The organism is Ferrimicrobium sp., assembly GCF_027364955.1.
Lineage (GTDB): Bacteria > Actinomycetota > Acidimicrobiia > Acidimicrobiales > Acidimicrobiaceae > Ferrimicrobium.
Genome location: NZ_DAHXOI010000005.1, coordinates 1 through 57671 on the forward strand (window position 1 = coordinate 1; position 57671 = coordinate 57671).

Here is a 57671-nt window from a genome sequence, read left to right on the forward strand (position 1 = left end):
TTTGATTTTGGCGACGCGAACTTCTATGGCTCCACCTACACCTACGGACTCACTGGCCTTAGTGGGGCGCATCCACTGAATGCCCCGATCGTTGCGATCATCCCAACGCCGAACGGCAAGGGGTATTGGCTGATCTCCAAAGATGGTGGGGTCTTTGATTTTGGCGACGCGAACTTCTATGGCTCCACCTACACCTACGGACTCACTGGCCTTAGTGGGGCGCATCCACTGAATGCCCCGATCGTTGCGATCATCCCAACGCCGAACGGCAAGGGGTATTGGCTGATCTCCAAAGATGGTGGGGTCTTTGATTTTGGCGACGCGAACTTCTATGGCTCCACCTACACCTACGGACTCACTGGCCTTAGTGGGGCGCATCCACTCGCTGCCCCGATCGTGGGGATGGCCGCGGTCCCGAACGGCGGGGGTTATTGGCTCGTGGCGGCCGATGGTGGGGTCTTTGATTTTGGCGACGCGAACTTCCATGGAAGCCTCGGTGCACAGAAAATCTCCGCTCCAATCGTCGCTATCGCCGTCGCCGGGCAATCCAAGCCCACCATATCCACGACAGCTCTACCTGGTGCAATCGTCGGTCAGCCCTATACCGATTCAATCGACGTAACCGGCGGGGATGGCCCCGTAACAGTCACAGCCACTGGCCTGCCATCGGGCCTCACGCTCACTCCGAATGGCACGCTCGAAGGGACACCGGACACCGCCGGGTTGGCATTCATTACAGTTACCGCCACCGATACTCAAGGTACCACCTCCAAATCGATTGAACTCTCCGTCACCAATCCCCTCCAGGGGCAGTTGGCGAGCGCCACCCCACAGGCATCCTCCAACTGGGCTGGCTACTACGTCGAACCCGGTAGTTTCGACGCCATCACTGGCACCTTTACGGTGCCCTCGCTCTCGGCGAATCAGCCAGCGTACTGCGACAGCGGCCAGACAACCCCTGGCTGTTCGCTCTCGGAGTGGGTGGGAATCGATGGAGCAACCAACACTTCGCTCATTCAAGCTGGTGTTGAGCTGACACCGCAAGGTGCTGGTTCTACCTATCAGATCTACCCATGGTGGGAGATTTTGCCCAACGTCCAGACCAATGTCAATTCCCTCTCTGTCAACTCCGGCAACCAGGTCACCGTGAATATCTTTAAGACCATGAACGCGAACAACTGGGAGATTCAGATCATCAATGACACCACCGGTGCGAGCTTCACCACGACGCAACCCTACAGCGGTCCTGGCGCATCGGCCGAATGGATCGCCGAGGCACCCTCGACCACGAGTGACACCATCCTTGAGGTTCCTACGCTGAACACTCCTGTCAGCTTCACCAACCTTGGCATAGGCGCCACTGGCTCAATCTCGGATGAGGTGCAGACCTATCTCTGTCAGGTACTTCCCGTCCAGCCAGGGACGCTCACCAATGACAGCTTCCAGATCACGCAACTCTCCGGTGCCGCCGAGAGCGGTCCTTGTTCCAACGGAGCATTCTTGAATGCTACCGCTGTGCTTCACGAGTAGTACGCTTGGCTTATGAAGTCGTTCTCCCACGTGATGGTCGCCGGTCTTGGAGTATTAGGTGCACAGATCGCCTACCAGGTTGCCTATTCGGGTGCGAACGTTACTGGCTATGACATCAACGCCAAAGCCCTGGATGATGGTCGACACCGTCTTGAGCAGCTGCGCGATCGCTACGCTCGTAACCCCGGCTCGCATAACCCCGACGACGCCCAACTTGCACTCGACCGGATCAAGCTCACGAGCGATCTCACCGAGGCCGCATCCAGTGCCGAACTGGTGATAGAGGCTGTTCCTGAGAATCTGGAACTCAAACGCAATTTCTACCAGCAACTTGCCCCGCTCCTCTCGCCTACGACCGTCATTGCGACCAACACCTCGACGCTGTTGCCAAGTGACCTTGCCGAATCGACGGGGCGGCCTGATAAGTTCCTCGCGTTGCATTTTGCCAACGAGGTCTGGCTTCACAATACGGCCGAGGTCATGGGGACATCGGCGACCGATCCGACCATCTATCAACGAGTTGTCCAGTTTGCCACCGAGATCGGGATGGTTCCCATCGAGATCAAAAAGGAGCAGGCTGGCTATCTCCTCAACTCATTGCTCGTCCCCTGGCTACAAGCTGCCAGCAGTCTCTTGATGCGGGGCATCGCCGAACCCGAGATGATCGACATGACCTGGCGAACCGCGACCGGTGCGCCAAGCGGACCCTTCCAGATCTTTGATGTGATCGGCATCCGAACCGCCTACGCCGTCTCGATCGCCGGTGATCAGACTCAACAAGAGTTTGCTGCCTATCTGAAGGAACACCTCCTCGATCAGGGAAAATTTGGGAAGGAGTCGGGGGAAGGTTTCTACCGTTATCCTCCAAAGACCCAAGATTCACCGAGTTCCTAGCGCGAGAGCCGTGCCTGAACCGCGCCATGCCCGTCGAGTCGATCATCACTACTTGACCGACCATGCGTATGTGGATTCGAGTCGACTTGGGGCCAGGATCGCCATCTATGACTATCAGAGCCCAAAAATCGACCTCGAGGACGAGGTACGTATCGCTTGCGGCCCAGTTCAAGGTCTCCGCGTCCTTGACGTAGGCAGTGGTAACGGACGTCATGGGCGGACCCTTACCCATGCCGGTGCTCATGTACTTGCCACCGACCTCTCGAAGGGAATGCTCGACAGTGTGGAGGGTGTCTGGGCCAGAGCTCAGTCCGATGCAGAGGCGCTACCCGTCGCAACTGGCTCCGTTGACCGAGTGCTCGCCGCCCATATGCTCTACCATCTTCGCCACCCCCAACGCGCCATCGAAGAGTTTGCACGAGTTCTCAACGCAGATGGACGACTAATCGTCACCTCGAATACCGAATCGCACCTCATCGAAGCACGGCTGCTCTGGGACGAGCTCCTCGACAACTACGGGCTTGACACGGCCAATTCGGATCTGTCACTGATGAACCTTGAGCTGCCAACTGATCGCCTGTTGGCAGACGTCCAGCAGCATTTTGTAGACGTCGATTATCACCTTTTGAGCAGCTCCATCATCCTAACGGAGCCAGCAGCGCTCGCCAATTACGCCGCCTCGACAACGGCAGCGATCACGACCAATGAACTCGGGTACGACCTCTTGCCAGCCTTCGGTGAACGGATTCGCGAACACATCGAATGCGACGGTGAGTACCGGCTGACCACCCAGGTCATTCTCATCACCGCGACTGCAAAGCGAACGTCCATCGTCTCGGAATAACACCATTGGTGGAGCAATCAGATTCGATCTGCCACGACCTTGACGAGCAACTGCCGCACCTACCCGCTGTCCCTCACGACCCACCATGACCACCCGTCGATCGTGGCCAAACGGCTAGACACCAAGCAGATGACGCGCCTCATCACTGGAGCGGAGATCAACGGCCGTTGCCTCAAGACGGATCCTCCCCTTCTCAAGGACATAGCCTCGGTCGATGATGGAGAGGGCAAAACCCATATTCTGTTCACTGATCAGCATCGACATGCCAAGGTTCTTGAGTTCATGAAGCTGTCGCCCGACCTCTTCCACAATGGTAGGGGCAAGGCCTTCAGAGGGCTCATCGAGGAGTAGAAGCTTCGGGTTGCCGAGCAGGGCCCTCCCCAACTTCACCATCTGCGCCTCGCCACCCGAGAGCACGCCAGCCCGACGATCCATCAGCATTGCAAGCTTTGGAAAGGCTGCGACGACGCGGTCGATATCCCATGCGGTCTCGCTCTTGCGCGCGGCCTTAGCGGCCAACACCAAGTTCTGTCGGACCGTGAGATCTCCAAAGACCCGTCTCCCACTCGGGACCAGTCCAACCCCCATACTCGCGATCCGATACGCTGGCTTACCCTGGATCTGGGTGCCTTCAAAACTCACCGTTCCCGAGCGAGGAGGTGTCAGACCTGTCACACTACGAAGTGTCGTCGTCTTACCTGCCCCATTACGACCTAAGAGTCCGACCACTTCACCCGCCTCGATCGAGAGGGAGACACCTTGTAAGACATGGCTGCGGTCATAGTAGGTGTTGATGGAGTTCAGCTCTAAGATCACGAAAGCCCCTTACTAAACTCAGATGTACCCAGATACACCTCAACTACGGTTGGGTTCTTGCGGATCTCATCCGGCGGCCCCTCGGCAATCGTCTGGCCCTGGTGCATGACCGTCACGACATCGGCGAGCGAGAAGACAACGCTGACATCATGTTCCACAATGAGCACCGTAATCCCGTTCGTCTCCACAAGTTCTCTGACCAAGTTCACCGCTCGCGAAGTCTCCGAGGGAGACATCCCTGCCGTTGGCTCGTCAAGTAACAACACCTTGGGTTTCATTGCCAACGCCAAGGCGACCTCCAAGGCGCGCTGGTCACCATGGGAGAGATCACGCGAGGTTGCCTGCGCGAGCCCTGACAGTCCCACCTGATCAAGGAGAGAGGCCACTTCATCATCGACGTCTTGAGCAAACTTGCCAAAGAGCTTCTCGGAGTGTCGCCGCCGCGACGTGACCGCGACCTCAAGGCACTCACGCACGCTCAATCGCCAAAAGACATTGGTGGCTTGAAAGGCACAACCGAGTCCACGCATCATCAGCTTGTGGGTTGACAGACCCGTGATGTCACGTCCATCGAGTGTGACTTTTCCCGATGTTGGACGCAACTCACCGATGATCAGGGAAAATAGCGTCGACTTCCCGGCCCCATTTGGCCCAATAACAGCGCGGATCTCACCAGGCATGACTGCGAACGAAACGCCATCAACCGCTCGAAAACCGTCAAACTCTTTGACGAGGGATTCCACGGCAAGGATCGGTTCCGCCATCTCAGTCACCCCCCTTCTCATCAACGGCTCTGTCACCAACGGTGTTGTCATCGAAGATCTTCTCATCGAAGACGTCATGCGCAGCTAACCCCTCGGCATCTTCGTGGACAGGAGCCCTGCGCCCAAGCCTGGTCAACACGAACCGTTTGATCGGGCCCCCTAGTCCAATGAGCCCGTCTGGGGCAAGCAGGACGACACCGACGAGCACGATTCCGAGCACCAACTCCCACTGCGAGGTATATTGGCTGATCTCAAGCTTGCCGACCTCGAAGATGACAGCCCCGATGACCGGGCCCATAAAACTCCCGATGCCTCCAACTAAGGCTGCCAGCAGCGGGTTGCCCGCCTCAAGCCAGTTGAACAGGTGTGGATATGCCGATGAGTTTTGGACGACTAACAGTGCTCCAGCGATCCCCGCGCCAGCGCCAGAGATCACAAAACCGATCAGCTGGTGCTTATAGACATTGACCCCCACCGCAGCCGCTCTCCGCCGGTTCTCGCGAATCGACTTCAGCGTCACGCCAAAGGGAGAGACCATGATGAAGTACATGATCGCTATCGCGATGACCGCGATGACCGCGATGAAGAGGTAGCCAGAGGTCACCCCAGAGATATTCTGTGGCACCATATTCCCAAAGATCCCCGTCGCTCCCTGGGTATAGCTGTAGGCCTGTTCGACGATGGTGTGCACGAGCTGCGTGAAGGCCAAGGTCACCAGTGCGAAGAACCACCGTCGTGTACGCAGCGCAATGAGACCAACCGGAACAGCCGCTATCGCCCCCAGAATGGGGGCAAGAATGAAGAGCATCCAGAACGGTAACTTGTAGTGATACCAGCCGAGAGCAAGGGTATAGGCACCGACTCCATAGAACAGAGACTGCCCAAAGGTCACCAGCCCGCTGTAGCCGACGACGATATTGGTAGACACGGCAAACACCGCCATGATGAGCACCGACTCCAAGATCGAGATCTGCCCTGAGCTGAGCACAAAGGTAGCGATGATTAACAGGCCAATCCCAATGAGGGCCCAGACCAAGGGCCCCCGATCGGCCTTGACCGGTCCAGCAAGGTCACCTGCTGGAACCGCTGGCTTGCGTGATCGAACAATCGCCATCGTGTTAGTCTCCTGTTCCGGCACGGCCAAAGATGCCACTCGGCCGCACGACCAGCACCACAATCATCACGACATAGACGCTGATAGGAGCGAGGGAGGGCAGATAACGGGCACCAAACGCGTCCACGAGTCCGATCAAGACAGCAGCCACCGCAGCACCCGAGATCGAACCCAGGCCGCCGATGACCGAAATAATGAAGGCGTCGATGAGAATGGACTGATCGAGGCCTGCCGAGATCGAGATCTGCGGAGCGGCGATTGCACCAGCGATCCCGGCGAGAAGGGCTCCAAAGGTGAAGACAAAGAGGTAGATCCGCGAGACGTTTACCCCAGTCGAGGCCAACAACTCGTTGTCCTCCACAGCGGCTCGGATCTTCCACCCGAGCGTCGTGAAGCGCAACAGCGCAAACATCACAAAACCCACCGCGAGCGCGACCACGATAATGACCACCGAGTACTTCGGAAACGACTGCCCAAAGACGGAGAGACTGCCCGCAACCGACGGTGCAGCCGACACGGTACGGTCCGAAGATCCCCAGATCAGGAGACCGAGGTCTGCAAAGACATAGAACAACCCAAAGGTCGCCAGCATCTGCGAGAGATGTTCACGACGATAAAGGCGTCGCATGACCGTGACCTCGACGAGAACACCTAACGCGGCAATCACCAGGGGCGCGATAATCAACGCACCCCAAAAGTGCAACTCGGAGCTTGACGCCCCGACCACGGTAGAGACGACAAACGCCGAATACATGTAGAAGCTGCCATGAGCAACATTGATGAGACGAAGCGAACCAAAGATCAGCGTCAGTCCCGCACCAACGAGGAACAGGGTCCCAGCCTCAGCAAGTCCGGTCAAGATGGTAACCAACACACTTCCCAAGTAGCGTGTCCCCTTTCATGTTCACGCAGGTGGTGGAACGTGCTAAACCGCGCGCTCCACCACCTGGGATTTCCAGTCCGTTAACCTCGAAGCTTGAGCGCCTCTGAACAGGACATCAGGGTCTTGGTTGGGCTCGACACGAACAGGTCGGTCAGCAACGGGAAACCGTACTTTGCCGAGACGGTACTGGCCACCTTCCCAAAGTAATCCGGTACGACCGCCTGGTTATCACAGGCCTGGAACTGGAAGCTACCTTTGAGGGTATGGACCGTATCACCTTTCAACGCCGCCGAGACCGCATTGCCGGTAAAGGACTTTGCCTTCTCTACCCCCTGCGCCCAGCTCTGCACCGCCGAGTACCCCAACACGCCCCACTCTGAGGGCCACGAGCCATACAGGGTATGAAACTGATTGGTAAAGGTCTTCATCGCTGCCGTCTTAATAGCGAAGAACGGAGCTCGGTCGTTGAGGTAAAGATTCTTCGTCGGCGTTGCCTTGCCCAAGGCCAGCAGCGTATCGGTACCCGTTGGGCCAAACACCGCTGTCTTCGAGAAGAGATTGTAGCTCTCCGCCTGTTTGATGAACGTGACCTCATCTCCACCGAAGATCCCCAGGAAGATCATCTGCGGATGTGTGGCTAACGCAGCGGAGATCGCGGAGGTAAAGCTCGGTTGACCGATCTGGGTATAACTCGTTCCAAGGTTATCGAGCTTGATACCAAGACTCTTCATCGAGGCCTGGAACGAATCAATGTCGTCACGGCCAAAAGAATAATCAGGAGTGATGAAGTAGTACCGGCGGTAGGGCAATTTCGATAAGTACTGCGCAGCACCCAACGGCTCCATGTAGGTATTCGGCTGCAATTGGAATGCATACTTTGAATAATCGGTGGTCACGGTCGCGATATCGTTACCATTCCAGATCATCAATGGTAATTGATATTTTGTTGCCAACGATTCCATGGCGCCGACGGTTGAACTGGTAGACGCGCCAAAGAGTGCGGACACATGGTCATCCTGAATAAGGCTCTGGGTATTTGAGATGGCCGTTGGTACCGATGCGTTATCGTTACGAAAATCGACCAACACCTTCTTGCCGAGGAGACCGCCGCTCTTATTGATCGCGTTCACCGCCATCGTAATGCCATCATCACCATCGACACCGGACTCTCCAAAGAATCCACTGGTCGCGGTATCGACACCAATGGTGACCGTCCCAGTGAACTTGCTCTTCGAACTCGATGAGCTTGTCGAGCTACTGGAGCTGCTCGAACCGCAAGCGGCGAGCAGCGCTGCTGCCATGGCTACACCAGCGATTGCAACGACGCGTTGGCGTGACTTCTTGAACTTCTTCGTCATACTGACTATTCCCCCTACAGCTATCCACAAAGGCCCTGAATCGTTAGATTCTGTATCCTTTGCAATCATCCCCATGATCAATAGAACCGTTTTATTCGCCTCATTGCGAATATCGCGAACACCAGTGAGCGATCAACATCAAGTACGGTTCCCCACTTGGTTATCATTAAAGATACCTGCCCGTAACACAATTGTCAACTTCTGCCAACAAAACTGTAACAAAGAAAGCGATTGATAAATTACCCAGCAGTAGCTTTCTGCCGTGGTTGGACTCCAATTTGGTACAAATAGTACAAACTTGCCAAAGTTGCCATGGAGCCAAATCGCAGCATTTGGGTCCACGATCGGCTTCCCCATAACCGTTATGGTTCGAGGAAAAGCGATGGCACTATTGCCACGCTGAGTGCCAGCAGGCACCGGGAACAAGACCTTTAGCTGGCCAGATGCAGCATTCATTCAACTCACAAGCCACGCAACGGTCAGTGACATGGGCATATGGGTAGCGGACCTTGTTAGCACGCGTGCAGCAGATCTGAGCTCGCAGACACTCCGATTTAGCCGTGCGGAATGGAGAGTGACTGCGCTCGATGCAAGAATGCAGGGGATGGGCGAGCGCTCAGGAAATACATGGACCCCATTCGGGTGGAAAGGAGACTACCACCGATCAGGGCGTCCCAGCCTCAGCCCGGATCAAGCTCTCGATGAGCGGCCCCAATAGACTCCCAGCCTCATCAACCAGGGGGTACTCTTCGGCTTTCACCATGGCGCGACTCAATATAATTCCCCTGACTGTAGCCAAAATCAGATGAGCAACGACCCGAGCCCGATCCTCTGGGACCCCAGTGCGCTCAACCAGAAACACTGAGATAAAGTCGATCCAGTCATTCATGGCGTGAGAGAGAAACTCGCCGTAGAGGTCGCGCTCTCGCATGCTCGCCCCGACGAGCTCAAAGAAAAGCTGAGTGGCGCCTTCATTGTCAGGGTTTGAGATGTCCACCATCGCAGCTCGCACATAACGCGATGCGAGTTCGGGCCCGGCGTCTTCTTCCCGCAACGTCGCTTGCAACCCACCGCGTTGTTCGTCTGCGAAACGTGCAAGCAACTGCTCGAGTAGCTTGTCCTTGGTGCCAAAGTGATGTTCGAGTGTGTTCGGTGCCACGCCGAGCTCATCAGCGAGCTTCCTATACGTCAATGACGCAAGGCCGTTAGCCTTCAGATACTCGGTCGCCTGTTCTGTCAACTGCTCGCGCCGAGGGTTACCTTTGTCACTAGATTCCATCGCCTCAGCCTAGAAGGTCTCACGATAAAACAGCTGGATCCAACGCCTCAATCCCTCAGAGATCAAGGTCACTCGGCACCCTCAAGATAGGCGCAGCACGAGAGAGCACTGCTCAGCGAATCAACTCGCTGTTCACTCAGTGCCCCAACACAGGGCACATTTTTTTGGTGGTCGGAACCGGCGTCGATCCGGTGACCTCACGCTTTTCAGGCGTGCGCTCTACCTGCTGAGCTATCCGACCATAACGAGCGATCGTGGCGGACCCGACGGGATTTGAACCCGCGACCTCCGGCTTGACAGGCCGGCGTGCACTCCGAGCTGCACCACGGGTCCCTACGCAATCGCTTGCAAGAAGATCAGTATATAAGACCCGCTCTCTCTCCCACTGCAGAAGCGAGAAAACTCAAGAACGGTTCACTGACGCTAGCAGTCGGTCGCCAACCTCAGCTGGAACGACCAAGTCCCCAAAGCCCTTCAGGGGTTCGAGTCCTGGCTTAAAGGTACCGTGGTAGTCGGAGCCGCCGGTGACCAATAGATCGAGATCATGGGCGATCTGTGTCAGCTCTCTACGTTGTTCCGGGGTGTACGCCGCATAGAGACACTCGAGACCGACAAGTCCTATCCGACGGAAACCAGCCAGGGTTCTGGCCAGCGAAGAGAGGGGCAAACCGAGGCTGAGAGGATGTGCCACGACCGCCACCAACCCAAGGTCCGCACAGAGTGGTCCGATCTCATCGAAGCCAAACAAGGTCTTGGGGCGGTACAGTGGCCTTCCCTTGGCCAAGTACCGGTCGAAGGCGTCCTGGATACTCTCGGCGTAACCATGGTCGACAAGGACCCTTGCAAAATGCGGCCGGCCCACACTCTTGGCTGCAAAGTCCGTGGTTCCTGCCGCCGTAAGCACCTCCTCCTCGGTGATCGCAAGCCCATGCTGATTCGCCTGATCTAGGAGCTCAAGATTACGATTCCGCCGCGCTACTGCAAGTTCGTCGATCCTCGCCGCGAGCTCGGTGCGAGCGAGTGAATGCCCGTAGACAAGAAGATGAAAGGTACCACCGTCCCATCGCAACGAGAGCTCAACGCCATCGGGGGGTGCCAGCTCTGAATCGATCACCTTGGCAAAGGCCGCACTCCCCGCCAGGGTATCGTGATCGGTCAGGACCGCCAGATGAACATGTCCAAGGCTCGCCGCCAGCTGATCAGGAGGCACCGAACCGTCCGAGGCATCCGAGTGGAGATGAAGGTCACAGCGAGCTTCCATGGAGGTGAGTCTAGCCTCGGCCCTCGTGGCCGCACGGAACCAAGCGGCCATTGTGCACACTGATGGTCCTCCATGAACCGTGCAGTATCGCTACGCGAGCCAACAACGTCTGGAATATTCGCCTGAGATTATCGCCTGAGATAGGGATCGCCTCACGCAACAACCGATCGGTGCACCTGAGGCGCATCAGAAGATACGCCAGGGGAACCTCGTCCCAACAAGCCACGCAACGTTGGGACATCCTTGAAGAGCGACGTGGCCCATTCTTCCCCAACTCGCCACTTGTCCCACAATAGTCACGTGACCGTTGTCGGCACCAAGCACACCGAGGGTGTGACGCGCTAGCGCAGCCAAGGAGATCCAGGCTAACGAGACGGGCCAGTATGCCTGTCACCAGCGAACAGGCGATGCCGCAAAGGGCTCTCCATCGACACCACGGAGGCTCTGGCCAAGACTACCTGGGCGAGACCATCGTGTCGGGGCGAATTTTCGCTTCACAAAGGTAACAGAAAACAGCGCAACCCATCCCGGGGTGGGCGAGAGATGCTAGGCTTAACATACCGTGATCGAAGATCCCCAGAACGACAATTCGGAGCACGATCAACTTGAACGTGATCATCCGGAGGAGGCTTGTGGGGTCTTTGGTATCTCACTGCCAGGTGAAGCCGTCTCTTACTTAACCTTTGACGGCATCTACGCGCTCCAGCACCGTGGTCAGGAGTCCGCCGGCATGGCGGTCGCTGACAACGGCGAGATCACCGTGGTCAAGAACCTCGGCCTCGTCAGTGCGGTCTTTGATGACTCGACACTCGCCTCCTTGCCGGGAGGCATGGCGATCGGACACACCCGTTATGCCACCGCCGGGGACCGTAGCTGGCATAACGCACAACCCATTTTCCGTGCCAGCGGTGAGTATGGCGTCGCTGTTGCGCATAACGGCAACCTCACGAACTCCTATGAGCTCGCAGATCGTCTCTTCGACACCATCGCTCGGCAACCCTCCGACACCGAAATCATCGCACAACTCATCTCGGTCTCCGTTGCGCGATCACGGCCGGCTTCGGTCCACGACTATGCGGATGCGGTACGCGGAGCCCTCGTCGAACTGCGTGGCGCCTACTCCCTTGCCATGCTCGATGGCGATCGGATCATCGGTGCACGCGACCCCGATGGTTTTCGACCCCTTTGCCTCGGCACCATTGCACCGAATGGATGGGTCATCGCCTCGGAGTCCCCGGCCCTTGACGTCATTGGCGCTGAGTTCGTTCGTGAGATCGAGCCAGGCGAGGTCGTGATCATCGACGCAGATGGCGCCCACAGTTTCCCCTCGCCAGAGGCTTCGCCCTCTCACCTTTGCATCTTTGAGTTCGTCTACTTTGCTCGTCCCGACACCAAGCTCCTCGGCAAGGAGGTGCACGGCACTCGACGGGCGATGGGCGAGTATCTCGCTCACACCCTTCCAGTCGCCGCGGACATGGTGATGGGTGTCCCTGACTCAGGAGTGCCTGCCGCCGAGGGCTACGCACTCGCCTCTGGCATTCCCTACGGTCAAGGGCTGGTGAAGAACCGCTACATAGGACGGACCTTTATCAACCCAGGTATCAAGAGTCGCCAGGACGCGATTCGCCGCAAGCTCAACGTCTTAGAAGAGAACGTACGGGGCAAGCGTGTCGTCGTGGTCGATGACTCCATCGTTCGGGGTTCAACGACCAAGTCGATCGTCCGTCTCTTAAAGCAAGCGGGTGCGGCCGAGGTGCATCTTCGCATCTCCTCGCCACCGTATCGCTGGCCCTGCTTCTACGGGATTGATACACCAAACCGACCCGATCTGATCGCGGCGAACCACAGCGTGGAGGAGATCACCGAGATCCTCGGTGCAGACAGTCTCGCCTATCTCCAACTAGGCGATCTCCGCAAGGCGATTGGCACTCCAGAGGGCTTCTGCGATGCCTGTCTGACGGGTAGCTATCCTGTCGAGCTCAGCACCCATCTCGCCGGTCAACAGGTGCTCTAGAAAGGACATCCGTGGACTACCAGCAAGCTGGCGTGGACTTAGTCAACGCCGAGGAGGCGGTCAAGGCGATCACAGCCCTGGTCAGGAGTACCTATAACTCGCATGTCCTCTCCGACCTCGGCGGCTTCGGCGGACTCTATCGTCTCGGCGGTGAGGGTACCCCGACGCTGGTCGCCACCACCGACGGAGTAGGCACCAAGACCGAGGTCGCTCGGGCTGGCAACCGTTGGGAGGGGATCGGCCAGGATCTCGTGGCGATGTGTCTTGACGACCTCGTCTGTACCGGAGCCCGCCCTCTCTTCTTTCTCGACTATCTCGCCGTCGGCAAGAACGAGCCAACGTTGATCGCCACCTTGGTGGCCTCGATGGCAACGGCGCTTAAGTCAGCCCAGACCGCGCTCATCGGCGGTGAGATCGCCGAACACCCCGGTTCGATGGCTCCCGACCAGGTCGACCTTGCCGGCTTCGCGGTAGGTCTCATGGACCCAGCGACAGCGATCGGTGCTGATCACGTGCGACCGGGTGACCGGATCATCGGCCTCCCCTCGCCGAATCTTCGTTCCAACGGTTTCTCATTGGTGCGTGCCATCTACGCCGATCTACTCACCCACGTCGCCGACGGGGTGGCTGCCAAAAGCGAGCTGGCGCTTTACGAGGAACTCATCGCCCCCTCGGTGCTCTATGCACCACCCATGCTCGACTTCATCAATGACTCGCTCCTCCATGCCGCCAGCCACACCACCGGCGGCGGGCTGGTGAACAACCTCGCCCGGGTGATTCCCGAGGGATTGAGTGCCACCGTTGACGCAACAGCGTGGCAATGGCCAGCTATCTTTGCCCAACTGATGCATGATGGCTCGGTTCCGCTCGCCGAGATGCGACGCACCTTCAACCTCGGCATCGGAATGGCGCTGGTCACCGCACCCGAGAAGGCAAAGGTCATTCTCGACTCCTATCCCGGCTCAGTCGAGATCGGTCGAATCGAAGAAGGGAACGAACGCGCACGATGGAGCTAACCCCCGCAGACGCTGCAGCAGCACGAGCAGAGTTGATCGCAAGCATCAAGGAGTACGCTATTACCTATGGTGACTTCACCCTAAAGTCTGGCGCCCGCTCGACCTGGTTTATCGACACCAAGCGGGCGATCTGTCGCCCTCCAACCCTCTTTCGTACCGCACAGCTCACTCTGGCTGCTCTCGCTGACGACGTGACAACCGTCGGTGGGCTGACGATGGGTGCAGACCCGATCGCCTTCGCCACTGCCGCGATCGCGCAAGCCAACGGGCGAAACCTGGGCGCCTTCTCTGTCCGCAAGGAGCCCAAGGAGTATGGACAGGGTGGTCGCATCGTCGGAAATCTCACCGAGCACGACCGGGTCTGCGTGGTGGAAGACACCCCCTCTCGTGGAACGTCGCTGAAAGCCGCGATCGAGGCGGTTGAGGCGACCGGGGCGAAAGTTGTACAGGCACTTGCGATCGTCGATCGTGGCGGGAGTGCTTCCCAGGTCGTTGCACCCATTCCTTTTGTGGCACTCATCACCGCCCCCGATCTCGGTCTGCCCTACGAGGGAGGGCTCGAGCACCCGTAGCTGGTGCGATCTCACCCACCGTATCTCCTGCAAGGTCTTCGCTGTTCACGACGACCAAAGCGCCTCCAACACTCTTCGCGCTTCACGCGGATCGGTGATTCGGAGAATGGGAAGGGCTGGGTAATCGGCAAGGGCTCGACGGATCCGTCCCGGATAGCTTGCCCGGGTGCGCCAAGCCCAGCGTATGATATGTTCTGGGTTGGTCAAGATCGTCCACAGTGGAGGCTCGACATTGCCATTCCAGAGCGGTTCGCGCCTCATATTTCGCCGGATAGTACGCCAGATCACCCTCTTCATCACCACAACGAGGGGGTAATCGAGCCAGATCAACAGTTCGGCCCGTGAGAGGAGTCGCTGGCGAACCCGATCGTACTGCCATTCGAGCACCCAACGGTCTTGAGAGATGAACTGCTCCACCTCAGCTTCGAAGGTCGTCCGCACGCTCCAGTTGGGTCCATGAAAGAGGCTGTCAAGTTCTACATAGGGAAGGGCCAGTTGGATATGGAGCTGACGACACAAGGATGACTTGCCTGAACCAGACACCCCCGCTACCAGAATCCGATTTGGTTGTGCATTCAATGCACCTACTTCGCTCACCAACGGCATACTGCGATCCACATCTTAAATCCCCCGAGCAGATTATAGTGATACGGCTCAGCAATGCACCATAAAGATTCAACTAGTGAGGTGAGGCAAACAGGTCTGCATATTCGTAACCACCTCTGTAACCTCCTCTTTGGCATCCGCCGATCGACACACCCTCATATGATTCGAGAGACGCAGCCACCTGCAACTCATCAACATCCTTGATTGTGCATCCCCTAACAGCCACACTTGATGACGAAAAGATCTCCTTCGACAGCGTGAGAGGTACCCGTAAAACCGAGACGGGCCACTACGAACCGATTCATCTCTTCGGACCGATAGCCTTCCTACGACATCCTCCAGCGTGGCCCAACGGCAAATCGCACTCAGCGCGTGCCCTCGGCATCCACCGATGACACCGTCCCTCAGGATGAACCGCCGAGGCTTCGGTTGGCTCTGGGGTATCTGAAGAATTTCGCAGACGCTGAGGAGTATCAACCGATCGACGAAGCTGCTCGAGCTCGTCATCGAGTATCTGTTCGATAAATGCCCAGGCAGTATCCCAATAGTGACGGGCAAGGACGTTGCGCAGATCAACAATATTTCGCCAAGGGATCTCTGGGCGCCGCTCCTTAAACTCGTCGCTCAGAGCATTGGCGACCTCTCCGATGACACCGAGCTCACGCATGACTGCAGAGCGAAACATGTCGTCACTCGAGTTATGTTTGGAGCGCCAACGCCCGATCTTTGCAATCGCACCGAGGATATCGTTAGCACGTTCAGCATCGCAGCGGTTGGACCGTGTCACAGTGGTCGAGCTTCAGCCAACACTCGCTCTCGGATGCTTGGCCTCAACATCTCAGGTATACCGATGTCGACCTTGATGCCAAGAATTTCGCTAATCTCGTGCCCAAGAGTGAAGAGCTCAAACAGGCGAATGCTATCCGTAGGGATCTCGACAAGTATATCGAGGTCTGAATCCGCGTTATCCTCACCTCGTGCGACCGACCCGAAGACAAGTACACGCTCAGCGCCATGCGCTCTCGCCAAACATCGCACGCGTTCCCGGTTGTTCGCCAAGAGTTCGCTCGGACGTATGTCGGCACGGCAAGCCATCAACAGGCGCTCCGCAGTCTCCTCGGAGGGAACTGTGCGACCTTTCTCATAGCGATTGACCGCTGGCTGGGACGTACCGGCCCTACGAGCAAGCTGCGCTTGTGATAAACCAGCTCCCACCCGCGCCGTCCGAATCCGTGTACCCAGATCATCCATACCTCAATAATACCTTCGTGTGTCAACTGGTGTAGTAGAAGCTGAAGGATATTATTCGAGGCCAACAGCACATCCTCGATCTGTTTGACGAGTTCGTCCGCGAAGAGGCAGGATCTCGACACGTTACCCGGCGCTTGCGCTAGGCGCACAGGCTGGTATCGATTGTGATACGCGAGCGATTATTCGGGACTGAGCAGTAAGAGACAACGTGGGTTCCACGAGATTGTTTGACCAGCCTTGTAGGAGAAGGAAGCAACGAATAGTGTAGGCATATCTGCTAGCATCGCAGGGGTGACCGACAAATGGAGCTGCTTCGCTGGGGATTTGCTCAAGCACTCAAGGGCACAAGCAGGCCTGTCTCAGCGCCAACTCGCTGCGCTCGCCGGGGTTAGCAATGTGGAAGTAGCCCGCATTGAATCCCATCGTGTCCAGCCCAGTATTCCCACACTTGGCAGACTTTTGGACGTGTGTGGTTCGGGCGTGGAGCTCTCCGGGCGATACGTCGACAACAGGGTGGATACGATTACGGCATCGCGAGCGATTCGAGAGTGCCTGACACAATCTGATGAAGACGGCGTGTATCGCAATTGGCTTGTGCTTCTCGATGACTTAGAGGCGGTTAGCGTAGTTCGGCTCACTGAACTCGTCCATAGTCCTGCGGTTCCTACTGGAGACTCTCGCTACGACGCCTTGATCGCCGCGCTAGTCGAATACGTCTGTGGACTTAAGGCTGTGGAGCCACCCAGTTGGGTAACTGATCCATGGAGGATGACAACTGATTGGTACGTCTCTGGGATCGCAGCCCTTCGTGAACTGGAGCGCGATGAAAGCCCAGCCTCGTTCTCCAATCGGGGTATCTACATATGTCAGGCCGACTTGACTCATGTCTGATATACGCTTGACACACGCTCAGTTGACAGAGGCCCTGGCTAACTTCGCGCGGATGCTAGCCGCAGAAGGCACCCAAGCCCAGCTATATATCGTTGGTGGCGCTAACCCTGCAATACCAATTCAGGGATGCCACTCGGGATATCGACGCTCAGTATTATCCTCAGGATGCAGCTCATAACGCAGCGCTTCAAGTGGCCAAACAACATGGCTTGCCTGATGATTGGCTCAATGACAGAGCAGCCATGTTCATCTCACCGGTCGTCGATGACGAGCACGCGACAGTGTTCCTAACCGTTGGAACGGTCACGGTTTGGATCGATCGCCTCCCCCGAGGTCCTTCTAGCCATGAAGATGAGAGCCAGCAGGCCGAGCAGGGACGCTTCCGATATCGAGTTCCTCAGCAGAAAACTGCACGTGTCATCAGTTGGGCAAGCCATCGACATCTTCAAGGCTTACTATCCAGAGGATCCCTTGCCCGCTCGAGCAAGGCCATTGCTCGAAAGCATTTTTGCACAACTCCAAGATCCGACAAAGTCTGCCAAGCCCAAGCTCTGAGGCATTCCTAGAATGCCAACCTCCAAAGAGGTGTCTGGAATAGAGGCAAGCGTTCAGCGGGGTGTACCGGATCCATCAGCGACTTGACGTTTGAACGCCACCCACAAATCCTGCCACGTGACGCCTGGCTGATATTCACTCAGTTGGTTTCGACAATGAATACCTGTCAGGAAAGTACATCGACTTTGGTATATGGCTCCACGAGCCCAAGGTAGATGACGCAACCACCTTGTTATCGGCAATAGACCAATCCGGTCAAGTATCTTCAGATTCCCGTCACCACTGGAGACAAGTGCTACAGACGAATACACGAATCCCCGACAAAGCACCTGGTAGGAGGCACTACCAATCGGTAGTTACGACGCGAAACCCAGGTTCATGCAAGATAGGGCCTTGCGGCCAACCCAAGTACAGGGTTTCGACGCTGCCTGCGACTAGGCAAGCAACCCACGCAGTACCACTGCGATCGGCCCTGGCCCAGGCCGAGCTGATCGCAACAGTACCGGTGCACTCAGTTGCGCAAAGAAATACTCCTGCATATAGGTCACCAGCTGGTAACCCACGTCAGGGGTCACATCGTAGAGAATGCAGACCCTCCGTGCCCGCATGGCCCGCGCGATGAGCTTCTCATCAACGAGTCCCGGCTGGTGTAGTTCGAGCACACCCACATCGCGAGCAGCATCGCCAAGAAAGACACAGGCCTCAAGGGCCACTTGGACACCCCTGCCCCACGTGATCACCACAAGGTCACTTGGCGGACGCAACCAGCGCCCCGTCGGCTCCTCGAGGCGCCCAAAGCCATCTCTCTCGAACCGGTCGGTGACGACAAGGTAGTCGTTGGTCGTTGGCGCCTCCTCCCCCAACAATCGATTGACGAAGTAGAGGAACTCCTCCTGGCTCTCGACAAGAACGCCAGGACTGCCAGGACGAAGATCTCGATCCGTTGTTAAGATGAGGGTACCAGGGGCCGCACTTCGGGTTGGTGTCATGGGACCAATAACGACGGGAAATCCTCCCCAGCGCACCAGCGCCTCGGCCAAGAACGTCGGATCACTGAGCCGGATACAACTGTCGATCCGCTCTCCGTCAAGACGCCCAACGGACTCCTTCGATAGCACCAGGGAGCCAGCACCGAGTCGTGTCGCAAGTTGGGTTGCCAAAACCGCAAGCGTCTCCGGTTGTGACTCGGTCATCGCCGTAGCCAATCTCCGCTTAGCCGCACTGCGTGCCAACTGGGGACGTGGATCAGCAGACAATCGACTCGCCGCCTCGATCGCCTCGCGTTCAAAACGGTCGAGTGTCTGGGGTGCGATGTAGCCGAGTTCTCCGATCTCGAAGGTGTCAGCATATCCATCGACAACAACGACCACCGGGATACTGACATCTTGAAAGCCGTGCCATAGAGCGCGGCCAAGACTCCAGCCCTCGAGCAGATCACCACCGTTGAGGTGTTCGATGCGCCACCCAAGTGAACTCGCTGCATCGATCGCTCGGTCCTCACCCTCTTCTGCGATCAGCACCAAACGCAGACCGAGCCGTACCGCCTCCCCGAGCAGCTCTACTTGGGCCATGGGGGATCCGTTGCTTCGAAGCTCCCCGAGTATCGCATCTGCATGGCCATTGGCAAGCAGACCCATCGCGACAGCATCGACCAGCGACGCAGATTGCGGATGGTAGAGATGTTCGAGCGGCGATGTTCCACCCACGATGAGTGCATCGAGATCTGAGGCAACACCAAGACCCAAAGGTCCTCGCAAACCCTGGGCGAGGCCAAGCAGTGCAAGCGGAGATCGTCGGTAGACCCCAAGGGTCTGGAGATATCTGAGCCAGCAGTATCGCCTAGCAAGCTCCTCAAGCTCTGGAGCGGCAAGCTCAACCTGGAAACGTGTCTGTGGACGAGATCGAAAGGCCATGGACAGTCACCCTAGAGCACGTTCTCATGTAACGACTCTCGCCACGGTGAATCTCCGCGGAGATTCACCCGAATTTGTCCTCCCGGCTCGTGTCGATCCCCGTTCAGGAAAAAAAGATCGCGGCGAGTTCACGATGAACTCGCCGCGAATCCGCTTGATCAGCCGAGAAGTCTGGCTATGAAGAGAGACTTCCAAGGGCCGTGATGAGACCATACACGTTCGGAGTTCCGAGCCCAGCCGCAGGGCTCCATCCTGTCGTGGCGGAGTATCCAGTAATTCCACCGAAGGAGTTATTCCCAGAGGTAACGTTGTAGAACGCCTCAGCATAGAGCGACGGCGACCGATAGATCTGATAGAGCTTCGGTGCTATGAATCCCTGACTTCCAAGCGCACTCTGGACATCAGCATCAACCGCAGCCCACTGTGGAGTCGCCGCGCTGGTGCCACCAATCGGCACCCAACCCGCACCATTGATAGGATCAAAGCTCTCATAGATCAACACTGACGAGATCACCGCGGCGTTGTAGGAGACATCTGGCACGCCTCGCATCCCCGTGGGGTCCGGAATATTGGCAGCCACCTGATCGCTTGGCTCAGGGAAGATGGACGAGTAGCCACCCCCACCAGCTCCATAACCATCGTTCCAGACCTGTTCCGTGACATGCGAAGTGATAGAGGTCGGCTCAGAACCGATCTGAGTTCCTCCTACTGCTATTACATTAGGACTCGACGTTGGGAAATTGACGGTCGGGTAAGGGTAGGTCGCTCCTTGCTTGTTGGTATTGGCAACGCCACTATCACCCGCAGCGAAGAATACCGACACCCCCTTGGCCGAAGCCTCCGCGTAGAGTTGATTCAATCGCTCAATAACCGCTGAGTTATGGAATGACTGTTCCGTGGTCGACCAGCTATTCGACCAAATATTGGCGTGCAGATTGGCCAACGCCCATGCTTGGGCCTTCTCGAGGTTCTCGAGACCCTGCACCCCTTCGGTCTCGTTGACTGGAACGGTTACCAGGTCAATAGTGGCTCCTGGGGCCATCGCATGCGAATACTCCACATCCAAGGTGGTCTCGTAGGCCCAGCTCACCTCGGTTTGAAGTTGCTTCGAATGGTAGTTAGCAGGTGATGGCAAGTTATCGTAGTTGAGCACGACATTACCTTCAGGGTGATAGATATTGAAGGCCGCAGGGGCAGGGAGGCCATAGACCTTATCGAAGTGCGCAAGATCTGCTCGGATCGTCGGACTCCCATAGGAGTCGAAGATCACAATCGTCTGACCCTTACCGTTATCCCCATTCTTAAAGGCTGGACCATAGTCGTATTCGGCCGCCATCTGGGCTGGACCATAGCAGGCGATCTGATAATTGGTCTCGCAAAACGCCGCCGTTGGCGGTGATGCGGAGACTGACTTGATGACCGGCCCCACCTCGATCATGGGCACCACCGAAGGAGCCGACGATGCGACCGCCGTTGCACCTGGCACAGCTAATGCAGCCAAAGAGGCAAGAGCGACCGACGATGACACGAGTCCAAGCTTACGCAGCATAGACCCCCCTTTTTCTCAATCATGAAGATGATAGCACAGGGGGTAGGAGCGTGCGGAGAAAACAAAACTTTTCTTTCGGAATACATCTCGGGATATCCAATCGTCCTCCTGAAGAAGGATAACGGGTATTACACGATCCACTTCCCCAAGACGCATGAAGCATTACAGCCCGCAAAATTGAGGTCGGAGTGAGAATCACCGTCAGCACGCCAGTGCGACGACAATAACCAGCGAGGTCCATAGGCGCGGTACCTATGGCTTTGCCTCTTTTCTGCATCAGCGAAAACGAAGCAAGGATCCTCGTTCCTGCGGAGCGCTCGCTTGTTCGCGCCGAAGCATCATCGACCGAAACGGCTGCGACGTGACGAATCTTGGTATCTTCTTACCCTTAAAGCTCTGATTCACAAGCTCGCAACTGGGCACTTTCTCCATTTCGCGGACGCCTGTCGTAATCTATAAGGATCTTCGATGGCGTAGATGCTGACTCTGTATTTTGACACTACTACCCGATAGCCAACAAAGGGAGGCTGCCGTCTCGTCCAGACGACCGGAAACGATTCTCCAGGTGGGATGACGATGCGGCGAATTGCCACTCCAGGTAGGGAGTCATCCGCCCGACGGAACTCCCAGATGGTCCCTACATTTGGTCAGCAGTCCCGTTAACTCCGAGCATGGGTAGCATCGGCAGATCTCGTCGTCCATACCGGAGGGTTCGTCGAACGGCCGAAATCGTCGACTACGACAGATGAGCCCCCCACGCCTTATTGAAGACCCAACAGCCACAAGACCCGATATGAGACTGCCAGAGCTTCGGTCTTCTGTGGACCCATTACCACAACAAGGTGTCTCATCAGACGCACGGCACCAATCGGCGACATCTGAGGCGACGCTCTTAGGGGCGATAGACTCCCAACATGCCTCTCATCTCCGAACTACTGCTCATCGATGCCTTCGCAACTCGGCCATTTACTGGCAACCCGGCCGCCGTCGCCATCTGTGACCATTTCCCTGAGGACTCCTATCTACAAGCGATCGCCGCCGAGATGAACTTGTCCGAGACCGCCTTCGTCGTCCCTCGCTCGGATGGCAGTTACGACCTTCGGTGGTTTACTCCAACGACCGAGGTTGCACTCTGTGGGCACGCCACCCTGGCCTCAGCTCACGCACTCGGTGGCGAGGCAGTCTTTCACACCGCAAGTGGGACACTCGCCTGTTCTCGAGCGAATAACGGCGAGATCACTATGGATTTTCCACTCGATCCGCCAACGGCGATTGAGCTGCCCCATGAGTACGCGCATCTTTCCCCTGTCTGGAGCGGCATAGGTGTCTCTGATCTCCTGATCGTCCTCGATGACCCCGAAAGCGTCAGATCGTACACTCCAGATCCCGCCATCCTCGGTCGTGCTGGTACCCGCTGTGTCATCATTACTGCTCCCTCTGACCGACCGGCAACCGACTGCGTCAGCCGAGTCTTCGCGCCTAACGTCGGAGTGCTCGAAGATTCGGTGACTGGATCCGCACACTGTACGTTGGCTGCCTATTGGGGTCAACGACTTGGCAAGGATCAACTCTACGGTGAACAGGCATCCCCGCGCGGGGGTTTTGTATCGATGAGTGTCAAGGATGATCGTGTAGCGTTAGGGGGCCACTGCGTAACGGTTGGACGTCTTGAGCTGATGATTGAGTGAGATGAGCGGTCGGCTGGCCACCCCTCTCGCCCCCCATCCAGAACCCCACACGGTGCATTCATTGCTAGACAGCACCAGAGGGTCCTCACGACTAAAGGTTACAGAGACTGCTTAGTAAGCCCACAAAATACCAGCTAGAATACCATGTATGGCGGTCATCAACTCGACTAGCGACTTATTGAAAGCTCTCAGGGAGAATCCTGAGTGGAAGGAAGCTGTCCGAGCGGAACTCCTGGGAGATCGTCTCCAGACCTTACCGGAGCTAGTCAGCGAGAACTCCCGTCAAATTGCCACCATCGGCGAAAAGACTGAAAGAGTATTTGAACTGCTCGCAGCACGCGAGGAGCGGATGTCCAGTTCACAGCCCTCACTGATCCAATGGATCGGATAGAGAACAGTCTCGACCGAATCGAGAACAGTCTTGATCAAATCGAGAACTATCTCGATCACATGGAGGACCGAGATCTCGAAAGAGAGATCATGGCACAGCCCCGGGCCTTCGTCCGCCGCAAGGACATGATTGGCGTTCGTGCCGTCTCCAGCGATGAACGCTACGAACTCTCGGCACGTCTTGTAGAAGCCGAGGAGAGCGAACTCAATCTCCTCGATGTGATCCTGGAGGGTACTACGCACGAAGGGGAGCATGTCTATGTCGCCGTCGAGGCCTCCGTTACTGGCGACGACCACGACATCCAGAGAGCGCATACACGTGCCCTCCTTCTCGCTAAAGCGACCAATTCACGCGTACTGCCTCTCGTTGTCTGCGTTGAGGAGCCCAAACAGCAGTTGATCGAGTTGGCCCAACAACACCAAGTCGCCTTGGCGCGAAAGCAACGTGGTGTATTCCTCCAAGCTCCATTGACAAGTTTCAATCCAACGTAGCGCCATCGTTGCACCCAAACTTGGATGCGGATTCCGTGCATCTACCACCGAAGGAGACGCTACCGGCTATGCGATAGGGAGATCCCCTTCAAGACTGCTCACAGGGGACTCTAGGAGCCTGCGCTCATCTTGGCATGTTTGCTCATGTGTCATTCATGGAACCAACGAATCGGCGTGGCTCCCAAAGCGGTCACGGCCCGAGACGAACAGCACTCCCAACCACCCAAGCGCTAGCACCATGATTCCGATCACCCCGATCACGAACTCGACCCTCACGCCAAGGCCAACGTAGCCGAGTGTCGTCACGGAGGTTCCTGCGGGAATGTGAACGGCGGTCCATAGTCCACCGTCGACGGGATAGCATCGCTCGGACCTCCCGTTGACGCGACAGTGCATACCGGCTAGATAGGTGTCGCGCATGACGACCAAACCACCCGTACGTGCCCGAGCCCGCACCGTGACCGACTCCGTGGTCGCCTCCCTACTCACACCGACGACACCACGAGCGAGCCGAGGCACTCCGTGCGTACCCGTGAGATAGACCATGCTTGGGAGCACTCCACCGTCATTGTGAATCCCCTGAAGAACACGATCAAGACCGACCGTATTATTTGGCACACTCCCACCATGTGCCTCAGGGTCAAGGATTGGGTCCACGCCTACGAGTTTGTAGAGAAAATTCGAATCAGATCGACTACCACCAACAAAACTGCCACGACCCATGAAACACAAGCCGTCATCACCGACCCCGGCCGGTGATTCGGTGGAACACCTCGGTATCGGCCCCAAACCAGCAGGAGCAAATGCCTGGGTGCTTGCGATCTCGTTCACACCAAGGGTTCCGAGGATCGTCACCAGGTGTGCAGTGACCGTGGCTCCAAAGAGCGTTGGCTGCCCGACGTTCACCCCGTTCAAGCCCGTGGTCGTGAGGCTCGCTGGAATGAGAGCCGCCACAATTTTGCTATAGGGCCTAGGGAGGATCGGGCCAAACACCTGGACGGAGTTCACATCGGTTGGCAACTGCCACTCTCCAGGGTCAAAAGTGAGAGTATCAGACTGTGGGATTGCACTCCCCTGGAGACGATTCAACGAGATGCCTGCCTGTGATGGAAAAAAGTTCGTCGGCAACAACAGGACAGTGACCACCACAAAGACCAGTGCCGCCAACGCACCACTACCGATGGCTTTGGCACTCCAAATCCCGAGCGCGAACACCACGAGTGCCGCGCTCGCCAAGTAGAGGGCGTGGCGTGCGATCCCCAAACCATCGGCCTGATGGGCGTTACGCAGGGCGGCCTCGAAATGAGCATACAAAGCCAGGTCAAAGGCGGTAGCCACCAACAAAGACACGATAATCTCGTACAGCTTGAAGGACTTTGCGACCGAGATGACAAATCCCAACAACAGACACCACGGCAGCCACCAGACAAATCCCAAGACGCGCAACATGTTGATCGAATCAAAGGGAAAGAACCCGAACACATCGAGCACGCCAAGAAGGTTTGCATAACCAAGGATGCCAAACGCCACGAGGAACAGGCTTGGTCCGACGTACCACAGTGACGCGCTGCGATGACGTAGAACCCCAAACACTGCCAGGACGATGACCAGCCCAAGTACTGGAGTACCAAGCACCCACACCGCTTGGCCCAAATCCGTTGGCTGTGCGACCAGACCTGGTCCTGAGATATGAGGCAAGCTCAGAGTGGCTAACCAGAAGGGAGGGACTGACCCAAGATACTTGAGCGGCCCATTCTCCCCCATCCCAGCACTCACCGCGCTCAGAGTAGGGAGAAGGCCGATACTTCCGATGAGCACCCCGAAGACCCCTGCTCCAAGGGTTAGCCAAACTCTCAGCCTGTCGGTGAGCGTCCCAAAATGGATGATCATGGCTATACCGAAGATGAGGATCACGACTGCTAGCAGCGGCAGGGCCTCCTGAAAACCGGAGGTGGCGAGGAAGAAGACGCCCGTCGCGAAACCAAGGGCGTACACATACTTACGCGGCTTCGCTGGATCCAGGAGGTAACGAAGGCTCAAAAGTACCCATGGCAGCACCATCAAGGGATTGAGCATCTCCAAGTTGATATTGGGAGGCACGACTCCAGCAAGACTGACCCCCACACCGGCCCCAATCCCCGCGATCAGCGACTGACCAAAAGAGGTGGCGAGAAGATAGGTGCCAAAGCCCAGCACCAGCAGTCGAAGAATATTCCAGATGGAGTAGTTCGAGGACAACAAGAGATGCACGATGAGTTCGGGCAAGAAGACAGGCACACCCTGGGACGCAAGCAGTGGAATGCCAAAGGCCTGATAGGGGTCGATGAACGGCAGTTGTAGATGGAGCCATGCCTGGATTCCCAGTCGCTCTAGGGGAAGGCTGATGTAGCCACCGGCACTTGGGTCAATCACAAACAACGGTCCAGTCGGCCAATCGGTGTCCGTTTTTAGCGATGCATGACCGAACACGACCGGCCCATAGATCACACCGAGAAGCACCACAAAGAACGCCAGCGCGATGAGGTGGCGAGACCACGCACTCCGGCGAGTCGATCTCTCCTGCGTATGAGCCACAACCACCTAACTAACATCAGCCGAGAACGAGTGGTTCTCCAGCTACAGGCACAACTTCCGGTACAATCCTATCTGTCAAGCCGCCTGGAGACGTTTGCCACGGTTGTGCGCCGCAGATAACCTCGAGGAGGGGGCAACCACCTCCTTTACGCTGGCGAAGGCGTCGCCAGCCAATGATCCATGGGATCTCTCGTTGGCGAACGCAGTGCTAGGAGTAAGCGCTTCATCCCCAACGAGAACGGCATACTCGCAGGCAATCCACGGATGAACCGCAGGCTCGCTACGGAAGGAGGGATCTGGCCTTGGGCAGTAATACTCCACCTGCACCCTAGCCTGTGATCATGCTCGCGAGATCACAGGGCGACTCGGAGGACCCCGGGCTAGACGGATCTGGGTTTCGAACCGACGAGTGTTGCGTCGTCCTCTCTCCGTGCGATGTAGTGATTAATGACATTTTGCAGATGGTCACCCATACGACTCCAAGCAGAGTCATGAGCTGGCATTGACAGCGATCCCGATCTCGGATCTGCCGCGCATGCGGATACGACTTCGAACGCTGTGGAGTCTCTACGCCGGTGATCTGGCGGGCGTTGTCTTCCTTGTGGTAGTGATCTGTCTCTACCTCTCCCCAGCCATCAAGGATGGGGTGGGTTTTGGTCCAGCGGATCTCGGTCGACACATCTCTCTCCTGACTCGGCTCGCCCACGCCACCAGAGCGCCACGTGGTATCATCAACGGCGACATCGTCACCCAGGGCGCCGCCTGGAATACGTTAGATTGGGAACTCGTCCATCACGGGCAGTTTCCGCTCTGGAACGACCTGTCAGGTACCGGGCTCCCGCAATTCTTGAATTTCGAATCAGCTCCGCTCGCCCTACCGACACTGATCGGTTATCTGGTACCACTGCGATTCGCCTATCTGGCTACGGTTGCCATGAAGCTCCTGATCGCGGGCACTGGCACCTACCTAGCCTCACGGTTGTTAGGCCTTGGGCCACTGTCGGCGACCTTCGCTGGCACCACCGCGATGCTATCAGGTGCCTTTGCTGGCTGGCTCGGTTGGGCCATCAGTGGTCCACTCGCTTGGGCGGGGTGGCTTCTCGCTGCTGGGATTCTCCTCTATCGGGCAGAGCCCGGTGATCGAGCAAAATGGTATGCGCTCCTTGCGCTCTCCGTCGCCTTTTCTATCTACGGCGGCTTCCCTGAGGTTTACGTACTCATGGCAGGGGCCTTCGGGCTGCTCTTTGGCTTGGCTGGCATTGCACGACGACTGAGTGGCAACCGAATCGATTGGGCAGGGGTTCGGCGGCTCGGGATTGGCTTAGGCATCGGACTCGCACTCGCCATGCCCCTCTGGCTACCTGGTATCCAGACGTTACGGGGCTCGGTGCGCAACAGCGAAGGGGCAAGTGTCGGGCTATCGTTCCATGCACTCACGCTGCTCGTCGCACAGGGCTACGACGGCTTGCCATTCGCCACCAAAGCGTTCCCCAATGGCACCTTCTTTGGATCGTCGAACTACTACGAAACGGCTGCCTACGTCGGAGTCATCGCTCTCGTCTTGGCCAGCACGGCCATCATTGTCTGGTGGCGCCGTCCCATCGTCGTCGGGCTCACCGCCTCGGCAGTCGGAGCGTTGCTTGTCACCTATCAGATCGGCTCGGGCGCGCCTATCCAGCACCTCATCACCGACCTCGGGCTTGGAAGCATTGCGCCTCAGCGCATCCTCTCCATGGTCGGGTTCGCGATCGCTCTACTCGCTGGCCTTGGACTCGAAGTGCTCCTTCGGCACTGGTGTGAACCGAGAACAAAGATCGCCTTTGCCGTCTCAGTCGGGATCATGGTCGTCGTCCTGGCCGTGCTATGGGACAGGTCATCGATCGGTGCCGTCGCCCTCCCTGGGGGCCATCTGACCGCTTCCCAGGCGACCGCAGTACGACAGCGCTCCCTCTACTGGCCGACTGCAGAGGTATTGGGGCTCCTCGTGATGGCGTTGCTACTGCAACTCCATCAACACACCCATCAACGCCCTGGAACACGGAACTCCCGTAGAGTGCGTTCGGCGATGGGCGCATTGGTCGCGGTGCAGGCTGGCTTTCTGGTAGTAGCTGGGGTGGGAATCAACTCCTATGAACCATCGACCTATCCGGTTACGCCAGCGGTCAAGGCACTCAAGCGCATCGTCGGCACCTCACTCGTGGGTCTCGACAGCGTCAGACAACCCTGCGCCCCTGGTGAAACGGCGACGTCATGCACCCTCTTCCAATGGGACGGTATCGGACTGTACCCGGAGATGAACCTTGCCTACGGCATCGCTGAGTTCGCCATGTATGATCCCGTGATACCCCATGCTTTCTTGAATGCCTACCCGGCACCCCACGTCGACAGTTACCAGACAGGAGCTAACCTGTTCAGCCCTATCGTCAACTCGGCGAGCCTGGCTCGCGCCTATGGGATAGGTTATCTCATCGTCCAATCTCCACTTCCGATTCCGAAGGGCACTCGGCTGGTCGGGACGTTTACGGCGAGTGGCTTGGCACTCAACGTCGTTCGAGTTCTCGGCTCACAACGGTTTAGCTTCGCCAAACCAACGGCTACCACCAAAGGTCAAGCAGTAACGACCCAATCACGAGCCCACCAACGGAGCGACATCGTGAACACAACGAGTCATCCGAACGATGCACGATACGTCGTCGATGTCCGGGCACCCCGTAGGCAAAAACTCATGATTCGGATCACCGATGTACCAGGTTGGCACGCGACGGCAAATGGTCACCCAATCACCATCCACCGCGCGACGGGTGATCTCATGTCTGCCACTGTTCCCGCCGGCACGCGCGTCATCGAGATCACCTATGGCCCAGCGTTGCTGGGAGTCGGGGAGCTGTTCGCATTCGCTGGCCTTCTTGGTCTTGCGTTGTACGGGCTCCTTGAGGCACTACGGCGTCGATCACCAGTAAAGCAGGGACGCTGAACAGTGACCGCAGTAGGTCCAGTCACCTGTCGAATCTCCTTGCCACGTAGGTTGCCGTGCACGGCGTCTGGGAAATCAGGCAAACTGCGGCTGTAGTACCGAGGCCAACATCTTTCTTGCGGGAGCGGTCAAACCGAATCCCAGGCCAGCACGCTCGGGGTGCGGCATGAGGCCAACCACATTGCCTTCCGGGTTCGCAACACCGGCAATATCGTTGGCCGACCCATTCGGATTCTGAAGGTATCTCAGCACAACCTGGTCGCCTGCTTCAAGACGCTCAAGCGTCGCCGCATCGGCGGTATAGTTGCCCTCAAAGTGGTTGATCGGCAGGGAGAACTCCTCACCACGGACCATACCCGATGTCAGCACAGAGGTGGTCTGTTCTACCCTGACGAGGACCTCACCGCAGACGAATTGCAGCCCAGCGTTGCGCTGCAGCGCCCCTGGCAGCAGCCCTGCCTCGGTAAGCACCTGGAAACCGTTACAGATGCCCAAGACTCGGCCACCATCGTTCGCAAAACGCGTCACCGCCTCCATGATCGGGGAGAAACGTGCGATCGCGCCGGTGCGTAAATAATCCCCATAGGAGAAACCCCCGGGGATGATCACCGCCTCGTAATCATCGAGGCTGTGTTCACGATGACTCACCAACTGGCTCTCACATCCAAGTTCAGCGTAGGCACTCATGACATCGAACTCACAGTTGGAGCCAGGGAAGACGACGATCCCAATCATCCCAGCTCCTCCACGCTCTCGACCTCATAGCTCTGAATCACCGGGTTCGCAAGCAGCCGCTCAGCTAGCTCCTCAGCACTTTTGCGAGCCTCATCGAGTGAGGCGTACTCACCCTCTACTGCGAAGGATCTCCCCGCGTGAACGCTACTGACCTCGCCGTAGCCGAGTTGAAGGGCAGCATCGTAGATCGCCTTGCCCTCGGGGTCGCTGATCCCACTCTTGGGCATCACCCGCACGTTGATGCGATATCTCATGATCTCTCCCTCTCTCTCGACACACGCGCTCTCTGCACCATGGATCAACGCTCCACTCCACGATAGGCACGACTCTGGCCTGGCCACGCATCGAAGGAGCTGCCAGCGAGGGTCTCAAAGACCTCCCGATAGGCGCCACGCACCCTCTCGATCAGCTCCTCATCGAGCTTTGGGGCCAGACCGTCACCCCGAAAACCCTGTTTCGTGAGCCAATCACGCAGCAGCTGCTTGTCGAGCCACTCCGGGTTCGCGCCCGGTTCGCCTCTGACGATCCGCGAAGAGTCGGGGGTGGCGATCTCATCAGCGAGGACGAGCTCTCCATCGATGTAACCAAACTCAAACTTGGAGTCGATCAGGGTCAATCCATGCTCGCCGAACCACGAGGCCAACGCCGAATAGATGCTCGTTGTCAGTTCCTCGAGTTCACTGGCCAACGCCGCTCCATGGAGATTGCGCAACTCCTCAGGCGTGAGTGGTCGATCATGCCCAGTCTCCTCCTTCGTCGTCGGCGTGAAGATCGGCTGTGAGAGCGGGTCACCAAACGAGAGACCCTTTGGCAAGGACACCCCTTGAACCGCTCCCGTCGACCGGTAAGCCTCCCAGGCGCTGCCGACAAGATAGCCCCGTGCCACGCACTCGACGGGGAGCATCTCGGCCCGCCGAACGAGGGTCGCTCGACCTAAAAACTCAGCCGGGACCTCTGTTGGGACACGCACAAAGTGGGTCACAAAGCGGTCCCCAATTGCACCAAAAGCGGTGGCGCTGATCGCACTCAAGAGACGCCCCTTATCGAGAATGGGTTCAGCGAAGACCCGATCGTAGGCGCTGATACGGTCCGTCGCCACCATCAACAGCTTCGTCGGATCATCGCGGATGGAGTAGACCTCGCGAACTTTGCCCGAGGCGATCAGATCGAGGTCCATGTGCTCCCCTTGAGGGCTTCGAGACGACCAAAGAGTGAATCGAGGTTGACCAACAGGCGATCCAGTGAGGTCAGCTCCTCGATCTTGGCCGCGGGCAGCGGGCATCGTGCGTCCTTGGCAAGAATAGCACCGAGCTCACCATCACCGGCAAGTACCCGGGTGGTGGCCTCTTGCACGATCCGGTACGCCGCATCCCGATCAAGACCAGTGCGCACCATCGCGAGCAGCAGGCTCTGGGAGTAGATCAGGCCATGGGTGTTGGCCAAATTGCGCTCCATCGAATCCTCGTGCACAACTAGATCGGTGATCAGCCGATCAAAGCGGGTGACCATGTAGTAGACGAGCTGGAAGGCGTCGGGGAACATCATCCGCTCAACCGAGGAGTGCGAGATGTCGCGCTCGTGCCAGAGGGCGACATCTTCCAATGCGGGAATCACGAAACTCCTCGCGAGCCGCGCCATGCCACAGAGGCGTTCAGAGAGAATCGGGTTGCGCTTGTGCGGCATCGCCGATGAGCCCTTCTGGCCAGGCGCGAATGGTTCCTGGACCTCCATCACCTCGCTGCGTGCGAGATGGCGGATCTCCAGTGCTCCCCCTTCGATCATCGCCGCGGTCGAGGCCAGGGCGGTGATCACCTCCGCATGTCGGTCCCGCCCGATCACCTGGGTAGCGGGTGCCGGGTCAAGTCCAAGGGAAGACAGGGCACTCGCCTCGAGGGCAGGTGAGATGTTTGAGTAGGTCCCGACCGCTCCTGAGAGCTTGCCCACTGCCATCTGGGCTCTCGCCCGAACGAGTCGGGTCCGCTCTCGATCGAGTGCCAACGCCCAGAGCGCGAGCTTGGCTCCAAAGGTGGTCGGCTCGGCCGCCATGCCGTGGGTTCGCCCCAACATCGGTGTCGCGCGGTAGGCCAACGCTTGGGCGCGTAACGTAGCGAGCAGGTGATCAACGGCATCGAGCAGCAACTCCATAGCGCCGACGATCTGCAGCGAGAGAGCGGTGTCGACGATATCGGAGGAGGTAAGACCAAAATGGAGGAAACGGGCAGCAGGGGTATCGTAGGTCTCCTGCAAGACATCGACAAACGCGGCGAGGTCATGGTTGGTCACCGCCTCCCGAGCGAGCACCAGCTCGACGAACTCATCGTCGATTATCACCTCTCGGGTGAAGAGAGGAGCGACATGACTGGGCTCTAGTTCACCGGTGTCGGCCATCGCTCGTACCACTGCGAGCTCGACATCACGCCAAAGCTCCATACGATTTCGATCGGAGAAGATGGCGGTCAACTCCGCTGATTCATACCGAGGAATCACGACATTCTCCTTCGTTGTGAGCGAGCCACCGAATCGTGCCGGACTCTGTGATGACACTCTCTTGTGGCACTCTCCTATAACACCTTATGACCCTATATCCCGACGGTACTGGAGACCATCAAAGTCGATCAGTTCCACGCCCCGATAGGCCCGACTCCGCGCTTGGGCAAGGGTGTCACCCAATCCGGTGACCGCGAGTACACGTCCACCCGCGGTGACGAGTTCCCCGTCACGAACGGAACCCTGTCGGTTGGAAGTCTGTCCGTCGGGAGCCTCGCCGTCTTGACTCTGACCGCCTCGACCCGCCACACCAGCCCCAAAGACCAAGACCCCCTCAAGGGATCGAGCTGCCTCAATGCCAGAGATGGGCGCACCCCGTTTGGGATCCTCCGGGTAACCAGCGGCAGCCAAGACCACGGTGATCGCACTCTGATCCGACACACGCAGGCTCGGGATGTGCTCCCCGCGTGCCGCGGCCAACAACGCCTCGGCGAGACCGCCGGTGATACGAGGAAGAACGACCTCTGCTTCGGGGTCGCCAAAACGCACGTTGTATTCGACGAGTTTGGGGCCAGAGGCGGTCAGCATGACGCCGGCGTAGAGAATGCCACGGTACTCGATACCGAGTGCGGTTAAGCGATCGAGTGTCGGTCCGATCATCGAGGAGCCAACCTCCTCGAGTACGGTGGCGTTCACATCCCCCACGGGGGAGATCGAGCCCATGCCGCCGGTGTTGGGTCCCTGGTCACCGTCGCCCAGCCGCTTGTAGTCACGGGCGGCGGGCAACAGCACAAAATCACGCCCATTGCAGAGGGCAAAGACCGAGAGCTCTCGCCCCTGCATCCCCTCCTCGATCACGACCCTGGTGCCTGCAGCACCAAAGGAGATCCCGGCCAGTTTGGCGGCCAGATCCTCCTCTGCCTCGGCGCGGTCGCTTGTGACCAAGACACCCTTGCCAGCGGCGAGCCCATCGGTTTTGATCACGTAGGGCGGCCCGAACCGATCGAAGAGTTCGAGACCCTCCTGTAACGATGTCGCGACACCAAAAGCGGCGGTTGGCACCTTGGCCTCGGCACAGAGTTGTTTCAAGAAGGCCTTTGACCCCTCAAGCTGTGCCCCTGCGGCACTGGGACCAAGGACGTTGATACCGCTCGCCGCTAGGCGATCAGCGAGGCCATCCACCAGCGGAGCCTCCGGCCCGATCACCACGAGATCTGGATCGAGTCTCCCAGCCTCGAGGCTGCTGACCTCGACGTCTGCTCTCATCCCAGCATTACCCGGGGTCACGATGACCTCGTGGCGTTCAGAGAGGTTTCGGGCAAAGGCGTGCTCTCGCGCACCCTGCCCAACGACGACGATCCTCATTTTCGCAGGTCCACCACCTGGTCGCGCCCGGGGCCAACCCCCAGCCATGAGATCGGCACTCCGCCACGCTCCTCCAGGAAACTCAAGTAGCTCATGAGTTCCTTGGGTACGTCACCTCGCACGCGACAGGCTCCGATATCACGCCGCCAACCCGGAAACTCCTGATAGACCGCCTGTGCCTTGTGAAGGTCCGACTGATGGTACGGCCAATCCTCGGTGAAGTCGCCGCCAACCGTGTAGCCGACACAGACCTTCACCGTCTCGAGGGTATCGAGTACGTCGGCCTTGGTGATCGCAAGGTCGGAAAGCGAATTAAGAGCTGAGGCATGGCGCAGCATCGGTAGGTCGAACCAACCCACGCGACGACGTCGCTTGGTGTTAGTACCATACTCGTGACCACGATCGACTAACAGATCGCCGATCTCATCGGTGAGCTCCGAGGGGAAAGGACCGGCTCCAACTCGGGTGATATAGGCCTTCGCTACGCCCATGACTCGGTCAATCTGGCGGGGTCCAAGTCCGGTTCCCGTGCAGGCTCCGCCGGCCGTCGGATTCGATGAGGTCACATAGGGATAGGTGCCGTGATCGAGATCGAGGAAGGTCGCCTGTGCCCCTTCGAGCAAAATCCCCTGTCCCTGGTCGTAAAGATCGTGAAGTAACTTGACGGTATCGGCGATACGTGGCGCCATGCGAGGGGCATACTCCCCGAGATAGTCAGCCAGAATTTGGTCAGCATCTACCGGTAGACGATTATAGATCTTTGCGAGGATCTGGTTCTTCTCTTTGAGGACAACGTCTAGCTTCTCCGCAAAGATCTTCTCATCGAGGAGGTCCTGGACCCTCAGACCGATACGGGTTGATTTATCTGCATAGGCTGGGCCGATTCCGCGGCGTGTAGTGCCTAATTGATTCTTGCCGAGGAAGCGCTCGGTGAGTCGATCGATCTCATGGTGATAGGGCATGACGAGATGCGCACTACCAGAGACGACAAGCCTTGAGGTGTCAATCCCTCGGCTCTCGAGGAGATCGAGCTCCTCGAAGAGGACCTTTGGATCGACTACTAAACCATTTCCAATCACCGCCATCACATGAGGATAGAGAATGCCGCTTGGCACAAGCTGGAGCGCGAAGGTCTCATCCCCAACCACGATGGTGTGACCGGCATTGTGTCCACCCTGATAACGAACAACTGCCGCCATCTCGGCGGCAAAGAGATCGGTAAATTTACCTTTACCCTCGTCGCCCCATTGGGTTCCTAAAACAACGGTGGTACTCATCGATACGTGCTCCCTTGTGTGATCGTCGCTGGTGTCATCCCCACGACGACGGCCATGGCCGCCCAACAGCTTACTCGCCAATTCCAGGACTGCCTGGCCGTTGCCTGATTCCCCAATCATCTCCTGCTGTGGCGATCGACCAGAGGGGAGCTACCGACGTAAAGAATCTCGGCTCACCGGCCAACGACACCTATCCTTGATGAGGAGCCAAAGCCCACTCCTTCGATTCGACCCCCCTGGTGCCCCGCCCCGATGGGAGGAAACCATGTCCGATTCTTTAGTGCCGAAGGTTCAATGTCTCATAGTGCAAAATCGGCTGTTGTAATGTCTGTTGACGCAATGTCTGTTGACGCAAGGCATTCGGGCGATACCAATCCATCGGCGATAGACAGCTCGAGGGTTACATAGATCTAATCCAACCCGAGACCAGTTGGCTAGCCTATGCTCACTGTCCAAGTCTCCGTGATTCTCCCTGACAAGCAACTCATCGTGCTCGCTGCGTCTCGGCTTGCAGTGCTTTATCTACCGCCGTGCGCTTTCCTGGAGATCGCTAGCTGAAGCTACTGGGACCCTTGCTGTACTATAGAGTGGCCATCATCGTATTGACCATCTTGACCCTATTCATTCGCTCAGCACTGCACTGGCCTTACGAACAGAGGGAGCCGATGCCGTCCATGAAAGTGAATCAGCCTCCTAAACCCCAGCCGGGGCCGGCTTCGACTTCGTTATTGCATGAGGGTATCGTCCGGGTCGTGCGTCCGCAATCAACAGCACCGTAACGTCAATGCGTGCACAGCCCCAGCGGTTGCCATTCAACAAAAACTCAGCAAACTCACGACAACAATTCAGCCAAGGAGTAGACGCTATTAATGGAAGCGATGGTGCAATACAACATAAGGTGATACGGTATACTCAGAAGATGTGATAGTCAAAACGGAGCGATCGGCTGGGAAGGAACTTGAAGGAGCTGTTCATTGCTAACAAAGGTTCCCACGACCAACCCAAAGCGTCGAGCTGCCACGAAGAATGGTGGTTCGGTAACCAGGGTTCAGTGGAACACTTCTGTTGCCTTGTTGGTTGTAACAAGCAAGGAACAACCTCCCGATGGCTCAGCTAGACCATTAATATACAGGAAAAATAGATGTCGAGAACTTGAATTGGCAGGTGTTGCCTCTTCACTATCTAACAGGACCAGTCATCGGCGTACGGGTACGGATGGACCAGCATGACAACGATGGAAAAGCTAAGGAGCACAGAAAATGGCGGATAAGGGAGCTACGAGTTCATTGCGGATGGAGAACAAGGCGATCAATGATTACCTTGCGCACCTTGAGACCTCAAAGCCACGCAGAGGGCGCAAGCGCGACGTGGGCAAAGTACGCATGCAGCTGGAAGAGATTGAGAAGCGCCTCAGCGAAGTCAGCGGAATACGCCGGGTTGATCTTCTTCAAAAACGAGCCGATCTCAACCAAGAGCTGGAGCGGCTTGGCTCTGCTAACGACGGAACCCAACTCGAAAAGTTGTTTGTTGAGTATGCCTCCTCCTACTCTGCGAGGAAAGGGATCCGCTACGAAACCTGGGTAGAGGCTGGCGTTCCGGCAACTGTGCTCGCAAAGGCCGGTATTCGACCACACGCCTGATCGTTAGCATCGCTGATCGAATAACGACAGCTCCCCGTTCTCCTGAGCGCCAGCTCACGAGTGATGGGGGAGCTGTCGTTATTTTTGTTTGTTCGACGACAGTTCATGCAACCAGCATTTGCTCGAAATAATTTGCTCGGAGATACTTTGCTCAGGGATCATTTGTCCAGGGATAATCGCCTAGCGATACATCGTTTCACTCCAGCAAGGTCACCTCTGCGTTGCTGCTCTGAGGCGTACCCTCGACCTTCTCTCTTTTTTGCCATCCACGCTCGGCGGGGCTGACGGCTAGAACCTACGATAGCCTGATCGCATGGCTCGACCCATCGCAGATGAGTGATCGCGTGAGAATGCTGTTTGCGGACATGGGTCATCGAACAGACCGGAATCCTTTGCGATTGTCTCACCTCGGCCGTGACTGGGCTGGCGATGACGGCTCGATGGGGCTCGATGGGGCTCGCGTCATTACTTCTGACGATATCAGCCCAGTGGAGATGGTATCGGAGGCTATGGTATCGGAGGCTAAGGTATCGGAGGCTAAGGCTTGAGAGCGCTGCCAGGGTAGGCTCCTAAAACGTGGAGAGCGATATCTATCGGCCCCTTGGCCTCACCGACGACGAATTCAGTTTGATAGTTCACCAGCTCGGTAGAGAACCGAACCTCGTCGAGCTCGCGATGTTCTCCATCATGTGGTCAGAGCACTGTTCTTATAAGTCCTCACGCATCCACCTTCGCCGCCTCCCCTCCGAGGGCCCCAGGGTGATCATGGGGCCAGGAGAGAATGCAGGTGTCGTCGCAGCGACCGACACGATCTCCGTGGCCCTCCGCATGGAGAGTCACAACCATCCAAGCGCGATCGAACCGACCCAGGGAGCGGCTACCGGAGTGGGGGGTATTCTCCGCGACATCTTCACCGTTGGGGCCCGACCAACCGCCTTGCTCGACTCGCTCTGGATGGGCAATCAGGACAACCCTAGGTCGCGCTGGATCTTCGACGGTGTCGTCGGTGGGATCTCCTCCTACGGCAATGCGGTGGGCGTGCCGACGGTTGGTGGGGAGATCCACTTCGCAGCACCCTACGGGGAGAACCCACTGGTGAATGTGGTCGCGGTCGGCATCGCCGAGACCAGCCAACTGGTGCGAGCACTCGCCACCGGTGTTGGGAACCAAGTCGTCCTGCTCGGTGCAGCGACTGGTCGAGATGGTATCGGAGGCGTCTCGGTGCTCGCATCGAGCGGCTTTGACGAGACGTCAGCCGATAAGCGCCCCTCGGTGCAGGTGGGTGATCCATTCGAGGAGAAGAAGCTGATCGAGGCGTGTCTACGCCTTCTCGACGCCAAGCTCGTGGAGGGCATTCAAGACCTCGGTGGAGCCGGGCTCACCTGCGCCACCTCAGAGACCGCCGCCAATGCTGGCAACGGCATGGAGGTCTGGGTTGACAGGGTGCCCGTCCGGGAGCCCGGGATGACACCCATGGAGATCCTCTGCTCGGAGTCCCAAGAGCGTATGCTCGCCATCGTCACACCGGAGAACCTACCAGCCGTTCTCGCCATCTGTGAGGATGAGGAGGTGTTGGCGACCGTCATCGGCGAGGTGACCGCTCCCGACGAAGAGGGCGGCTACGCGGGCCGTGGTGTGCTACGAGCCTACTTTGACGGCGAACTCGTTGCCGAGATTCCAGCCGCCGCCCTCGCTGACGAGGCACCGCTCTATGATCGGCCACAGCAGGAGCCAGCTGACCTACATACTCGGACGAGCCAGAGCGTGGTTGTACCTGCCGAATGGCACACCGTCGCACTCGCAGTCCTAGCGGCACTTGACTTCGATCCGAGCTCTATCTATCGCCGCTATGACCATATGCTCTTTCGCAACACATTGGTCACTCCGGGAGCGGATGCAACCCTCTTGGCGATTCGCGCCCCAGGCATCGGCAATACCGACCTCGCCATGGCCCTCTCAGTTGATGGCAACCAACTCTGGTCGCGTGCCGACCCCAAATGGGGTACGTTGGCGGTCGTGGCTGCCTCGCTTGCCAACCTCGCCTGTGTCGGTGCCACCCCAGTTGCCCTCGTCGACTGTCTCAACTTTGGCAATCCCGAACACCCTGAGGTGATGTGGCAACTATCACAGGCCATCGATGGGATCGCCGAGATCGGACGTCTCTTGGGGGTTCCGGTGATCGGCGGGAACGTCAGTCTCTATAATGAGGCCCACGGCCACGATATCGATCCGACCCCTGTCGTCTCAACGATCGGTTTCCGGCCGCTTCCCACCCATCCAATTCCAGATCCTCGACGGGCCTATGGAACCATCGTCTTGGTCACCACTGGCGAGGTGCCAACCCTCACCGGATCGGTGTTTGCCTCCGTCCTCGATGACCGCCGGGGAGCCTTCCCCGCGATCGACCTCCCCCGGTTCAACCATCTGCTCAACGTGGTAGCCGAGCTGGTCGTCGATGAGGGGCTCGTCAACGCCGCCCACAACCTCGGTGCTGGCGGCCTCCTGGCTGGAGCAGTTCGACTCGCGCGTCTCGCCGGAAAGGGACTAACAATACACCCACCAGCGAACACCCCAGAGGCGCTCCTCGGGGAGCACCCCAGCCGTTTCCTCCTTTCCACCACGGACCCAGCTGCGCTGCTGGATCGTCTCGACCAGGAGGGTCTCGAAGCCGTCGTCATCGGCGAGCTTAGTGGTGATACGATCACCTGCGAGGATTGGCTACGAATCCCCATCGGTCAGCCAACCAAGATTGGAGTGCTATGACACCGGCCAAACGGAAGAACCGGGCAACCACCTCAGCGATGGTCACCGATACCGTCGATGCCCAGCCGATCAGCGAGGTCGACTATCTCCATCTCGTGCTCGATAATCGCTCCATCGAGCGTGATGATCTCGCTCGTCAAATCGACGAGCGCAACGCACAACTCGCCGAGATGCTGGGTTCGACGAGTTGGCGGTTGACCAAAGGCCTACGACAGCTTTCAACCGGGCTTCGCAGCGAGGTCATTCCACGCCTCTCCGAAGAGCTTGGACGATCCGAACGTCTTGTAGCGCTCACCGAAAAGTACGTACCCTCGGTCGGCGCAAGGCTGAACCTCTCCAACAGAAACCAACCAGCAGCCCCGACCGATCATGCTCTGAATATCGAAGGAGATGAGGACGAGGACGAAGATGAGGAGCTCGATATCGAGCCCTATCTGCGCTGGGTTCGTGAGTTCGATGAGACAGTCGATGAGGACGCCATCCGCTCCTATACCGCGCAACTTAGCTATCAACCCACCATCTCCATCGTCATGCCGACTTATAACTCCCCCATCGTCTACCTCCGCGAAGCCATCGAGTCCGTACGCCAACAGCTCTATCCCAACTGGCAGCTCTGCATCGTCGACGACGGTTCACTGATCCCTGAGGTGCGCGACGTGATCACCGAGTACGTCGAGGCCGATGACCGCATCATCGCTCATTTTCGCCCTCACACCGGCAACATCGCTGCCGCGACCAATGACGGCATCCAGATGGCGACCGGGGACTACGTTGGCTTCCTCGATCACGATGACCTCCTCCGACCCCACACGCTGAGTTGGGTCATCGCCACCCTCAACCAGTACCCTGACTCGGTCGTTCTCTACTCCGATGAGGACAAGCTCACCGATACCGGTCAACGCTATAGCCCCTACTTCAAGCCAGATTTTGACCCCATCTTGCTCCTGGCCCAGAACTACATGACCCACTTCTTCGTCGTTCGCCGAGAAGAGCTCAACCAGGTCGGAGGGCAGCGAACCGGCCTGGATGGCTCCCAGGACTGGGATCTCGCGCTTCGCATCACCGAGACCGTTCGCGAGGATCAGATCCGCCATATTCCTGTCATTCTCTACCATTGGCGCATGATCGCCGGCTCGACCGCGATCCGCGTCCAACTCAAGCCAGAAGCGATGCGTGCAGGCACGCAAGCCGTCGAGGAGGCCCTCGATCGCCGCGGCATCCCGGCCCACCTTGAACCGGTGCTCGACGACGCCTACCATCTCGTTCACTTCGAACCAACTGGGACGCCACATGTGGCCATTGTGATCCCAACCCGCAACCACGGGGACCTGCTTGAGCAGTGTCTCAAGAGCCTCGAGATCACCGACTACCCCGACTACGAGGTGGTGATCATCAACAACGAGAGCGATGAGCCTGCGACGCTCGAGCTCCTCGCAGCCATTGGCACGCTTCCTCGCCATCGCGTCCTTGACTACTCTCACCCCTTCAACTACGCCGCTATGCACAACTGGGCGATCGGCCAGATCGAGGCCGACTACATCTGTATGCTCAACAACGACACTGAGGCGATCAACGCCTCCTGGCTGACCGACATGGTGGGCATGTGCATGCACGACAAGATCGCCGCCGTGGGGGCCAAACTTTGGTACCCCGACCATTCCGTCCAACACGCAGGGGTGATCCTCGGCATCAACGGCGAGGCTGGGCACCGCTACAAAATGGCCAAGGACTACGAGATTGGGCATGGCGGACGTATCGTACTCGCCCAACGTCTCTCGGCGGTCACAGGAGCCGCCATGCTCGTCTCCAAAGCCGCCTATGACGAAGTCGGCGGCTTTGATGAGGAGTTCACCGTCTCGCTCAATGACATCGACCTCTGTCTCAAGCTCGGGGAAGCTGGTTATCACATCGGCTACACCCCAGCGGCCCAACTGATCCACCACGAATCAAAATCACGGGGACTGGACACCGAACCAACCAAGAAGGGGCGCTACGGCACCGAGGTCATCCGCTACTGGAAGAAGTGGGCCCCCAAGATTTTGGACGATCCCTATCACAACCCAAACGCTTCAATCGATGACATCGGCTGCGGAGCAGCCTGGCCGCCTCGCGTCAAGCTTCCTTGGTTAGAGAACCTGCTGGGGATCGAACTCCCCTGCCCACGTCCAGCTCGCTACTTCCCGTCAAACCCCATCGTCCTAGAACCAGGGGGCGAGATCGAATGCGAACTCATTCTCCCCGATCAGCTGGGCAATGAAATCGACCAGGTGACCTTTTGGGCGATGGAGATCGAACCCTACGCTATCGACGACCACGCCTTCTCGATCGACGAGACTACGGCGAAGGCCGTGCCATCCTGGCTGCATTTTGATCCCGTCACCATCAGACTCGAACGCCCTCTCGCCAGTCCGGCCAGGATCAGTCTGCGCCACGAGGGTGACACGCCAGTCCTTGTCGAGGCGGTGACCATCGACGGGGCCCTCACGCTACGTGTGAAGGTCGAACAAAGGGCATCCTCGAACGGCTGATCAGGGGAGCGACCATTGTGATCCCATGGTGATGATCGCCCCGCGAAGGCCGAGCAATAAAGCGTTGGAGGGCTCGCTGGTCCACAAAGAAAGATGATGGACAACGACGCACAACTGGCCCGCCGGGTGCACAGTGAATGGTTCCGGTCCAGCAACCCAACCTGGAGTGATCCACCTCAGCTCTACCCCTACTGGACCTTGATGCCACGCGATCCGGGGTCTACCGGGTTTTGTGTCCTGGCAAAGCCGCCGGAGGAAGCAGTGATGTGGGCAACGGAGAGTCATGCGTGCCGCCCTACCACTTGGCGCGATGAGATTAACAGTGACAGGGCACAACCCTTTGATCGAGCACGCGTTCCGATCCGCCACGTCTCTGGGATCACTATCTGATGGCGGGAGATGAACGTTCATCAAGATTCGCCTATTGATGGATCAGGGTTGCTCCTGCAACTTGGTTCCCAACCGTTCCCAGAGAAAGGCGGTAAGCCGATCGAAGGTCAACTGACCAAGCACACTCAATCGTCCCTTGTGACCGAGTTCTCGTGCCTCGTCAGGGTGTTGGATCACCCACCGCATCGCGGCAGCCGCAGCGTCGAGATCAGGGTCTGCCCATACCGATGAGGCCGGATATGCCGAGATACCTGGGCCGATCGGTACGAGTTGGTAGTCGATGAGGAGGCTGTTGGTAGGGTTCATAAACTCAAGATTCCCCGAATATCCTGTTGCGATCACGGGTAGGCCACGGACCATCGCCTCGGCGAGCGTAAGACCAAAGCCCTCAGCCCGGTGCAACGACACATACGCGGTCGCCTCGCCCATCAGGCTACTCATCACCTCTTCGGGGAGGTACTCCTCGATCAAATAGATGTCGCTTCGGCCGCCACAGAGAGCGCGTAGGTGTTCGCGATCGGCGCGGCAGTGGTCTCCGTTGATGCTCTTGATCACCAGTAATGGCCCCTCCCCTTCGTCAAAGGCTCGGGTGAAGGCACGAACGAGTCCAAGGGGGTTCTTGCGCTCAAAAATACTCAGGTAGTCAAAGACAAAGAGGAGGTAGGGTCCCTCCGGCAGGGAGAGGCCCACCCGGTCAAGCGGTTGGTGAAGGCCGGGGTCACCAATTGGAACCGGAATCACACTCACAGGTTTGGAGGTCCTGGCAGTAATGGCTCTGCGAGAGAACTCCGATAGTGCCCATATCTCATCGACAAGTGCCAGTGCCTCAGGGTAATCTGGAAAGTCTGCGACCTCCCATGCCCAAATCCCAACCAGATCACAATCGGCGAGTAGACTGCGACCTATTTCGCGTGCCACCACCGGTAGCTGCTCAGCGGTGACGGTAGCGATGGTGACTGCATAGCGATCATCGGATGCCTCCCAGACGAACTCCGCTTGCAGCCGACCAACGGTCTTTTGGCTGTTGTAGAGTGCGTGCGGAATCCCTGCACGCTGGATCCCATCGACGAGCAAACGTGCAACTTCGCCGACCCCAACCCCAACGGAGAAGTACCCGACAAGGTTTACGCCAGGGGCTCGCTTGATAATCGGGGCGAGTAAAGAGGTTTTTGCCGGTAGCAACCCCTGTGCCTCACCCAAATCAGCGTCGTAAGGAGTCGTCCATGCCCACCGGAGAAAATCAACCTCATCACCCCCAACTGGGTTTGCGAAAGTCGCCTGCAGATCAGGACGCTCACTCCATAGGGCATAGAGGAATCGATTCACCAATGTCTCAGGAAAGGCAGGTTCCCGCCACCAAGCGACAAAGGCTGCATCGTCACCCATCCCCGGAGGAGGTGGTGCTTCCTCCCTGGCGGCCCTGGCTCTGACGAGTTCACGATGAAAGAGATAGCGAAGTCGTGGTGTCAACACCGTTCCGTCGGAGAGTCGATCAAAGAGATACGTGGGCGCTGGATCCTCCGCCCTCTGCCGAGATAGCGTCGCCCGGTATCGATCACACAGCTCGCGAAGCTCTGGGGACTCACTCAGGAGCACTCTGGGGTTCGCGCTTGTCTCCGTACTGAGCAGCCATGGGGTCGAGGGACAATAGCCCTTGAAGCGCAGAGTTCGTACCGGTGCACCGTTGGCGGAATAACCGTCACCGATTCGAGTCACCTTGCGCTCATGCAGGTTCCAATGGGCCATGGAATAACCGTCGTCTCGTAGCACGTGAGCGTCCAGGAGATGGGCGATGACATCAAACCATCGACGACCACCAAGGGGTAGCTCCGCTATAGCATTGCCGAAATCAACCATGATCCGCGTTTGCCAGGACTCCAGCGCCGCGAGTCGTTGACGTCCGGTGCCAAGAAGACCCTCCTCAAAGAAGCCATCGGCGAGGATCTGCTCCTCGGCTGATAGAAGACCATCGCGCACGGGCAGAGAGTTAAAGCGAGGCGTCACCACCGCACCATACTGATCTGCCAAGGCAAAAAGATCATCGAGTTGATCACACACATAGGAGTCGGGAGACAGATAGAGCGCAGCCTGGGCATCGCCAGCGAGCAGGAAGGCTAGGGCCCATGGCCGGAGCACGACTCCGAGCTCTTCGATGGCCAAGACGGTGGCGAGCTCAAAGAGCAAGACCTCGTCGATCGGTAACGCATCGATCCCAACGATATGGAGAAGCTGGTGCGATTCACCACCCGCGGGCTCCTCCTGATGGAGGAGGTCAACCCTGACGATGGTCACCTCCAGCTCTGGATTAGTCTCGGCGAGTGACTTCGCTAACGCCATGGCGCCAGGCAATGTGGCACCCGTCGCGACGGTCACCACCTGATGAGGTCTTGTGGGACGGAATGGAATACGATCGATGACGGCCACCTCGCACAACGAGCGATTGCTCACCAAAGCACTCAGCCTATCTCAGCCGACAGAGCATGCATTCAGTCAGGACCCTCAACGCAATGCCCAAGTCCGATACCGCAATAGGCGTTTCATCAGCGCTTTACCGGTCGTAACCGCTTGCCTACCCCAGTGAGTGGCACTGACGCCAACCGAGAGCGTCAACCAAGGAGGAGTGAACGATCCATGGAAGGCTGAGCTCAGTTCTGTTGGGGTCAGAGGTCAGTAGGTTGGAGTTGACCGGCAACCCTAGCTGGACTCGGTGGCGGCCAGGCTCGCAAATGCCTGGAACAACTCCACACCATCGTCACTAGTGGTCAACGTCGGCCAGGCCGGGCGAACCTCGACGGAGGCAAGTCGCTGGATAAGTAACGCCAATGCAAGCGGATCTATCCATGGCCCATCGCCCTTAATTACCTCACTCGGTGGGCTCGCTACCAGGGCGGACGCCTTTCCTCGGAAGCTCTGATAGACAGCGATACCACATGAATACCCCATCAGGGTGGATGCGTTACTATCGGCAAATGGAGGGTGAGCGGGCACCGAATAGGGAGACAGTTCCGGAGAGAGAGGTCGAATCGAAGGAGCAACGATCTCCTCGCTGCCTTCGACATATGACAGCAACAACTCCAAAACGTTGACGCCTTTGCACCGTGCACTGAGCACAAGATACGGAGCCATCGTGCTGTCGAGAACCACCGTATCTGATGTGACAAGCCCCAAAAGATGTGCAAAGTCTCTGGGGTCACCGACACGCGCGACACCGACCAACGACCCGATACGATCCCGCGCGGCCGGTAGCGACGGTGGCACCATCACCGTCGCTGAAATCGATCCGGTTCGCAAGGTGCAGGAGTTGCTTGACCAGGAGATGGACTCGATCAGAGGAAACTCCAGCCTAGTCTCAAGATCGAGCGAGGATGGGGTACGGATCTCCAAGTCCGAAAGCGACCTGCGTCGATCCAGCTGGTGGGTCATCACGAACTTTGCGATCGCATCCTCGTCGGAGAGAGCAAGTTTTAGAAATCTTGCTCTCCAGAGACTGTCTTCGATCGCCACGAACTCGATCACCGTCTTGATCTCTCGATCCCCAAGATGAAAGGAGATCATCTGACGTTGGCCTGGGGCTGGCAACTGCTGAGAGATCGGCTCAATCGCGACCCCGGTAACGGAGAGGTCGAGTACCTGCATCGGGATCCCGACGCTCGGCGGTAGAATGTAGTAGGTGCCCGCAAGTACGGCGCTCACCCGTGGCGCTGACCGGGCATTCATCGGCACAAAGTCTGATTCGATCACCACCTCTGAGCCAACGATCGCTGGCATCATGATACCTGTGGCCTTGAACCGCTCTCCGAAGAAGACCACCATCACGTCACAAGGACCATCTCGCCAGAGTCTTCCTCGAATACCAACCCGTTGACCATCGATCCTGGTCACCACTGTCACGGTGATCTCCTCGTCGAGGCTCAACTCTATCCGCTTACCCGGATAGCAGAGCCGACCGGGCAGATAGGACTCATCGCTCACGAGATGCCTCGGTCGGTCTCAGATAGTGTGCCGAACGATCCCCTCGTGCTGCGCCTCTCGAGCGACCGCCTCAGCTACCGCAATGGCGACACCCTTGTTAAAGACCGAAGGGATGATGTAGTTCGGCGAGAGTTCGCTGTCAGATACCGCCGAGGAGATGGCATCTGCAGCGGCTAGCTTCATCCCTTCAGTGATCGCCATCGCTCGGGCATCGAGCGCACCGCGAAAGATGCCCGGGAAACAGAGAACGTTGTTGATCTGATTCGGGAAGTCCGATCGTCCCGTCGCGATCACCGCGGCGATATCTTGGATCTCCTCGGGCATCACCTCAGGCGTCGGGTTCGCGAGCGCAAAGACGATGGGATGGGTGTTCATCGTCGCGATCTCGTTCGCAGTCACGATCCCTGGTCCAGAGACGCCGAGAAAAACATCGGCACCCACCAACGCAGAGCCGAGATCGCCCATGCGGCGATCCTGGTTCGTGTTCTCCGCCAACCACAGCTTCGCTCCATCAAAGTCCTCACGGCCCGAGAAGATAATTCCTTTGCGATCAGCGACGAGGATCCGACCAACACCGGCATTCGCGAGGATCTTTGCACAGGCAACACCAGCAGCGCCAGCTCCAGCAACCACCACGGTCATGTCTCCAAGTTTGCGATCGACCACCTTGGCTGCGTTGCGCAGCGCCGCCAGGACGACCACCGCCGTGCCGTGTTGATCATCATGAAAGACTGGTATATCGAGCTTGGACTTCAACGCCTCCTCGATCTCAAAGCAGGCTGGAGCAGCAATATCCTCAAGGTTGATGCCCCCAAAGACTGGCTCTATCGCCTCGACGGCGGCGATGACCTCCTCGGGTTTGGAGACGTTCAAACAGATCGGGAACGCATCGATATTTGCGAACTCCTTGAACAACTGGGCCTTGCCCTCCATCACAGGGATCGCGGCATAGGGTCCGATGTTGCCAAGTCCGAGCACGGCTGTCCCGTCACTAACGATGGCGACCGAGTTCGCCTTAATGGTATAGGTATGTACCGAGGCCGGGCGCTCCGCGATCTCCATCGAGACTCGAGCGACGCCGGGGGTATAGGCCATCGAGAGATCATCACGGTCCTTCAGTGGGGACTTACCTCGCACCTCAATCTTGCCACCGAGGTGGAGCCGTAGCGTTCTGTCGAGGACGCTACGGACATGGACCCCTGCCACCTCCTCAGCCTTGCCACGAATCAGCTGGGCATGGTCAGGGTCAGCGGCGAGTACCGTGATATCGCGAACGATACGGTCAGATTCGACATCTATCAGATCGATACCCAGGATGTTGCCGCCCGCCTCACCGATTGCGGTGGTTAAGCGTCCGAGGGAACCAGGGGTGTTGTTGAGCTCGACTCGAATCGTGACCGAGTGCGAGACGTTAGGTTGTGCCATAGTGCAAGGCTAGTGGCCCATACCAGAGGAGTTGACCATTCCATTCGATGGGAACTAATCGACAGATCGGCTCATCTACGGAAACACAAAACGGTCATGAGGTGGGCGATCAGCGCTGGAATTGACTCTAGGGTTGCGCGGCTAGTCTGGATCACAACCCAAACAAACGAAAGGGTGCCGAGTGAGTTCTGATCAGCCCAAGGTCCAAACCGACGAGTCGGCATCCGGAGGTCTCTCTACTGCTGGTTGGGGTGAGGTGATCATCAAGCACATTCCTCGCGGAGCAACGGTCTTGATGCTCGGGTCCGGTATCGACGAACTGGTCAGGGCACTCGTTACCGAACTCGGCTGCACCGTGGACGCCATGCAACCAAGCACCGGTAGATCTAATACAGGTCAACATGATGCAGCTCAATCCGATGTAGCTATGTCCAACGAAGCTAAACCCCACACCACAGAGACGCACGCGGCCCTACAGCTATGCCGTGAGGTCTTTGTAACCGACCTTGAGGAATCCGACATCAACGAAGTCCTCGCTGATCGTCACTACGACATCATCGTGTGTGCAGAGATCCTCGAGCGTCTCCAGGACCCCGAACATCTGCTCTCACAACTCAAAGCCCACCTCGATGCCGAGGGTCAACTCCTCCTCGTCGTCCCCAACGTCGCCCACATCGGTGTGATCAGCGAACTCCTTGGCGGCGATTTTCACTACCGTGGACACGGGATTCTTGATCCAGCTCATCTCCGATTCTTCACCCGGCAGAGTCTCCTACGCACCCTCGATGAGAGTGGTTTTGTCGCTGAGATACTCGACACCATCACCCTCTCGGTTGCTGACTCCGAGTTCGCCCAATCCCAGGCGCTCGCCGATACCCTCCTCACACGGGTGCCAATCACCATCGACCATGACGTCTATGAGCTCATCGCATCTGCAAAGCCACGCAAGAAAGGTCAGCGGCGTTCCCAAGAACAGCTTCATCCCACTCTGATCACAAGACCTGTGGGAGATATCACAAGGGTCTTCTGGCGCCTGATCGACGAGGAGTACGCCGAGGATCGATCAGTACAAGGAACCCCGGTTGATCAGCCGGGTCTCTTGAGCGTGCATCTCGAGATTCCACGCTCCCCCTCGGAACGCTTCCTCAGCCTTCAACTCCTTGATAGGGTCGGGGTTATTGAGCTCAGCGACCTTACACTCACCCAGAACGACAGAGAGCTTTGGCGCTGGGACCCTGAGAGCATCGACGAACTCTTTGTCGAGGAGCATCGGCGAGGGCTTGTTGCACTCCACCAAACCGTCGAGCCGACGGAGAGCACCGCCTACTACTTCATCCTCGATCCTGACAACCGGGCGGAACTCAACCTTCGCCTGCCAGGGAGCCCACATGAGACGCTTTTAGAACTCAGTTACCGTCCCCTTATCATCACCGAGTCTACGGAGGTGATCGGAGGGTATCTCGCCACTGTCGATCAACACGCAACGGCTCAAGTGGCCAAGGTACGCGGACTCCTGAACGCCGATCGCAGCACCCGTGAGTTCATTCTGAAAGGGCGGATCAAGTTCATCGAGGATGAGAAGCTCCACCTCAGAGAGGAGCTAGTGCTTCGAGAAAAGCAACTCGGCGAGGAGAAAGAGGCACTGCAACGGCGCATCGATGAGCTCCTTGGCTCGACTTCTTGGAGACTCACCGCCCCGGTCCGTATGGGCAAAGAACAACTCCTTCCAAAGGTGAAGGGTCTCCTCTCGGGGCGCAATCCCTCGCCAACCGCAACCGAACCAGCGAAGCACCAACCATGACAAGGGTTCGAGTCACGAAGGCCTACACGGACTGGGCGGAGCGCTTCGACACCATCACCACCCAGGAACGCCCGACAACCAGGGACTACGCACGAGCACTCCACAACGATCCAGACGACGAGATGGACCGGCTCGCCCATGATTATCAGTGGTGGATTCAACAGTGTGACACACTGAAGCAGGCAGAGTCTGATCTGATTCGAGAGTACGTCGCTTCCATGGAGTACACTCCAACTTTTAGCTATCTGATGGTGATCGAAGACGGCAACGACCCCCGACAGCTACGGCGATCGATCGGCACGGTGCTCACCCAGCTCTATCCTCACTGGCAGCTCGTAATGATCGACAATCACGTGAGTGATCCTGACCTGCGTCGCACCCTAGACGACTATCAGACGCGAGATCCAAGGATTACCCAACTCACGCTAGATCGCCACCATGTCTACTCAGACGCTCTTAATAGCGCGATGGATACCGTCACCGGCGACTACCTCGCCACCCTTCGCCCGGGTGACCTCCTCCGGCCTCACACCTTGGCCTGGTTTGGTGCCGAAGTCGCCGCCCACCGAGACACAGCGATCATCTATAGCGACCATGACTCCATCGACGATCAGGAATGTCGCCACAACCATAACTTCAAACCCGACTGGAACCCAGACCTCGCCCTCGCCCAAAACTACATCGGTCCAGCTATTGCATTCAGAACAACACTCGTGCAAGAAGCCAACGGCTTCGCCCCTCATCTCGCCCTCTATCCCACATGGGAACTCCTCCTACGCCTCACCGAGGATCATGAACCGGCCCGCATTCGACACTGCCCAACCATCCTCTATCATCAACGCGACCCCAATACCGGACCAACAGCTCATGCATCGGACCAACACCGTCAAGAGGCCTACGAGATCGTCCACGGAGTCTTGGAACGACGAGGAGAGCTCCATACGCTTGACTGGGCACCTAACCAAAGGGACCTCATCCCACGTTACACGGTTCACGGCAACCCAAAAATCTCCATCATCATCCCAACCCACAACGGGTTGGCCGATCTTAAGGCATGTATCGAGAGTCTGAGCACCTCGACCTATCCAAACTATGAGGTCATCGTCGTCAACAACCGGAGTGACGATCCAGCGACGCTCTCTTACCTCAACCAAATCGCACAGCTCCCCGGCCATCAGGTAATCGACTACCCCTATGCCTTTAACTACTCGGATCTTCACAACACCGTCGTGAAGCAACTCAGCACCGATTACCTCTGCCTTCTCAACAACGACACCGAGGTCCAACGACCAGACTGGCTCGAAGTCATGCTCGGCTACGCCCAACGACCGGGAATCGGCGCAGTCGGAGCCAAACTCCTCTACCCAGATGGCACGGTTCAACACGCGGGCGTCATCACAGGACTGCGCGGGCTCGCTGGACACGCCTTCCGATACCTGCGCGAGGACCAAGATGGCTACCAGGGCAGGGCAAACGTCCCCTATGAACTCAGTGTGGTGACCGCAGCCTGTCTCATGATCAGCGCACAGCTGTGGCGTGAAATGAACGGAATGGCAGAGGAACTGCCAATCGCATTCAACGACGTAGACCTCTGTCTTCGCCTTCGCAAAAAGGGCTATCGCAACATCTACCAGCCCCACGCCCAACTCATCCATCACGAATCCAAGTCGCGGGGCAAGGACATCAAGCTGTCACAGCAACACCGTGCGATCCGAGAACACGGCTACATGCAATGGCGCTGGAGTCCACAGCTCTCCTCAGACCCCATGTATAATCCAAACCTTACTTTGGACTCGGAAGACTTTGTCCTCGCGATACCACGAATACAGCGGCCATGGGCACGCGGAATCCAGTGGGTCGACATCCCAGATGGCCAAAACCTCGACCATTCACACCGCATACCCTTGCACACGAACCAGACAATCACCGCCACATGCCTGATCCCAGCTACTCTCTCAGGAACAATCGAAGCACTGCAGATCTACATCGGCGACAGTGTTGGAGAACTCGATGGCGAACTCACGGTCTCCGGGAGACACAACGGCCACACCTTCACGGTCACCGAGTCGCTGAAGGGACATCGCAGGGAATTCCCATTCACCTTCCATCTCGGCGATCAGGCATTCGAAGCTCCATCAGGCCAACCGCTAGAACTCGGCATCACCCCACACCGAAGCCAATGGCCTGTCCATCTCCTCGCCTTCCAAACCGTAACACCTTGGGCCCACCACATCCACGGACTACCGACTCTTGCGCTCAAGATAACAGTGGGCTACCACAACTAGGCCAACCTACCGCACCTCCTAACTCGAACCATCACTACACCGCACAGCTGACGTCGATCCGCTCCGCGAATGCAGCTAAACCACCGCCCGCACCAGCCAGTCTGACAAGACACTCCTCAAACACACAACAACTTAACCACTCCCCGGAAACTTGGCGGATCTCCGCAACCCGACCCTCTCAATTCATCTATCAACGAGGCACTGCACCGCCTCGAAAACAAGACTCAGGGCAGGTACCGAAGTACCTGCCCTGATGAACTGTTGTTGAAGGGTTGACTAGAGACTGGAGAGCGTATAGCTACCCGTCATAGCAACCGGAAGGACATATTGGAACGAGTAACCATCGGTCATGAACTGCGTAGCGCTCATGAACTGATAGAGTGTTCCACCATCGCTGACCCAGATCCCGGCTGTGCCGAGAGGCTGAACCAGTGTACCGTTAGCACTCGCCGTGGCATTCGTTGGTGTCGAGCCAGAGCCCATGACCACCATTGCGCCAGTCATCTTCTGAATCGAAGCGAGCTCGGCTGGTGTAGCGATACCAGTAGCAACGCCACCAGCATACTCATAGATGGTCGAACCGAACTGAACCAATGCACCGTTGGCCATTGTCGCAGCAGCCGTCGGAGGAGCACCAGCGCCTGCGGTGAGCCCACCTGCGTTAGGAACTGGAATCACCTGACTGGCAACATAACCATCCTTCATGAACTGTGACATGGAGGAGAACTGGTAAATCTCACCATTGGTACCAACGACCCAGTAGCCAGAGGTTCCAACAGGGTTGATCAACGTTCCAGCCGCTGGCATAGGAGCTGTCGGGAAGGTACCTGAAACCACACTGCTGTGATCCATCTTCATAATGTCACCGAACACCGTTGGGGTCGGAATACCAAAGGCATAGCCACCCGCAACCACGTCGATCTGGCCCCCAGACTTAATGAGCGCACCGTTAGGATACGTCATGCTAGCCGTCGGCACTGTTGTCACAGGAGCTTGTGCAGCCTCGATCACTCCGGCATCTGTACTACTAGCTAGGCTAGCCGTATCATTGATATTCGTCGTACTCGGGTTAATGACACCATCAACCGTAAGACTGAACATGTCTCCAGAAGCCAAGCCATTTGGGAGTTCAATCTCCACCGAATCCGTGCCGCCACCGGATACGATCGATGGATCCGTGAACGAGTCAGACGGAGTCGTCGAATCAGTAAGCGTGTAGTCAGGCCCATAGTTCGGGAAGACTGCTCCGCTACTAGCCAACGTAAATGTATCTGTCAATGCGCCACCAGCCAACGCACCATTCGCCTCTATGTTACTAATGGTCCAGTTCGAGAGGGCTCCAGGCTGACTGTCCGAAGGTGTTACCTGAATCTGGGGCACGGAACTCGCAGCGGCTACCGTCACATTCTGCGTAGCTGGAAGAGTGTCCTCATTGGTAGAGAGACCAACGGAAACCGAACCAGAAGCAGCAAATGTAGCGCTGTACGATACGAGCTGATACTTATCTCCGGAAACCGTAGCGGTCGACAGGGTCCATGAATCAGAGGAAGGAGCGCCAAGACTATATTGCACACCCGTCGTCAGGTTCGTAAGGAGATTTGTTGACCCTGGAGTGAATCCGCTCACTGTGATGGTATTCGAACCACCAGTATTCGACGTGAAGTCCAGGGTAACATTAGAGGCGACACCCTCGACCGCACCCGGGGCCGAAGCACTAAACGCATCAACCGAAGTGCCCAAATCCACGGCTCCAGTCACAGCAGTACCGCTTGTCGGTGCATCAATTCCGAAAGTCTGGACACCAGCACTTCCATTGACAGCATCAGTTACGGTGACGGTCAGCTCATCGCCGCTAGCAATGGAATCTCCACTAGGAAGCGTAAGTACAGCTGCAGCAGTATATGGAGTGGCGCTGGTGTCAGCCGAGATCTGGACATCACTCGCTGGAATCACAAATGTCTTCCCAGAAGTGTTGTCGACCACCGTATAAGCGCCACTGGTAGTGAAAGCCCCTTCACCCGCAGAGGTGGTGCTACTATCCGAAATGGTAAGCGTACCTCCGGAAGCAACAGCCGCGCCAGCAGCACCCTCGAACGTCCAGGTGACACCCGTATCTGACGGTATAGCCGGATTGGCCGAATCGACAGGAGCGTATCCAGCCGACAAGGTTACCGAATTTGACGTAACCGCATTAGCATCCGTCGAGGTCGAAACCGTCACAGAAGCGGGGGACGTCGCTGGGTTGGAGACATCTCCAAGCACAACCGTGATTTGATCACCAGCATTCCATGCAAATCCGGGCGTTAGCGAAACACTTGTGGACGCGTCAGTGGGTGTGATCGATCCGGCAGCAGTCCCTGTCGTATTATCGACAACAGACGTTACGGTTGCCGAACTTAAGCCAGTACCACCGATGAAAATCTTGTCAGTATCTGTGCCTGCACTCGTTGCCTTGAAAGACACCGTGTACTGGACACCTGTTGCGCTCTCAGTTGAGTTCGTCAGAGACAAAGAAACCGCCGAGACCGAGGTGGCCGAACCGATAGAAAACGGAGCTGAAGTCAGCGTTGTAGACGCATACGCCGTACCACTCACCGCAAGAACCGCGCCGAGCCCACCTGCTGTGAGCGCTGCAGCGCCAGCCATGTTCATCAACCGCCGATACATAGAAGAACGACTATTCAACCTATAACCTCCTCGTGGTTACTTTCTGTTTCCAGACTTAGTGTGCAAGAGCAACATGATCCAACCCTACTGGACTTCACTATATCACGTGCCTTCTCCAACTTGGGCTAGATAATCAAAGAAATCTCAACATTCGTACGAGATAACCTTCCGCTAGACTCCAAACACCCTGCCACTCTAGCACGAGTGCCGCACGCGTCACCCAATCACGTTATATCCTCATCACCAAAAACTCACTGGGTAAACGGCAAGTGCGGTAAACAATTCTCATAGCACGGACTAGTTGAGAACCAAGATCGTGGTGATTGGGTGGTAGTGGGCAAACGAACGAATGTTGCTGCGTTGTCTCTCCAAGTCATCGTGTACTACTCCAAACATTCTCAACCCACCCTACTACCGATCTATCGCAACAACGTGGTCGTCACTTCCACCCTGATGATTCAAACCGATAGGAAGGATAGAAAGAAGGTCTGGCCCAAATTTGAGCTGGCACCACTACGCAATACCATGGGTATCAGTGATCCCCGTTTTTAGCGTTTCTCCTTCATCAGATGCATCGCTCCAATGGATCAACGTCACGAAATCACCAACTCATCCCCCACCCCATCGACGGTGATCGTCGACCCCTCTGGGTACTTCCCCGACAGGATCGCAACCGCCACCGGGTCGCCCACCATCTTCTGGATCACCCGCTTCAAGGGTCGAGCTCCGAACGCTGGATCATACCCCTGGGTCACCAGAATCCGCTTGGCATCATCGGTGACCATGAGTTCGAGTCGACGATCAGCTAACCTTCGACGCAGTGCATCGAGCTGGATGTCGACGATCTTCGTGAGGTCTGCCTCGGTGAGTGATACAAAGCGGATGATCTCATCGATCCGGTTCACAAACTCCGGTTTGAAGAAGAGCCTCGGATCCTCCGCCAGGTTCGATGTCATGATCAAAATGGTGTTGGTGAAGTTCACCACCCGGCCCTGGCCATCGGTCAAGCGACCATCGTCCAAGATGGCAAGGAAGATGTTAAAGACATCCGAGTGCGCCTTCTCGATCTCGTCAAAGAGAATCACGCTGTAGGGGCGCCGCCTTACCGCCTCGGTGAGCTGTCCACCCTCGCCGTAGCCGACGTATCCCGGAGGCGCACCGACAAGGCGTGCCACCGCATGGCGCTCCTGGTACTCGGACATGTCGATTCGAATGACGGCGCGTTCATCGTCGAAGAGGTACTCTGCCAACGCCTTGGCCATCTCGGTCTTACCGACACCAGTTGGACCCAGGAAGAGAAAACTCCCGATCGGCCGGTGTGGATCGGAGAGTCCCGCACGCGAGCGCCGAATGGCGTTGGCGACCGCTGAGACCGCCTGCTCTTGGCCGATGACCCGTTGATGCAGGGCATCCTCGATATGGAGCAGCTTCTCCATCTCACTCTCTAAGAGCTTGGAGACCGGAATGCCGGTCGCCTTAGCTACTACCTCTGCAATGTCCTCTGGGTCGACCTCCTCCTTTAACATCCTCACCCCACCCTGGAACTCAGCGAGTTGCCGGGTAGCCTCGTCGATCTGTCGTGAGAGCTCGGGAACCTGACCATAGCGGATCTCTGCCGCACGATCGAGATTGCCGATGCGCTCGTGATTGTCGGCTTCGGCCTTCAACTGTTCGAGTCGCTCCTTCATCTCGCGAATCTTGCCGATCGAGTCGCGCTCGAGTTGCCACTGGGCATTGAGCGCGGCGAGCTCCTCCCGATCGTCGGCCAGTTCGCGTTCGATCCGACCGAGCCTCTCCACCGAGGCGGCGTCGCTCTCCTTAGCGAGCGAGATCCGCTCGATCTCAAGTTGGCGAATACGCCGCTCGACGGTATCGACCTCGCTTGGACGAGAGTCGATCTCCATCCGGAGTTTGGCGGCGGCCTCATCGATGAGGTCGATGGCCTTGTCAGGGAGGAAGCGGTTGGTCACATAACGATCCGAGAGGACCGCAGCCGCTACGAGGGCCGAGTCCTGGATGCGCACCCCATGGTGGACCTCGTAGCGCTCCTTCAGACCTCGCAGAATCCCAATCGTATCCTCGACCGAGGGAGGCGGGATGATGAGCTGTTGGAACCGACGCTCGAGGGCCGGATCCTTCTCGATATACTTGCGATACTCATCGAGGGTTGTCGCCCCGATCATCCTCAACTCACCACGGGCAAGCATTGGCTTTAACATGTTGGAGGCGTCCATGGAACCCTCGGCGGCCCCAGCACCCACCACGGTGTGCATCTCGTCGATGAAGGTGATGACCTCACCGTTGGAGTCCTTGATCGCCTTGAGGACCGCCTTTAGGCGCTCCTCGAACTCACCACGGTACTTCGCACCTGCCACCATGGAACCAAGATCCAAAGCGATCAACCGCTTGTTCTTCAACCCCTCGGGAACATCGCCCTCGACGATTCGCTTGGCCAACCCCTCGACGATGGCGGTCTTGCCAACACCTGGCTCACCGATGAGCACTGGGTTGTTCTTGCTCCGACGTGAAAGGATCTGGATGATCCGCCGGATCTCCTCGTCCCGCCCGATCACAGGGTCGATCTTGCCCGCACGCGCGTCAGCTGTCAGGTCGCGTCCGTACTTCTCTAACGCCTGGAGTGTCTCCTCCGGGTTCTCGCTCGTGACTCGGTTGTCCCCACGGATCTCACGCAACGCGGTCTTGATCTGTTCAGCGGTCACCCCGAACACGGTGGGTAACTGGATCAAGAGATGCTCGACCGAGAGATAGGAGTCTCCCAACTCCTGGCGGGTCTTGTCGGCTGCCTCAAGGACCGCGATCAACGCGCCTGAGAACTGCGCCTGGCTGCCATAGGCCTTGGGTAGCTTTGCGATCGCCTCCAAGAGCTTGGTCCTCGCCGCCCCGATCTGGACACCCAGACGTTCCAGGATTGGCAGGGCGATCCCATCGGGTTGTCCAAGGAGCGCGACCGCAAGGTGCTCCTTGGTCACCTCCGGATTCGAACTCCGCCTCGCCAGCTCAACCGCTGCCTCGATCGCCTCGCGGGTCTTAACGGTCCATGTACTCTGATCCATTGTTCACCTCATCCTCTGTACTCGTAACGACTTC

42 protein-coding genes and 2 tRNA genes are annotated in these 57671 nt (G+C 57.6%); 17 read left to right on the top strand and 27 right to left on the bottom strand.

Features of this window, described 5'->3' with window-relative positions; genetic code table 11:
* The 3 genes from M7Q83_RS04660 to M7Q83_RS04670 all read left to right on the top strand — a co-directional run.
* Positions 1–1530, top strand: a 1530-nt coding sequence (locus tag M7Q83_RS04660) for a G1 family glutamic endopeptidase (protein WP_298335876.1), incomplete at its 5' end; no start/stop codon positions are given.
* Between the two features lie 12 nt (positions 1531–1542).
* A complete protein-coding gene (locus tag M7Q83_RS04665; protein WP_298335878.1) occupies positions 1543–2424 on the top strand; it encodes a 3-hydroxyacyl-CoA dehydrogenase in 882 nt (293 codons plus the stop codon).
* 10 nt (positions 2425–2434) lie between these two features.
* Positions 2435–3268 carry a class I SAM-dependent methyltransferase gene (locus tag M7Q83_RS04670; protein WP_298335880.1) on the top strand — a complete coding sequence of 278 codons (834 nt, stop codon included), beginning with the start codon at positions 2435–2437 and terminating at the stop codon, positions 3266–3268.
* Positions 3269–3382: 114 nt separating this feature from the next.
* Here the strand turns inward: M7Q83_RS04670 and M7Q83_RS04675 are convergent, their stop codons facing one another.
* The 9 genes from M7Q83_RS04675 to M7Q83_RS04715 all read right to left on the bottom strand — a co-directional run bounded on the left by M7Q83_RS04675 (position 3383) and on the right by M7Q83_RS04715 (position 10743).
* Complete coding sequence (locus M7Q83_RS04675) at positions 3383–4084, bottom strand: ABC transporter ATP-binding protein (protein ID WP_298335882.1); 702 nt, start codon at positions 4082–4084, stop codon at positions 3383–3385.
* Positions 4081–4899 (bottom strand): ABC transporter ATP-binding protein, encoded by an 819-nt coding sequence (locus tag M7Q83_RS04680; protein WP_298335884.1) that lies wholly within the window; start codon positions 4897–4899, stop codon positions 4081–4083. The genes M7Q83_RS04675 and M7Q83_RS04680 overlap by 4 nt, the downstream gene beginning before the upstream one ends.
* A complete protein-coding gene (locus M7Q83_RS04685) occupies positions 4850–5962 on the bottom strand; it encodes a branched-chain amino acid ABC transporter permease (RefSeq protein ID WP_298335886.1) in 1113 nt (370 codons plus the stop codon). The genes M7Q83_RS04680 and M7Q83_RS04685 overlap by 50 nt, the downstream gene beginning before the upstream one ends.
* Before the next feature lie 4 nt (positions 5963–5966).
* Positions 5967–6836 (bottom strand): branched-chain amino acid ABC transporter permease, encoded by an 870-nt coding sequence (locus M7Q83_RS04690; protein WP_298336169.1) that lies wholly within the window; start codon positions 6834–6836, stop codon positions 5967–5969.
* A gap of 89 nt (positions 6837–6925) precedes the next feature.
* Entirely contained in the window at positions 6926–8203 is a 1278-nt protein-coding gene (locus M7Q83_RS04695) for an ABC transporter substrate-binding protein (RefSeq protein WP_298335888.1), read from the bottom strand.
* A 664-nt stretch (positions 8204–8867) separates the two neighbouring features.
* Positions 8868–9482, bottom strand: coding sequence for a TetR family transcriptional regulator (locus tag M7Q83_RS04700; protein WP_298335890.1), 615 nt, complete (start codon positions 9480–9482; stop codon positions 8868–8870).
* Positions 9483–9647: 165 nt separating this feature from the next.
* A tRNA-Phe gene (locus tag M7Q83_RS04705) sits at positions 9648–9723 on the bottom strand.
* A 14-nt stretch (positions 9724–9737) separates the two neighbouring features.
* Positions 9738–9815, bottom strand: a tRNA-Asp gene (locus tag M7Q83_RS04710).
* A gap of 70 nt (positions 9816–9885) precedes the next feature.
* A complete protein-coding gene (locus M7Q83_RS04715) occupies positions 9886–10743 on the bottom strand; it encodes a hypothetical protein (protein WP_298335891.1) in 858 nt (285 codons plus the stop codon).
* Positions 10744–11305: 562 nt separating this feature from the next.
* Between M7Q83_RS04715 and purF the strand changes: the two genes are divergently transcribed.
* Genes purF through pyrE form a run of 3 tightly spaced genes read left to right on the top strand, consistent with a single transcriptional unit; the run spans position 11306 to position 14345 of the window.
* Positions 11306–12757 carry an amidophosphoribosyltransferase gene (purF, locus tag M7Q83_RS04720; protein WP_298335893.1) on the top strand — a complete coding sequence of 484 codons (1452 nt, stop codon included), beginning with the start codon at positions 11306–11308 and terminating at the stop codon, positions 12755–12757.
* Between the two features lie 11 nt (positions 12758–12768).
* Complete coding sequence (gene purM, locus M7Q83_RS04725) at positions 12769–13773, top strand: phosphoribosylformylglycinamidine cyclo-ligase (protein ID WP_298335895.1); 1005 nt, start codon at positions 12769–12771, stop codon at positions 13771–13773.
* The gene (pyrE, locus tag M7Q83_RS04730) at positions 13764–14345 is read left to right on the top strand and encodes an orotate phosphoribosyltransferase (protein ID WP_298335897.1); all 582 of its coding nucleotides are present in this window, start codon (positions 13764–13766) and stop codon (positions 14343–14345) included. The genes purM and pyrE overlap by 10 nt, the downstream gene beginning before the upstream one ends.
* A 45-nt stretch (positions 14346–14390) precedes the next feature.
* Here the strand turns inward: pyrE and M7Q83_RS04735 are convergent, their stop codons facing one another.
* From M7Q83_RS04735 to M7Q83_RS04745, 3 genes are all read right to left on the bottom strand, one after another.
* Entirely contained in the window at positions 14391–14963 is a 573-nt protein-coding gene (locus tag M7Q83_RS04735; RefSeq protein WP_298335899.1) for a hypothetical protein, read from the bottom strand.
* A 289-nt stretch (positions 14964–15252) separates the two neighbouring features.
* A complete protein-coding gene (locus tag M7Q83_RS04740) occupies positions 15253–15738 on the bottom strand; it encodes a HepT-like ribonuclease domain-containing protein (protein WP_298335902.1) in 486 nt (161 codons plus the stop codon).
* Entirely contained in the window at positions 15735–16202 is a 468-nt protein-coding gene (locus M7Q83_RS04745) for a helix-turn-helix domain-containing protein (RefSeq protein ID WP_298335903.1), read from the bottom strand. The genes M7Q83_RS04740 and M7Q83_RS04745 overlap by 4 nt, the downstream gene beginning before the upstream one ends.
* A 291-nt stretch (positions 16203–16493) precedes the next feature.
* Here M7Q83_RS04745 and M7Q83_RS04750 point away from each other — a divergent pair, with 291 nt between their 5' ends.
* Positions 16494–17093: a helix-turn-helix transcriptional regulator gene (locus M7Q83_RS04750; protein WP_298335905.1), complete on the top strand. Its 600-nt coding sequence runs from the start codon at positions 16494–16496 to the stop codon at positions 17091–17093.
* 989 nt (positions 17094–18082) lie between these two features.
* Here M7Q83_RS04750 and M7Q83_RS04755 read toward each other — a convergent pair.
* Positions 18083–19561, bottom strand: a complete 1479-nt coding sequence (locus M7Q83_RS04755; protein WP_298335907.1) for a transketolase C-terminal domain-containing protein — start codon at positions 19559–19561, stop codon at positions 18083–18085.
* A 175-nt stretch (positions 19562–19736) separates the two neighbouring features.
* On the bottom strand, positions 19737–21110 hold the full coding sequence (locus M7Q83_RS04760; protein WP_298335909.1) for a S53 family peptidase: 1374 nt from the start codon (positions 21108–21110) through the stop codon (positions 19737–19739).
* 914 nt (positions 21111–22024) lie between these two features.
* Between M7Q83_RS04760 and M7Q83_RS04765 the strand changes: the two genes are divergently transcribed.
* The 3 genes from M7Q83_RS04765 (at position 22025) to M7Q83_RS04775 (ending at position 23680) form a co-directional block, all read left to right on the top strand.
* Positions 22025–22798: a PhzF family phenazine biosynthesis protein gene (locus tag M7Q83_RS04765; RefSeq protein ID WP_298335912.1), complete on the top strand. Its 774-nt coding sequence runs from the start codon at positions 22025–22027 to the stop codon at positions 22796–22798.
* Positions 22799–22946: 148 nt separating this feature from the next.
* Positions 22947–23189, top strand: coding sequence for a hypothetical protein (locus tag M7Q83_RS04770; protein WP_298335914.1), 243 nt, complete (start codon positions 22947–22949; stop codon positions 23187–23189).
* A gap of 89 nt (positions 23190–23278) precedes the next feature.
* Entirely contained in the window at positions 23279–23680 is a 402-nt protein-coding gene (locus M7Q83_RS04775; RefSeq protein WP_298335916.1) for a hypothetical protein, read from the top strand.
* A gap of 153 nt (positions 23681–23833) precedes the next feature.
* On the opposite strand, the gene M7Q83_RS04780 is transcribed toward M7Q83_RS04775, so the two are convergent.
* Both M7Q83_RS04780 and M7Q83_RS04785 read right to left on the bottom strand, forming a co-directional pair.
* Positions 23834–26254 carry a hypothetical protein gene (locus M7Q83_RS04780; protein ID WP_298335917.1) on the bottom strand — a complete coding sequence of 807 codons (2421 nt, stop codon included), beginning with the start codon at positions 26252–26254 and terminating at the stop codon, positions 23834–23836.
* A gap of 75 nt (positions 26255–26329) precedes the next feature.
* Positions 26330–26575: a hypothetical protein gene (locus M7Q83_RS04785; protein ID WP_298335919.1), complete on the bottom strand. Its 246-nt coding sequence runs from the start codon at positions 26573–26575 to the stop codon at positions 26330–26332.
* A 214-nt stretch (positions 26576–26789) separates the two neighbouring features.
* Between M7Q83_RS04785 and M7Q83_RS04790 the strand changes: the two genes are divergently transcribed.
* A complete protein-coding gene (locus M7Q83_RS04790) occupies positions 26790–29228 on the top strand; it encodes a YfhO family protein (protein ID WP_298335921.1) in 2439 nt (812 codons plus the stop codon).
* 75 nt (positions 29229–29303) lie between these two features.
* Here the strand turns inward: M7Q83_RS04790 and purQ are convergent, their stop codons facing one another.
* Genes purQ through M7Q83_RS04820 form a run of 6 tightly spaced genes read right to left on the bottom strand, consistent with a single transcriptional unit; the run spans position 29304 to position 35092 of the window.
* On the bottom strand, positions 29304–29963 hold the full coding sequence (gene purQ, locus M7Q83_RS04795) for a phosphoribosylformylglycinamidine synthase subunit PurQ (RefSeq protein WP_298335923.1): 660 nt from the start codon (positions 29961–29963) through the stop codon (positions 29304–29306).
* On the bottom strand, positions 29960–30217 hold the full coding sequence (purS, locus tag M7Q83_RS04800; RefSeq protein WP_298335925.1) for a phosphoribosylformylglycinamidine synthase subunit PurS: 258 nt from the start codon (positions 30215–30217) through the stop codon (positions 29960–29962). The genes purQ and purS overlap by 4 nt, the downstream gene beginning before the upstream one ends.
* 44 nt (positions 30218–30261) lie before the next feature.
* Positions 30262–31140 (bottom strand): phosphoribosylaminoimidazolesuccinocarboxamide synthase, encoded by an 879-nt coding sequence (locus M7Q83_RS04805; RefSeq protein WP_298335927.1) that lies wholly within the window; start codon positions 31138–31140, stop codon positions 30262–30264.
* Positions 31125–32507 carry an adenylosuccinate lyase gene (gene purB, locus M7Q83_RS04810; RefSeq protein ID WP_298335929.1) on the bottom strand — a complete coding sequence of 461 codons (1383 nt, stop codon included), beginning with the start codon at positions 32505–32507 and terminating at the stop codon, positions 31125–31127. Before purB ends, M7Q83_RS04805 begins: the two co-directional genes overlap by 16 nt.
* Before the next feature lie 27 nt (positions 32508–32534).
* A complete protein-coding gene (gene purD, locus M7Q83_RS04815; protein ID WP_298335931.1) occupies positions 32535–33815 on the bottom strand; it encodes a phosphoribosylamine--glycine ligase in 1281 nt (426 codons plus the stop codon).
* Positions 33812–35092, bottom strand: a complete 1281-nt coding sequence (locus tag M7Q83_RS04820) for an adenylosuccinate synthase (RefSeq protein WP_298335933.1) — start codon at positions 35090–35092, stop codon at positions 33812–33814. The genes purD and M7Q83_RS04820 overlap by 4 nt, the downstream gene beginning before the upstream one ends.
* A gap of 1259 nt (positions 35093–36351) precedes the next feature.
* On the opposite strand from M7Q83_RS04820, the gene M7Q83_RS04825 reads away from it, so the two are divergent.
* The 4 genes from M7Q83_RS04825 to M7Q83_RS04840 all read left to right on the top strand — a co-directional run bounded on the left by M7Q83_RS04825 (position 36352) and on the right by M7Q83_RS04840 (position 42023).
* A complete protein-coding gene (locus M7Q83_RS04825; RefSeq protein ID WP_298335935.1) occupies positions 36352–36732 on the top strand; it encodes a hypothetical protein in 381 nt (126 codons plus the stop codon).
* A gap of 344 nt (positions 36733–37076) precedes the next feature.
* Positions 37077–37280, top strand: a complete 204-nt coding sequence (locus tag M7Q83_RS04830; protein WP_298335937.1) for a hypothetical protein — start codon at positions 37077–37079, stop codon at positions 37278–37280.
* A gap of 28 nt (positions 37281–37308) precedes the next feature.
* The gene (gene purL / locus M7Q83_RS04835) at positions 37309–39495 is read left to right on the top strand and encodes a phosphoribosylformylglycinamidine synthase subunit PurL (protein ID WP_298335939.1); all 2187 of its coding nucleotides are present in this window, start codon (positions 37309–37311) and stop codon (positions 39493–39495) included.
* The gene (locus M7Q83_RS04840) at positions 39492–42023 is read left to right on the top strand and encodes a glycosyltransferase (RefSeq protein WP_298335941.1); all 2532 of its coding nucleotides are present in this window, start codon (positions 39492–39494) and stop codon (positions 42021–42023) included. The genes purL and M7Q83_RS04840 overlap by 4 nt, the downstream gene beginning before the upstream one ends.
* A 432-nt stretch (positions 42024–42455) precedes the next feature.
* Here the strand turns inward: M7Q83_RS04840 and M7Q83_RS14205 are convergent, their stop codons facing one another.
* From M7Q83_RS14205 to M7Q83_RS04855, 3 genes are all read right to left on the bottom strand, one after another.
* Positions 42456–43799: a glycosyltransferase gene (locus M7Q83_RS14205; protein ID WP_366526373.1), complete on the bottom strand. Its 1344-nt coding sequence runs from the start codon at positions 43797–43799 to the stop codon at positions 42456–42458.
* Between the two features lie 1308 nt (positions 43800–45107).
* Entirely contained in the window at positions 45108–46385 is a 1278-nt protein-coding gene (locus M7Q83_RS04850; RefSeq protein WP_298335945.1) for a hypothetical protein, read from the bottom strand.
* Between the two features lie 18 nt (positions 46386–46403).
* Entirely contained in the window at positions 46404–47810 is a 1407-nt protein-coding gene (locus M7Q83_RS04855; RefSeq protein WP_298335947.1) for an NAD-dependent malic enzyme, read from the bottom strand.
* 181 nt (positions 47811–47991) lie between these two features.
* On the opposite strand from M7Q83_RS04855, the gene M7Q83_RS04860 reads away from it, so the two are divergent.
* Together M7Q83_RS04860 and M7Q83_RS04865 are read left to right on the top strand one after the other, a co-directional pair.
* Positions 47992–49611, top strand: coding sequence for a methyltransferase domain-containing protein (locus tag M7Q83_RS04860; protein ID WP_298335949.1), 1620 nt, complete (start codon positions 47992–47994; stop codon positions 49609–49611).
* The gene (locus M7Q83_RS04865; RefSeq protein ID WP_298335951.1) at positions 49608–51896 is read left to right on the top strand and encodes a glycosyltransferase family 2 protein; all 2289 of its coding nucleotides are present in this window, start codon (positions 49608–49610) and stop codon (positions 51894–51896) included. Before M7Q83_RS04860 ends, M7Q83_RS04865 begins: the two co-directional genes overlap by 4 nt.
* A 276-nt stretch (positions 51897–52172) precedes the next feature.
* On the opposite strand, the gene M7Q83_RS04870 is transcribed toward M7Q83_RS04865, so the two are convergent.
* Both M7Q83_RS04870 and M7Q83_RS04875 read right to left on the bottom strand, forming a co-directional pair.
* Positions 52173–54581, bottom strand: coding sequence for a hypothetical protein (locus M7Q83_RS04870; protein WP_298335953.1), 2409 nt, complete (start codon positions 54579–54581; stop codon positions 52173–52175).
* Positions 54582–55156: 575 nt separating this feature from the next.
* Entirely contained in the window at positions 55157–57637 is a 2481-nt protein-coding gene (locus M7Q83_RS04875) for an AAA family ATPase (protein WP_298335955.1), read from the bottom strand.
* Between the last annotated feature and the right edge of the window lie 34 nt (positions 57638–57671).

What these genes read in the sequence shown, in the direction of transcription:
- M7Q83_RS04755 (WP_298335907.1), bottom strand. Translation starts at nt 19,561, where the DNA reads ATGGCCTTTCGATCTCGTCCACAGACACGTTTCCAGGTTGAGCTTGCC.
- M7Q83_RS04745 (WP_298335903.1), bottom strand. Translation starts at nt 16,202, where the DNA reads ATGGATGATCTGGGTACACGGATTCGGACGGCGCGGGTGGGAGCTGGT.
- M7Q83_RS04875 (WP_298335955.1), bottom strand. Translation starts at nt 57,637, where the DNA reads ATGGATCAGAGTACATGGACCGTTAAGACCCGCGAGGCGATCGAGGCA.
- M7Q83_RS04765 (WP_298335912.1), top strand. Translation starts at nt 22,025, where the DNA reads ATGCCTCTCATCTCCGAACTACTGCTCATCGATGCCTTCGCAACTCGG.
- M7Q83_RS04825 (WP_298335935.1), top strand. Translation starts at nt 36,352, where the DNA reads ATGGCGGATAAGGGAGCTACGAGTTCATTGCGGATGGAGAACAAGGCG.
- M7Q83_RS04790 (WP_298335921.1), top strand. Translation starts at nt 26,790, where the DNA reads ATGCGGATACGACTTCGAACGCTGTGGAGTCTCTACGCCGGTGATCTG.
- M7Q83_RS04770 (WP_298335914.1), top strand. Translation starts at nt 22,947, where the DNA reads ATGGCGGTCATCAACTCGACTAGCGACTTATTGAAAGCTCTCAGGGAG.
- M7Q83_RS04695 (WP_298335888.1), bottom strand. Translation starts at nt 8,203, where the DNA reads ATGACGAAGAAGTTCAAGAAGTCACGCCAACGCGTCGTTGCAATCGCT.
- M7Q83_RS04865 (WP_298335951.1), top strand. Translation starts at nt 49,608, where the DNA reads ATGACAAGGGTTCGAGTCACGAAGGCCTACACGGACTGGGCGGAGCGC.
- M7Q83_RS04820 (WP_298335933.1), bottom strand. Translation starts at nt 35,092, where the DNA reads ATGAGTACCACCGTTGTTTTAGGAACCCAATGGGGCGACGAGGGTAAA.
- purS (WP_298335925.1), bottom strand. Translation starts at nt 30,217, where the DNA reads ATGAGATATCGCATCAACGTGCGGGTGATGCCCAAGAGTGGGATCAGC.
- M7Q83_RS04665 (WP_298335878.1), top strand. Translation starts at nt 1,543, where the DNA reads ATGAAGTCGTTCTCCCACGTGATGGTCGCCGGTCTTGGAGTATTAGGT.
- M7Q83_RS04685 (WP_298335886.1), bottom strand. Translation starts at nt 5,962, where the DNA reads ATGGCGATTGTTCGATCACGCAAGCCAGCGGTTCCAGCAGGTGACCTT.
- M7Q83_RS04840 (WP_298335941.1), top strand. Translation starts at nt 39,492, where the DNA reads ATGACACCGGCCAAACGGAAGAACCGGGCAACCACCTCAGCGATGGTC.
- M7Q83_RS04700 (WP_298335890.1), bottom strand. Translation starts at nt 9,482, where the DNA reads ATGGAATCTAGTGACAAAGGTAACCCTCGGCGCGAGCAGTTGACAGAA.
- M7Q83_RS14205 (WP_366526373.1), bottom strand. Translation starts at nt 43,799, where the DNA reads ATGGGTGACGATGCAGCCTTTGTCGCTTGGTGGCGGGAACCTGCCTTT.
- M7Q83_RS04760 (WP_298335909.1), bottom strand. Translation starts at nt 21,110, where the DNA reads ATGCTGCGTAAGCTTGGACTCGTGTCATCGTCGGTCGCTCTTGCCTCT.
- purD (WP_298335931.1), bottom strand. Translation starts at nt 33,815, where the DNA reads ATGAGGATCGTCGTCGTTGGGCAGGGTGCGCGAGAGCACGCCTTTGCC.
- M7Q83_RS04715 (WP_298335891.1), bottom strand. Translation starts at nt 10,743, where the DNA reads ATGGAAGCTCGCTGTGACCTTCATCTCCACTCGGATGCCTCGGACGGT.
- pyrE (WP_298335897.1), top strand. Translation starts at nt 13,764, where the DNA reads ATGGAGCTAACCCCCGCAGACGCTGCAGCAGCACGAGCAGAGTTGATC.
- M7Q83_RS04775 (WP_298335916.1), top strand. Translation starts at nt 23,279, where the DNA reads ATGGCACAGCCCCGGGCCTTCGTCCGCCGCAAGGACATGATTGGCGTT.
- M7Q83_RS04680 (WP_298335884.1), bottom strand. Translation starts at nt 4,899, where the DNA reads ATGACAACACCGTTGGTGACAGAGCCGTTGATGAGAAGGGGGGTGACT.
- purQ (WP_298335923.1), bottom strand. Translation starts at nt 29,963, where the DNA reads ATGATTGGGATCGTCGTCTTCCCTGGCTCCAACTGTGAGTTCGATGTC.
- M7Q83_RS04855 (WP_298335947.1), bottom strand. Translation starts at nt 47,810, where the DNA reads ATGGCACAACCTAACGTCTCGCACTCGGTCACGATTCGAGTCGAGCTC.
- M7Q83_RS04805 (WP_298335927.1), bottom strand. Translation starts at nt 31,140, where the DNA reads ATGGACCTCGATCTGATCGCCTCGGGCAAAGTTCGCGAGGTCTACTCC.